This is a genomic window from Citrobacter sp. Cpo109, from assembly GCF_030332565.1.
Lineage (GTDB): Bacteria > Pseudomonadota > Gammaproteobacteria > Enterobacterales > Enterobacteriaceae > Citrobacter > Citrobacter portucalensis.
The window spans coordinates 1-57,671 of sequence record NZ_JAOWHQ010000069.1 but is presented as its reverse complement, the minus strand read 5'-3'; the positions used below and the strand labels follow the sequence as shown (position 1 = coordinate 57,671).

General features: G+C 50.5%; 40 protein-coding genes and 1 tRNA gene (1 of these 41 running past the window's edge). 16 read left to right on the top strand and 25 right to left on the bottom strand.

From position 1 onward, the window contains the following. From OGY71_RS18220 to OGY71_RS18205, 4 genes are all read right to left on the bottom strand, one after another. A protein-coding gene (locus tag OGY71_RS18220; protein WP_003831156.1) for an MFS transporter crosses the window boundary here: on the bottom strand, nucleotides 1-268 show its start. 974 nt of this gene lie to the left of the window's left edge; only the first 268 of its 1,242 coding nucleotides appear in the window; the start codon lies at nucleotides 266-268; its stop codon lies off the left edge, out of view. Nucleotides 269-448: 180 nt separating this feature from the next. Next, entirely contained in the window at nucleotides 449-1,843 is a 1,395-nt protein-coding gene (gene pheP / locus OGY71_RS18215) for a phenylalanine transporter (protein WP_008784036.1), read from the bottom strand. A gap of 128 nt (nucleotides 1,844-1,971) precedes the next feature. Beyond that, entirely contained in the window at nucleotides 1,972-4,170 is a 2,199-nt protein-coding gene (locus tag OGY71_RS18210) for a TonB-dependent receptor (RefSeq protein WP_063940742.1), read from the bottom strand. Between the two features lie 59 nt (nucleotides 4,171-4,229). After that, nucleotides 4,230-5,312 (bottom strand): YncE family protein, encoded by a 1,083-nt coding sequence (locus OGY71_RS18205; RefSeq protein WP_003831153.1) that lies wholly within the window; start codon nucleotides 5,310-5,312, stop codon nucleotides 4,230-4,232. Nucleotides 5,313-5,611: 299 nt separating this feature from the next. Here OGY71_RS18205 and OGY71_RS18200 point away from each other — a divergent pair, with 299 nt between their 5' ends. The 3 genes from OGY71_RS18200 to OGY71_RS18190 all read left to right on the top strand — a co-directional run bounded on the left by OGY71_RS18200 (nucleotide 5,612) and on the right by OGY71_RS18190 (nucleotide 17,500). After that, a complete protein-coding gene (locus tag OGY71_RS18200; RefSeq protein ID WP_063940743.1) occupies nucleotides 5,612-6,787 on the top strand; it encodes a coiled-coil domain-containing protein in 1,176 nt (391 codons plus the stop codon). 617 nt (nucleotides 6,788-7,404) lie between these two features. Then, nucleotides 7,405-7,983 (top strand): helix-turn-helix transcriptional regulator, encoded by a 579-nt coding sequence (locus OGY71_RS18195; protein WP_008784033.1) that lies wholly within the window; start codon nucleotides 7,405-7,407, stop codon nucleotides 7,981-7,983. A 196-nt stretch (nucleotides 7,984-8,179) separates the two neighbouring features. Next, nucleotides 8,180-17,500 carry an autotransporter outer membrane beta-barrel domain-containing protein gene (locus OGY71_RS18190; protein ID WP_286613525.1) on the top strand — a complete coding sequence of 3,107 codons (9,321 nt, stop codon included), beginning with the start codon at nucleotides 8,180-8,182 and terminating at the stop codon, nucleotides 17,498-17,500. Between the two features lie 144 nt (nucleotides 17,501-17,644). Here OGY71_RS18190 and OGY71_RS18185 read toward each other — a convergent pair whose 3' ends face one another. The 6 genes from OGY71_RS18185 to rclA all read right to left on the bottom strand — a co-directional run bounded on the left by OGY71_RS18185 (nucleotide 17,645) and on the right by rclA (nucleotide 22,681). Beyond that, nucleotides 17,645-18,412: a putative bifunctional diguanylate cyclase/phosphodiesterase gene (locus OGY71_RS18185; protein ID WP_003831149.1), complete on the bottom strand. Its 768-nt coding sequence runs from the start codon at nucleotides 18,410-18,412 to the stop codon at nucleotides 17,645-17,647. A gap of 100 nt (nucleotides 18,413-18,512) precedes the next feature. Next, nucleotides 18,513-19,094, bottom strand: coding sequence for a helix-turn-helix transcriptional regulator (locus OGY71_RS18180; RefSeq protein ID WP_185879271.1), 582 nt, complete (start codon nucleotides 19,092-19,094; stop codon nucleotides 18,513-18,515). 21 nt (nucleotides 19,095-19,115) lie between these two features. Continuing rightward, entirely contained in the window at nucleotides 19,116-19,811 is a 696-nt protein-coding gene (locus tag OGY71_RS18175; protein WP_003831147.1) for a flagellar brake protein, read from the bottom strand. Nucleotides 19,812-20,381: 570 nt separating this feature from the next. Then, nucleotides 20,382-20,942 (bottom strand): reactive chlorine resistance membrane protein RclC, encoded by a 561-nt coding sequence (gene rclC, locus OGY71_RS18170; RefSeq protein ID WP_008784029.1) that lies wholly within the window; start codon nucleotides 20,940-20,942, stop codon nucleotides 20,382-20,384. An 11-nt stretch (nucleotides 20,943-20,953) separates the two neighbouring features. Continuing rightward, nucleotides 20,954-21,184: a reactive chlorine resistance periplasmic protein RclB gene (rclB, locus tag OGY71_RS18165; protein ID WP_286613612.1), complete on the bottom strand. Its 231-nt coding sequence runs from the start codon at nucleotides 21,182-21,184 to the stop codon at nucleotides 20,954-20,956. Nucleotides 21,185-21,355: 171 nt separating this feature from the next. Then, complete coding sequence (gene rclA, locus OGY71_RS18160; RefSeq protein ID WP_003831143.1) at nucleotides 21,356-22,681, bottom strand: reactive chlorine resistance oxidoreductase RclA; 1,326 nt, start codon at nucleotides 22,679-22,681, stop codon at nucleotides 21,356-21,358. 238 nt (nucleotides 22,682-22,919) lie between these two features. Between rclA and rclR the strand changes: the two genes are divergently transcribed. Beyond that, a complete protein-coding gene (rclR, locus tag OGY71_RS18155; protein ID WP_048214745.1) occupies nucleotides 22,920-23,774 on the top strand; it encodes a reactive chlorine-specific transcriptional regulator RclR in 855 nt (284 codons plus the stop codon). A gap of 51 nt (nucleotides 23,775-23,825) precedes the next feature. Here rclR and OGY71_RS18150 read toward each other — a convergent pair whose 3' ends face one another. The 4 genes from OGY71_RS18150 to OGY71_RS18135 all read right to left on the bottom strand — a co-directional run bounded on the left by OGY71_RS18150 (nucleotide 23,826) and on the right by OGY71_RS18135 (nucleotide 30,112). Further along, on the bottom strand, nucleotides 23,826-26,969 hold the full coding sequence (locus tag OGY71_RS18150) for a CusA/CzcA family heavy metal efflux RND transporter (protein WP_267440904.1): 3,144 nt from the start codon (nucleotides 26,967-26,969) through the stop codon (nucleotides 23,826-23,828). A gap of 11 nt (nucleotides 26,970-26,980) precedes the next feature. Beyond that, entirely contained in the window at nucleotides 26,981-28,273 is a 1,293-nt protein-coding gene (locus tag OGY71_RS18145) for an efflux RND transporter periplasmic adaptor subunit (RefSeq protein ID WP_197385156.1), read from the bottom strand. Nucleotides 28,274-28,349: 76 nt separating this feature from the next. Further along, nucleotides 28,350-28,697: a cation efflux system protein CusF gene (gene cusF, locus OGY71_RS18140; RefSeq protein WP_003831139.1), complete on the bottom strand. Its 348-nt coding sequence runs from the start codon at nucleotides 28,695-28,697 to the stop codon at nucleotides 28,350-28,352. Nucleotides 28,698-28,729: 32 nt separating this feature from the next. Next, nucleotides 28,730-30,112, bottom strand: a complete 1,383-nt coding sequence (locus OGY71_RS18135) for an efflux transporter outer membrane subunit (protein ID WP_126955885.1) — start codon at nucleotides 30,110-30,112, stop codon at nucleotides 28,730-28,732. A 195-nt stretch (nucleotides 30,113-30,307) separates the two neighbouring features. On the opposite strand from OGY71_RS18135, the gene cusR reads away from it, so the two are divergent. From cusR to OGY71_RS18110, 5 genes are all read left to right on the top strand, one after another. Continuing rightward, on the top strand, nucleotides 30,308-30,991 hold the full coding sequence (gene cusR, locus OGY71_RS18130) for a copper response regulator transcription factor CusR (protein WP_003831137.1): 684 nt from the start codon (nucleotides 30,308-30,310) through the stop codon (nucleotides 30,989-30,991). Beyond that, nucleotides 30,981-32,432, top strand: a complete 1,452-nt coding sequence (locus OGY71_RS18125) for a Cu(+)/Ag(+) sensor histidine kinase (RefSeq protein WP_286613524.1) — start codon at nucleotides 30,981-30,983, stop codon at nucleotides 32,430-32,432. The genes cusR and OGY71_RS18125 overlap by 11 nt, the downstream gene beginning before the upstream one ends. Before the next feature lie 125 nt (nucleotides 32,433-32,557). Next, the gene (locus OGY71_RS18120) at nucleotides 32,558-32,884 is read left to right on the top strand and encodes a PcoE/SilE family metal-binding protein (protein WP_003831135.1); all 327 of its coding nucleotides are present in this window, start codon (nucleotides 32,558-32,560) and stop codon (nucleotides 32,882-32,884) included. 373 nt (nucleotides 32,885-33,257) lie between these two features. Beyond that, nucleotides 33,258-33,761 carry a hypothetical protein gene (locus OGY71_RS18115; RefSeq protein WP_003831134.1) on the top strand — a complete coding sequence of 168 codons (504 nt, stop codon included), beginning with the start codon at nucleotides 33,258-33,260 and terminating at the stop codon, nucleotides 33,759-33,761. 83 nt (nucleotides 33,762-33,844) lie between these two features. Beyond that, on the top strand, nucleotides 33,845-34,648 hold the full coding sequence (locus OGY71_RS18110) for an MBL fold metallo-hydrolase (RefSeq protein ID WP_003831133.1): 804 nt from the start codon (nucleotides 33,845-33,847) through the stop codon (nucleotides 34,646-34,648). A gap of 69 nt (nucleotides 34,649-34,717) precedes the next feature. Here OGY71_RS18110 and OGY71_RS18105 read toward each other — a convergent pair whose 3' ends face one another. Together OGY71_RS18105 and OGY71_RS18100 are read right to left on the bottom strand one after the other, a co-directional pair. Next, entirely contained in the window at nucleotides 34,718-37,162 is a 2,445-nt protein-coding gene (locus OGY71_RS18105; protein ID WP_191235682.1) for a trimethylamine-N-oxide reductase 2, read from the bottom strand. A 20-nt stretch (nucleotides 37,163-37,182) separates the two neighbouring features. Further along, nucleotides 37,183-38,277: a NapC/NirT family cytochrome c gene (locus tag OGY71_RS18100; protein WP_048235934.1), complete on the bottom strand. Its 1,095-nt coding sequence runs from the start codon at nucleotides 38,275-38,277 to the stop codon at nucleotides 37,183-37,185. A gap of 529 nt (nucleotides 38,278-38,806) precedes the next feature. On the opposite strand from OGY71_RS18100, the gene uspF reads away from it, so the two are divergent. Next, entirely contained in the window at nucleotides 38,807-39,235 is a 429-nt protein-coding gene (gene uspF, locus OGY71_RS18095) for a universal stress protein UspF (protein WP_003831130.1), read from the top strand. A gap of 55 nt (nucleotides 39,236-39,290) precedes the next feature. Here uspF and torD read toward each other — a convergent pair whose 3' ends face one another. Genes torD through torC form a run of 3 tightly spaced genes read right to left on the bottom strand, consistent with a single transcriptional unit; the run spans nucleotide 39,291 to nucleotide 43,610 of the window. Beyond that, nucleotides 39,291-39,905: a molecular chaperone TorD gene (gene torD, locus OGY71_RS18090; RefSeq protein ID WP_003831129.1), complete on the bottom strand. Its 615-nt coding sequence runs from the start codon at nucleotides 39,903-39,905 to the stop codon at nucleotides 39,291-39,293. After that, nucleotides 39,902-42,442 (bottom strand): trimethylamine-N-oxide reductase TorA, encoded by a 2,541-nt coding sequence (torA, locus tag OGY71_RS18085; RefSeq protein WP_267387851.1) that lies wholly within the window; start codon nucleotides 42,440-42,442, stop codon nucleotides 39,902-39,904. Before torA ends, torD begins: the two co-directional genes overlap by 4 nt. Then, nucleotides 42,432-43,610 (bottom strand): pentaheme c-type cytochrome TorC, encoded by a 1,179-nt coding sequence (gene torC, locus OGY71_RS18080; protein ID WP_003831126.1) that lies wholly within the window; start codon nucleotides 43,608-43,610, stop codon nucleotides 42,432-42,434. Before torC ends, torA begins: the two co-directional genes overlap by 11 nt. A 131-nt stretch (nucleotides 43,611-43,741) precedes the next feature. Here torC and torR point away from each other — a divergent pair, with 131 nt between their 5' ends. Further along, nucleotides 43,742-44,434, top strand: a complete 693-nt coding sequence (gene torR, locus OGY71_RS18075) for a two-component system response regulator TorR (RefSeq protein ID WP_286613610.1) — start codon at nucleotides 43,742-43,744, stop codon at nucleotides 44,432-44,434. Here the strand turns inward: torR and torT are convergent. Then, nucleotides 44,407-45,438, bottom strand: coding sequence for a TMAO reductase system periplasmic protein TorT (torT, locus tag OGY71_RS18070; protein ID WP_126955888.1), 1,032 nt, complete (start codon nucleotides 45,436-45,438; stop codon nucleotides 44,407-44,409). The two genes, torR and torT, sit on opposite strands and share 28 nt — an antisense overlap. Nucleotides 45,439-45,520: 82 nt before the next feature. On the opposite strand from torT, the gene torS reads away from it, so the two are divergent. After that, nucleotides 45,521-48,286: a TMAO reductase system sensor histidine kinase/response regulator TorS gene (torS, locus tag OGY71_RS18065; RefSeq protein ID WP_286613523.1), complete on the top strand. Its 2,766-nt coding sequence runs from the start codon at nucleotides 45,521-45,523 to the stop codon at nucleotides 48,284-48,286. A gap of 37 nt (nucleotides 48,287-48,323) precedes the next feature. On the opposite strand, the gene OGY71_RS18060 is transcribed toward torS, so the two are convergent. Further along, nucleotides 48,324-48,400: transfer RNA gene (locus tag OGY71_RS18060), tRNA-Arg, on the bottom strand. A gap of 253 nt (nucleotides 48,401-48,653) precedes the next feature. Here OGY71_RS18060 and fimW point away from each other — a divergent pair. The 3 genes from fimW to fimZ all read left to right on the top strand — a co-directional run bounded on the left by fimW (nucleotide 48,654) and on the right by fimZ (nucleotide 51,575). Next, nucleotides 48,654-49,247 (top strand): fimbria biosynthesis transcriptional regulator FimW, encoded by a 594-nt coding sequence (gene fimW / locus OGY71_RS18055; RefSeq protein WP_008784010.1) that lies wholly within the window; start codon nucleotides 48,654-48,656, stop codon nucleotides 49,245-49,247. A 386-nt stretch (nucleotides 49,248-49,633) separates the two neighbouring features. Then, complete coding sequence (gene fimY, locus OGY71_RS18050) at nucleotides 49,634-50,356, top strand: fimbria biosynthesis regulator FimY (RefSeq protein ID WP_286613522.1); 723 nt, start codon at nucleotides 49,634-49,636, stop codon at nucleotides 50,354-50,356. 586 nt (nucleotides 50,357-50,942) lie between these two features. Beyond that, a complete protein-coding gene (gene fimZ / locus OGY71_RS18045) occupies nucleotides 50,943-51,575 on the top strand; it encodes a fimbria biosynthesis transcriptional regulator FimZ (RefSeq protein ID WP_003831119.1) in 633 nt (210 codons plus the stop codon). Nucleotides 51,576-51,624: 49 nt separating this feature from the next. Here fimZ and sfmF read toward each other — a convergent pair whose 3' ends face one another. From sfmF to fimC, 4 genes are read right to left on the bottom strand one after another with little or no spacing between them, the layout of a single operon-like run. After that, nucleotides 51,625-52,119 (bottom strand): fimbria assembly protein, encoded by a 495-nt coding sequence (gene sfmF, locus OGY71_RS18040; protein WP_174785122.1) that lies wholly within the window; start codon nucleotides 52,117-52,119, stop codon nucleotides 51,625-51,627. Nucleotides 52,120-52,153: 34 nt separating this feature from the next. Beyond that, nucleotides 52,154-53,161 carry a type 1 fimbria D-mannose specific adhesin FimH gene (gene fimH, locus OGY71_RS18035; RefSeq protein WP_003831117.1) on the bottom strand — a complete coding sequence of 336 codons (1,008 nt, stop codon included), beginning with the start codon at nucleotides 53,159-53,161 and terminating at the stop codon, nucleotides 52,154-52,156. Nucleotides 53,162-53,165: 4 nt separating this feature from the next. Continuing rightward, a complete protein-coding gene (locus OGY71_RS18030; protein ID WP_286613521.1) occupies nucleotides 53,166-55,787 on the bottom strand; it encodes a fimbrial biogenesis usher protein in 2,622 nt (873 codons plus the stop codon). A 7-nt stretch (nucleotides 55,788-55,794) separates the two neighbouring features. Beyond that, nucleotides 55,795-56,490 carry a type 1 fimbria chaperone FimC gene (fimC, locus tag OGY71_RS18025; RefSeq protein ID WP_286613520.1) on the bottom strand — a complete coding sequence of 232 codons (696 nt, stop codon included), beginning with the start codon at nucleotides 56,488-56,490 and terminating at the stop codon, nucleotides 55,795-55,797. A gap of 53 nt (nucleotides 56,491-56,543) precedes the next feature. On the opposite strand from fimC, the gene OGY71_RS18020 reads away from it, so the two are divergent. Next, nucleotides 56,544-57,524: an IS5-like element ISKpn26 family transposase gene (locus OGY71_RS18020; RefSeq protein WP_016156491.1), complete on the top strand. Its 981-nt coding sequence runs from the start codon at nucleotides 56,544-56,546 to the stop codon at nucleotides 57,522-57,524. Nucleotides 57,525-57,671: the final 147 nt, after the last annotated feature.

The window sequence follows — 57,671 nt, the reverse complement described above, 5'->3', positions numbered from 1 at the left end:
GGTGCATCACCGCCATCACCTTTTGCGAGGCAAAAAAGCGGTCTACCAGCATCCCTAAGACGAATGGCGACAGAATAGAGGCAATGGGCCCGGCTGAAAACGCATCGCCAATCAACAGCGACATGTTGTGCTGGCTCATCACCAGCCCCAGCGTGACGGACCAACTTCCCCAGATAAAGAACTGTAAGAACATCATTAGCGACAGCCGGGGCACCAGCAGCCGGTACTGTACGCTCTGTTTTCCACTACTTTCGGTTGTTGACACCATTTTTTGCCCCACCCTTAAAAAGTAATCGATTACAAAATAGATTCAATAGAAAAGTAATCGATTACAAAATAAAGATCCTGTCAGCAGCAACAAAATTGCGAGAACGGTCACGATAAACGTTGAGTGAGGATCCGATCCCATCCTGACGATGGGATCGGTAATAACAAGATCGGTAGAAACTTAGCGGGACTTACGACGCAGCAGTTTGAAGGCAACAAACAGGAACAGGATCCACACTGGCAGCAGGATAGCTGACAGGCGCATCTCATCCATCGTACACATCAGCACCAGAATCATGCCAAGGAAAGCAATACACAGGTAGTTCCCTGCCGGATATAGCAGCGCTTTAAACTGCGTGTCACGTCCCTTACGACGCATCGCCGCGCGGAATCGCAGATGTGCCAGGCAGATCATAATCCAGTTCAGCAGCAGCGTCGCCACCACCAGCGCCATCAGTAGGCTAAAGGCCTTTTGCGGCAGCACATAGTTGATGAGTACCACCAGCGACGTAATCGCACCGGAAAGGATCAGTGAGTTCACCGGTACGCCGCGACGGCTGACGCGGGTTAAGAACTTCGGCGCGTTCCCCTGAACCGAGAGACCAAATAGCATACGGCTGTTAGAGTAGACGCCGCTGTTATACACCGACAGCGAAGCCACCAGGATGACAAAGTTCAGCGCAGAAGCCACCACGTTGCTGTCAAGATTATGGAAAATCATCACGAACGGGCTGCTATTGGATTTCACTTCCACCCACGGGTACAGCGCCAACAGCACCACCAGAGAACCGATGTAAAACAGCAGAATACGGTACACCACCTGGTTTACCGCTTTCGGAATGCTTTTTTGCGGATCCTGCGCTTCTGCGGCAGTAATTCCGATAAGCTCCAGCCCGCCAAAGGAGAACATAATCACCGCCAGCGACAGAATTAATCCGTTCCAGCCGGTAGCAAAAAAGCCGTTGTAACGCCACAGGTTATCGATGCTTGCATGTTCCCCGCCGTTACCGGAAAACAGCATCCACACACCAAAACCAATCATGCCGATAATAGCCAGCACTTTAATCAGCGCGAACCAGAATTCCGTTTCGCCATACAGGCGTACGTTGACCAGATTGACGGCGTTGATGATCACGAAGAATGCCGCGGCCCAAATCCAGGTCGGGACATCGGGCAGCCAGTACTGCATATAGATCCCGGCCGCTGTCAGTTCCGCCATGCCGACCAGCACAAACATCACCCAGTAGTTCCAGCCGGAGAGAAAACCCGCGAACGGTCCCCAGTATTTATAGGCAAAATGGGCAAAGGATCCGGAAACGGGTTCTTCCACTACCATTTCGCCCAGTTGACGCATAATCAAAAAAGCGATGATCCCGGCAACACCGTAACCCAGTAACACCGCAGGTCCCGCCATCTGAATCGCCGGGCCAATGCCCAAAAACAGGCCGGTACCAATTGCACCGCCCAGTGCAATTAACTGAATATGGCGGTTTTGCAACCCCCGCTGAAGCGTCGGCTCATTCGTTGACGCGGCATCAGACACGCTGGTGTCAGATGCAGTTGACGCGTTTTTCACGCCCTTCCCCTGTGTCGTTTTTATTGAAGGGGCTTCTTTTAACATTTCAACCTGGTTGTCGCAAGGCGCAATAATCGATTGGATGCGCCGGGCTTCCTTGCCCAACGCACCGAGGCTCGGGAGAAAAATCAGAAGTCGTAACTGACGGAAACCTTCAGCGTGCGCGGCTCACCCTGGAACAGATAAGTCCCGGTATCATCAATACCTGACCAATAATTCTCGTTGGTAACGTTATCAACCCCTGCACGCAAAATCATCTGATTCTGGTTTTGATTGAGTGACATACGGTAACGCACACCTAAATCCAGTGTGGTAAAACTGTCGAGTTTCTTGGTATTTGCCGCGTTGGCATATTGAGCACCAGAATGGTTCAGCCGCGCCGTCGCGGTGAGTCCTTCAACAGGTTTAATATCATATTCAGCACCCAGCACCGCATAGAAGTCCGGTACGCCGATTGCCGTCTTACCGTCGTTGACACCGTTTTGATTTTTACTGAGCGTCGCATCCAGCCACGTTGCACTGGCATTCAGCCGCAGTCCTAACATCGGCTCACCAAAAACATTCAGCTCCACACCACGGTTACGCTGCTCGCCGTTGATTGCGTAATACCGGGTCTGGCTATCCAACTGGGCGACCGGCATTTTGATTTCAAACAGCGCCAGTGAACCGCCTACACGTCCAAAGTCTGTTTTGACCCCAACCTCATTCTGTTTTGCATGGATGATTCCGGTGCTTTGACCGTAGTTCACTGCACTGCTTGGCGCGGTGCTGCCTGGCTGTAACGATTCGGTATGGTTCGCGTATAGGGAGAGTTCCTGCCACGGCTTGTATACAACACCGTACGTCGGCATCCAGCGGCTGTCGTCAAAACTGTTCTTAACGTTTTCAGCGCCAGTTTCTTTGTTGTAATCACGCACCACGACCTTTTGGTGGCGCGCGCCGACGGTAAACAGAAGCTGATCATCAAGCACACCCAACGTATCGCTGAGTAACCACCCCTGACTACGCGTACGTCCACTGGTTAGTGGATCGCTATAGTTGCCTCCCGTCGCCGTCACCGCCGGTTTTGGTACATTCTGTGTATCGTAGATATTGACGTCCGGGCGCGCGGCACGTGACCCCATGCGCCAGGCGATTTTGTCTTCTTTAGTGACGGCGGAATAACCTACATTAACCTTATGCGACACAAAACCCGTATCAAAATTCCCGCGCAGTCCTGCCATCCCGCTGAACGCATCAATAATACGATTGGTATCAAGGCGTCCGGCTTTCGCATCACCGGCCTGGTTGTATATTTCCGGAGCACTGTACAAGCCAATCTCATGCGCGTGCTGCGCACCTAAACCGGCATAAGCGGTCCAGTTCTCGGTCAGATCATATTCCGTGCGCGCCATCCCGAACTCATTCTCAATATCGCTATAACCCCATCTCTGGCTATAGTTGTGCGTATTTTTCGGCAGATCGGGGACAAATGGCACATAGTAAATATTGATCCCCATGTTGCCACCGTGAAACGTCTTTTTCTGATACCCAACGTCTAATGAACTGCGGAAACGGTCGCCACGGTAATCCAGTCCCAGTGATGCCAGCGTGGTACGACGTTTATCGTCGTCAACCGCCCCCTCCCCTTCACGATGCAACAGATTCACACGAGCACCGAACTGGTTATTGTCACCAAAACGGCGTCCGGCATCGAGCGACGTTCCCACCTGTGAGTCACTGGTGTAATCCATACCGAGGCGTGTGATCGGCGTATCGTCTGCATGCTTGGGTTCAAGATTAATCATTCCGCCAACGCCGCTACCGGCAGCGCCATTGAGTAATCCATTCGCGCCTTTAAAGATTTCAACACGATCGATCATCTGCGTATCCACCACCTGACGCGGCAGCACACCAGATAATCCACCAAAGGTCATATCATCGCCGTCAAGTTTCAGACCGCGAATACGGTATGTCTCTGCATAGTTACCGTAGCCTTGTACCGCCTGCACGCTCGCGTCATTGGCGACAACATCGGCAACGGTCTTAGCTTGCTGATCTTCGACCAGTTTTGAGGTGTAGCTTATAACGTTAAATGGTACATCCATGGCATTTTGCTGACCAAGCATCCCCAGCCTGCCGCCATTAGCAACCTGACCGTCGAGAAAAGCGGGCAGTAACGTATCTCCACCGGGTTTAAAATCACTTCTCTCTGCGGCCTGCACCACAATGGTCTCTTCTGCTTCCGTGGGGGTCTCAGCAGCATTCACCGTGCCGGAAAGCGCGCCAATAGTTGCGGCCAGCACAGTTTTTCTCATTAAGAGTGCGTATGTTTTAGTGTTGTCCATAGCCATGCCATTAAAAGTCTGACGACGTTGCCGGAGAGCCCTCCGGCAACATGTTGTTATTATTTATTCAGATCGATACGCACCACGTTATCTGGCGCAGAGGTGGAGTGGTCTTTATTAAATTTCTGTTTCACGGTAACAAACAGGGTTTGCCCATCCGCCGAGAGCAGCAGGCTGTTAGGGTTAGGCGGTAAGTCCCAGCTTTTCTTCACGCTGTAATCGGTCGCATTCAGGCTGAGTAATTTCCCTGAATCACGCTGGGTAATATAGATTTCGTTACGTTTTGCGTTGAATTTCACCGCCAGCGAATCACCCACATCCAATTTTTTCAGCAACTTACCGGTATGGATATCCAGCACCAGGGTCGTTTTCGCTTTCGAGTTGTCGGTGACAAACAGGCGGCCAGTTTGTGCGTCCTCTGCCATATTCAGCAACAGCGCAGGTTGTTCCCCCAGCGGTTGCCAGCGTTTTTCTACGCGCTGATTACGCGGGTTGATAACAAGAATTTCACCGCCGCCGTTAGCTGCATAAATTCGCTGCGTCACCTCGGAATAATGCAGTCCGGTCATCCATTTACCTGTATTTTTAATGCGGGTTTTTAGCTTCAGGGTTTCAGCGTCAACCACCCAAATCACCGCCGGATCCGCCACGGCACCAATATAGAGCAAACCGTTATGCAGCAGCACCTGGCGCGCACCATACGGGAAACCTTCTGGGTTACGTTCCGGGAACAGTACGCGATTTTTCACTTTGCCGTCAGCGGTATTCAGCGCGCTCAGGCCACCATCCAGTGAGTTGGTGACATACACTGTTTTACCGTCAGGCGAGATAGCCATACCAAAGTTTTTCATATCGGTATGACTCAAGCCGAGCGTTTTAAGCGTTTTTGGATCCAGCTTGTAAACCACGCCGCCCTGCACATCTTTAAATCCTTCGGCGCTGGCAACGTACAACGCATCCCCTGCCGGGCTAAGCGCCATTTCATATAATCCATCCGCCAGCGCGCGTTGTTGCACATCACTGACGGCAGGTTGCGCTGTTTTTTCCGTAACGCTGGCGTTGCTGGCTGGCGTGGTATGCGCCGCACAACCGCTTAACGCCGCAGCAATCAGCAATGCCAGCGCGGATGTTGTTTTTTTCATTGTCGGGATCCTTACCAGAAGTAATACAGGGAGTTAATAATAAAAGAGAATGAGAACTATACGCATTATCTTTACTGAATCAAGAATTATTACCCGAGAGTAAAAAACATGAAACAGAGGTTTGAATATGCAGACAGGTGCGCGCGACTTCCGGTTTTTCATAATTACAGTGAATTATTCTGGACGAAAAGGCATCGCAGGCCACAGAATGCGCTTTACTGTTTTTCTAACATTTTCAAACGGGTGAACCTGTTGTACTTCAGCCACTCGTTTTTTAGCCAGGCCAGGCAATGACTGTCATGAATAAGATCATCAAACGACTGGAAATCGTCAAAAGCGCTATTGAACTGGAAGATGAGGAGATTATTTTCCAGCAGGTGGCGCATCTTAAAAATGAGCCTTTGTCAGTCGTACCTGGCACCATTGTGCAGGCGATCGAAGAACGACGCTTTAGTGATGCCCTGCGTGAAATATCGGCCTGGCTGCAATCTCAACGAGCAGTCTCTACGTGGCAGGATCCAGCCATTGCCGCCAGTAAGCTGGAACTCAAAGCGCTCGAAACACAGCTGCGTGACCTGATCGATAAGCGCAACACGCGCATTCAAATCCTCGATGATTTCAACGATCTGTATCACCTTCGTCTTGGACCGCTGATGAGCCGCATTCTCGAACTGCGTAAACAGCTCGCCGCCAGCGCCCAGCGCAAACAGGAAGCAGAGCGAAAACGCCGGGAAAAAGACTATCAATCCTGTCAGCACTATATTTCCCAGGCTGTTGATCAACTGGCAAGGCTCAAGCAGCACTGGATGAACCAGAATTCAGATTCGCGCGAATCGGTGGAAACACGCCAACGTATTCAGCAGCAAACTGAACTGATTACCGCCCTTCTGGCGGAGATTCGTGAGCTGGAAAACGACTTTTCTCGCCAGGACGACAGCGCAACCCGTCGGGCACAGGAAGAGGCCAGCCATGAATATGATGAATATCAGGAGCAGCAGCAGGATGCACAGCATCGTTTTAGCCGTGACCAGCGGCTTTCCTCTGATGAACGTAATGAGTTAAAACGCCTGTGGCGTCAGGCCAGCCGTCTTTGCCACCCGGACGTGGTAGCCGATGATCTGAAAGAGAAGGCGCATCAGATGATGGTGCAGCTTAACCTAGCGCGCCAAAATGCCGATCTTGCCACCGTCCGGGCGCTACTGACTCAATTGCAAAGCGGCCTCGAACCGATGATGGCGAGTGACCGATTGAACGATTTGCAGCATTTACGCAGCAAAATACAGCAGCTCAGAGAACAAATTAACGCGCTGCTCAAAGAGATTACCGAACTGGAAGCCGAGAACGCCTGGCGGCTTGCCACCTCCGTGACAGATAAAGAAGCCTACTTCTCCGATCAACAACGGGCGCTTACGGAAATCCGCAATACGCTGGAACAGCAGGTGCATCAGGTAGAACAGGAACTGTTGGCGGGCTAAGCCCTATCAGCAATAGCAATCAGAAAAAACAACCTCTTCAAGTGAGCTTTTAAAATTAAGCACAAAAAGACAAAAATAGGATAATTCCCTAAAAAAATCACAACACTAAGAATTATCAACCTGAATACTCGAGTTTCAGGTCGATAACTGCAAATTTAGCGATACTTCTCTCTTCCCCTCGACGCCCCTTCTCTTTGTCCTGGTCTTGATTAAGAATTCTCCTACTCACCAGTCATCCCATTAAGAAAAACGGGTATCCATCTGAAATATAATGTTTTTCATGTAAATCCCCACCCCAATGGATAGGAATACCCTGCCTTTATAGAAATCACTCAATCATTATTCACGCGATTCATAAGCGAAATCTATCAATCATTTACGCAGAGCTGAAATAAACGATTTATCTTAAATTTTAACAAAGTGTAATATCTACTTTAAGAATAGTTAATGATTCTAATAAATACAGAAAATATCTGTTTTATCTGGAATTAATAAGGATACGTTCACAGCACAGAACGTTATACGAGATTTAATTAACATTTCACGCGTCGCAAGAAACTCTTTTTTAACCTACAAAAAGAGGCGGCTGCTTGCACCAAAATTTCAAGGAGATCGTTATGTCAAAGGCTATTTTTTTGGGTGACTCAATTTACCCTTGGCTAGGCATGCGAGAAATCCTACGTGGCTCATCATTATATATTGATATCGCGTATTACTCCTCCCAGACGCTCTCTGCTGTCAAAATGCTTCCTTATGAAACGGATTGCATCATCATTAATCCTGACAAATCAGATTTTTTAAAATATGCCAGGATTATCCGCAACATGGCTTTACGACCTGTCACCAAAATTATTGTTTTGGCAGATGAAGCTACTTTTACTCTTTTTCAAACCGTTTGTGGGAAGAACATGCTGTTTCTTGATCAAGATGCCAGTCTTGATCGGCTACACCATGCCGTTACACGTATCACAAAAAACAATAACCAACAAAATATCAAAGCATTACACAACAAGATCACAGCAAACGAATTCAACGTAATGATGATGCTTGCCCGAGGATGGTCACTGACACAAATCGCCGGGGCATCACAAAAAAGTGAAAAAACCATCGGGGCGTACAAAAGCAATATTGCCAGAAAACTCGGCAAAAATAACACCCGGCTCAAGTACACCATTTCCCACTATAGCCAGCCGTAACTGACTTATTTAAGGACAATTATCACGGTTATTATTTAAAAAGGTTTTCTTTCGACTCGCTTTTTAATTCCGCATCGCACGGAAGGAAACCCTATTCCCAAAAATCTATTACCGGGTAGCACATCCGCGTGCCAACCATAGCCAACAACTCAATGTATTAACACATGCATAACAGGAATGTAGACGAGGGTTATATATGAACAAAGTTTACAGCATTATTTGGAACGCGGCGCTCGGTATCTGGGTAGTCGTTTCTGAATTAACCAAAGGAAAGAAAAAAAGCAGCTCGCGTAAAACGGTTGCAGTATTGGCAGCAACGGCATTACTCAGCACCTCTCCGCTTGTTATGGCGGATAATACTGGCGATCATGATATTTCCGTTGATTATAACAATATTGTTATTCAACCGGGCACGAAGGACAACATCCACAATGATGGCTTCCTCTACCAGAACACCACTAACGGTGCAGTGTTAAACGTCACTGGCGCATTGCCGCAAATTGAACAAGGCCAAACCGGACTGGTCGAATCAGCGACTATTGAGCAGTTGCTAGATCAAAAGAAGATTACGCTCACAGCGAACATTGGGGGCGTTAGCACCCCGATTACCGAAGTTGAAGATCTGAAAAAGTATTACTTCAACCAGCCAACAACGACACCTACGCAAGATAAAGAAATTCCCATCATCGATCCTGCATTAGAAACCCCGGCGGCTATGCAGGTCTACAACACCGATGAACTGGTTCGTTATCTGACCGAAACTCCGTTAGATGGCATAACGTTAAATACCTATGACTCAACCCTTTCTAAAATCTACAACAACTTTGGCATTGCGCAGGCCAGCAACGGTTCGACGGCCAATCTGAACATTGGTAACGATCAGAAAAATGCCCGCGATGCAGAAAACACCATCAAACTCCTTGCCAAAAATAGCGCCTTGCTTGAAGCCAGCGGTACAGGCAGCAAGGTTAACTGGATTTCCGATAACTACATCTCTTTTGGCGCCGCTCCCGTCGTCCCGAACGAAACCTTTAACGGTTCTCAGACAATGGACCAGTTCGGCAAAGTATTGACTATCGATACCTACGGATTCGATAGCAACGGTGATGCAGTGAAAACCGGCACTCAGGAGTTTGATATCACCAATACTCAGGAACTGGGCGATCTTAACGACTGGCTGCTGGGCGAAAGTGATGCAACGGTTTTAAATTCGCAGGGGCAAAAGGTCAGTCAACTTCAGCTGATGCTGGATGCCAATCGCGGCACGATGTCGCTCAAAGACGTTGAAGATTGGTATGCGGATCTGATTAGCAGCGTTTTGCAATCCGATACCGTAACCGGCTCGGTTGATTGGCAATACCAGGTCTGGAAGGATGGTAAAAGCCATACCAATAACGCCACGATCGGTAATACCGAGCTGCACGCCGTTTACGCGCATGGCGCGGGTGCGACCGGCACTGTGACCAAAGATTCTGTGCTGGCGGTAGATGGCAGCATTAATGGCGTGATGAAAGGCGCAGATGGCGCTGTCATTACGAACCAGGGTTCCCTCAACGCACTGCGTACTTCCACAGGCCACAGTCTGGCGATTGGTATGCTGGCGGAAAACGCTACGGCAACCAACACCGGCACCATCAACTCCGGTTTGTTCATCGATAAAGATGGACGACAGTCTGTAAATAGCTACGGCGCTATCGGTATGCAGGGCAAAGGGACCAGTACTGTCACCAACGATGGCATCATAAACCAGGCTGTCACAACAGGTAACTATGGTACCGCCTCTGCGGCCAACCCCTGGGATACCAATACCACGGTAACAACGCCAATTACGCTGGCCATTGGGATGCTGTTGTCAGGAGACTCAACCGGGGTTAACAACAAAACGATCAATGTGGTGGACGGTAACGCCAACGGTGCCTCCTTCGGGAAAGGTACCGCTTATGGCGTTGAAGTGGCTGATAATGCCAATTTCACTAACAGTACTGACGCCACGATTTATCTCGGTCGTGATGGTTCTAACACCGCACAAGATGTAACGTTGACTGGCGGCGCTAACCTCAGCGCAGGTATCCATGTGCGCGGCGCAGGGACTGTGACTAACGAAGGCAAAATTACCCTCGGAACCGGCGTACGTAACGCAGCCGGCTTACTGGTCGCTGGTGCGAGCGGGAATGTTATCAACTCCGGCGAAATCTCAGTTAATGGTGCGACATCCGGACTGTCAAACTACGGGATGTCGGTGCATAACAGCGGCGCAAATGCTGGTCAAACTATTCGTAATGACGGCCAGATTAATGTTAACGGCAGAAGTAATATTGGCATTCATGTTCGTGCAGACAGCTCGGATGCCAAAGTCACCACCAGCCAGGCCGGTCAAATTACAGTGAACGGTGAAGGTAGTACCAACGAGCGTAACTACGCTATTTGGGTTGAAGGCTCCGCTGGAAAGCAGGCGATTGCGGATATCTCTTCCGGCATTACGCTGAAAGGCTCCGGGGACATCGGGGTGCACGTTCGTGGCAGTGCGACGGCGAATATCAATAACGACAGTAGCCCTGTATTTAACAACACCAAGCAGATAGGCTATTTTTTATACGGCTCCAATGCGGTCGCTAACATTGGCAAGACAGAGATGAATGATAATGGTCAGGTTAATACCACTATCTTCCGTGTTGCTGAGGGCGCCAAATTTGCCGGTAACAGTAAGGACCCCGTGAGCGGAGATTACTCCGATCTTAAACTATCACTCAGCGGTAACAACTCTGTTGGCGTACTGGGTACTGGGAAAGGTACTGACGTTGTCACCGGTGAAGCGACATTCAACATTGGGGGGATGGGCGCAACTGCCATTGTGATTGAAGGCGGTGCAAGCGGTAATATTAGCGATAAAACCATCATCAATTTGACCGGTGTAGGAACCACTGCCGGGATTGTTGACGGCAAGGCGCATAATTTAAACGGCTCAGAACAGGGTGAATCGGTGGAGACAACCCTCACCTCTGATGCCAGCATTACCTCTGAAGCTAGCGGCAACAAGGTTATCGCCTATGTGGCGAGGAATCTGGGTAACCTGATCCTCAACACCAAATCGATTATCGATCTGGACAGCGTAAACAGCATCGGCGTTGATGTGCAAGAAGGCGGGAGCTTAACTAACAACTCTTCCAGCGCCCTGCATGTCAGCAACGGTATTGGCGTACTGGCTTCAGGTGACAGCGCCCAGATAAAAAGACTGGGCCAGGTAGCCGTTGATGATGGAACCGCAGGGGTTCTGCTGACCAATGGAGCAAGCCTGAGTATTACCGGTACTACCGGCGATGCCATCACGACCAATGGTACGGCCGATGGTATTCGTCTCGATACGGGAGCCGGTAAGCTGTCTGCAAAAGGTGTGACTATCAGCGCGAAAGGGACTGGTGCTGGCATTCAAAACGATGCCAACAACACCGATATCACGCTCAACGACGTGACCATCAATGCCAACGATGGCCCAGGGATCCGCACCAGCGTGGCGCTGAATATGAAGGATGGGCTGAACAATATCCTCAACGTCAACGGGAAAGGTACCGGCTTTGCCTTTGAACAACGCAATGGCGGTTCGGTGACGGGCGATCTGACCATCGGCAAAGGCTATACCATTGAGGTACTAAACAGCGAAGGCAGCGGTATCCGCGCAAATACCAGCGGTCGTATCACCACCAATGCCGACATCAACGTGCATAGCAGCGCAGGCGGTTCGGCGATCATCGCGAAGAACGTCAGCGCGGTCACCAACAGCGGCAAGATTATCTCTGCCAGCACCACCTCGCCGGTGATTGACGCCAGCGGCGACCGCAGTAAAACCGTTACCAACAGGGGAACCCTGCAGGCTACCAACGACACGGCCGTAGCCATTCAGTCCGGTAAAGGCAATGACACCATTGATATTAGCGGCGGTGTGACCAGCGGCGTAATCAATACCGGCGAAGGCCGGGACACCTTTATCTGGAGTAGCGGCACCTATGCTGGCGAAGTGAATTTCGCCGGTACTGGCGGTAACAATAAAGCTAACATCGGCAATGTGACGCTGGATAAAACACGCCATATCACTACTGAAGCAGGTAGCGGCAACGCCCTCACCTTCACAGATACGAAAGGTGCGAAGATTGGTACGCTGGTGAGCGACAATCTGACCACTGGTACCAACATCGGCACCGGTTGGGATTCGCTGACCATCAGCGGCTCAAACGCAGATGTCCGCGTCGTAGAAAACCTGACGCTGGCAAGCAAAACCATTGCCGTAAACAATGGCGCAACCCTGAGCACCGGAGACCACGTCGAGCCGACCAGTACTGCCGCAAGCATTGGCGATTACAATGTTACGACCCAGGGCGCAGACAGCAAGGTTATCTTCGATACCCAGGGTGATGCTTCAGCGGCGCAAATTTATCGCGGTATCATCAGCGGTGACGGGAAGTTCGAACGTGCGGCGGGCGGTACCACGATCTTCACCGCTAACAATACCTACACCGGCTCTACCACTATCGCTCAAACCGGTACGCTGCAGTTGGGCGACGGCGGAAATACAGGCGAAGTCAGCGCCGTGTCAGACATTATCGACAACGGTATATTGGCGATTAATCGCGCCAACACCGTGCTGCTCAACGGCGTGATCTCCGGTATCGGCGCACTACAGCAAATCGGCGGCGGCATTACCCGTCTGAACGGTAACAACATCTACACCGGCGACACCACCGTTACCAACGGCACGCTGCTGGTGAATGGCGATCAAAGCGCGGCGCGCGGTGCCACCACCGTTAGCGGCACGTCCACACTTGGCGGTAATGGCACTATCGGCGGCAACGTGCTGATGAACGATGCCACGACCCTCAGCGCCGGTGACGGTGGTGCGGGTACGTTATCCATTAACGGTAATCTGCAGCTTGGTAGCAAAACGACTTCCGCTTTCGAACTGGGTCAGGCCTATACGCCAGGCGGCGCGCTAAACGATCTGATTAACGTCGCAGGCGATCTGCAACTGGACGGGACTCTGGATGTCACCACTTCACAGGGCGGTAACTTCGGACCGGGTGTGTACCGTATCTATAACTACGGCGGCACGCTGGATAACCAGACGCTGGAATTAGGCGCAATACCGGACAGCCAGGATAAGAGCAATATTTTTGTCCAGACCTCTATCGACAAACAGGTCAACCTGGTGAACGCCAACGGCGTTACCCTGCAGTTCTGGGACGGCGCAACCGTCAATCAGAGCCACGGCGCGTCGGGCATTGAAGGCGACAACAAAATTGACGGTGGCGATGGCAAATGGATGGCAATCGGCAGCCAGGGTGATAACAACTGGACCACCGCAACCGGTGAAGGTAACGCCCCTTGGGCACAGAAGTCCTTCGCCGTCTTCACCACCAAAGGCGGTACAGTTACCGTGGACAACGCCGCGGGAGAAGTTAACTTCTCCGGGGCACAGTTTGATGCCGATGGCTATGTCGTTAAAGGCGATGCGCTTAACGCGTATGCCACTACGGAAAACGCGACCCACGCAGGCCAGACGCCGGGAACTGGCGAACTGCTGCTGCGCGTTGGCGCCGGTGGCGCGGGGCAAAACTATACCGCGACCATTGAGTCTGTTATCCGCGAAGCCAGTACTGCTGACAAGCTGACGCTGGTGAAAACCGACCTTGGCCGTCTGATCCTCAGCGGCGATAACGAGTATCGCGGCGGCACACGCATTGATGGCGGCACGTTGCAGATCTCCTCCGACAGCAATCTCGGCCAGAGCGGAACTGACCTGGCAATCAATAACGGTTCAACGCTGCAACTGGGCGCGGACCTGACCAGCAATCGCACCATTGAGCTGGGAGCGAATGAGAACGCAGCGGTATTCGATCTCAATTCGCACCACTTCACGCCAACCGGTGAGATTACTGGCGACGGTAAACTGAAAGTCACCAGTAGCTCTAGCGATGCGGGCAGCACCTTGTCGCTCGACCGCGCAAACAGCTACAAAGGCGACACAGAAATTGCCGGTACCGGAAACGCCAACAATGTGACGGTCAACGTCAGCAAAACCGGAGCCTTTGGCAGTAACGAAAGCAGCACCGTGAACGTCAATAAGGGCGCGACGCTCAATGTCAGCGGGACAGATACCAGCCTGAAATCCCTGACTATGAACATCGCCGACAGCCTGTTAACGCTGGCAGATAACGTCACCGCAGCGAGCGCAATGCTGAACCTGACGGGTACGGCGAAAGCGGTGTTAACCAACAACGCCACCGCGGGCAACGCGACGGTTAACGTGTCAAAAGACAGTACTCTGGCGCTGGAAGAAGACGCCAGCGGCGGCAATGCCACCGTGAACAACAGCGGACTGATGACCTTCGCTGACCAGACGATGGCAGAAAATACCGTCGTTAAAAACCTGGCGGGCGGTAAGGTCGATATCAGCGCAGTCGACAGCGCAACATCGATCGGCTCGTTGTCCGGCGCAGGTAATGTCGAACTGGGCAATAAAGAGCTGTCACTGGGTAATCTGCATCTTGATGACACCATCAGCGGCATTATCAGCGGCAACGACGGTAGCCTGGTGAAAATCGGTGACGGTACGTTAACGTTGACCGGCGACAATACTTACACCGGCACCACGGACGTCAATGAAGGCATACTGCTGGTCAACGGTAATCAGTCTGCGGCTACCGGCCAGGTGACAGTGAAATCCGGGGCAACGCTCGGCGGTAACGGGATTATTGGCGGCGCGGTTGATGTGCTGGACGACGCTCATATTACCGCAGGTGCGGCCATCAACAGCGTGGGTAAACTGACTACCGGTTCGCTGACGCTCAATGATAACGCACAGCTGGATTATCAGTTTGGTCAGGCTTACACCCCGGGCGGTGCTTTCAACGACTTGATTGACGTAAATGGCGATCTGACGCTCGACGGTAAGCTCAACATTGAAACCTCACCGGGCGGCAGCTTTGATGTCGGCGTCTATCGCGTCATCAACTACACCGGCACATTGACCAACAATGTGATGGATATTGCTAACGCGCCGGAAGCGGCTGACAGCCTGTACGTGCAGACATCGGTGAAAAATCAGGTCAACCTGGTCAACCACGCAGGACTAACGCTGCGCTTCTGGGACGGCACCGGTGGTGAAAATGGCGAGCTGAAAAACAACGGCGTCATCAACGGCGGCGACGGTATCTGGCAATCCAGCCAGGGTAACGACAACTGGACTACCGATGAATCGACGCCGGAAGGCGCGCTGAACGCACCGTTTACCGATGCCGCGTTTGCCGTCTTCCAGGGTGAAGCAGGCAACGTGACCGTCGATAACAGCAAAGGCGACGTCATCATCAGCGGCGCGCAGTTCGCCACCGATGGTTATCGCGTGGGCGGCGAAGCCATTACCACCGATACGGCCAACACCCTGATTCGCGTTGGCGATGGCACAGTAGACGGCGCCAACTACACCGCGACTATCGACAGCGTTATCCGCGGTACCGGCGGCCTGAATAAAGGCGATCTCGGTACCCTCATCCTCACAGGCGACAACACCTACAGCGGTGGAACGACCATCACCTCCGGGACGCTGCAGGTAGCGGGCGATACCAACCTGGGTGCGGCAGATACGGGAATTACCTTTAATGGCGGTACGCTGAAGTATGGCGAAGCGTTTGATACTGCCCGTCAGGTGACGCTGGAATCCGGCGGCGGGACATTCGACACCAACGGGCATGACGTTTCTCTGCTGACTGAAGTCGAAGGTAACGGTCAACTGACCAAAACCGGTAAAGGCTCCCTCACCCTGACGCTGGATAACACCTACACCGGTGGCACCACCATCGAACAAGGCGTTTTACAGCTGGGTAACGGCGGTGATATCGGCAGCATTCAGGGGGATGTCGTTGATAACGGCGTACTCAACGTCAATCGTGGCGATACCCTGGCGCTGACCGGCAATATCAGTGGTAAAGGCCAGTTGCATCAAACCGGTAGCGGCATTACCGAGCTGCAAGGCGAAAACAGCTACAGCGGCGCGACGTTGATCGCCAACGGCGTGTTGCAAGCGGGTAATGCCAACACCCTGAGTAGCGCATCGCACCACTATGTGGTCGCAGACACCACGTTGAACACTCAGGGTTACAACCAAACGGTAGCGGGCCTGAGCAACGGTGGCGATGTCTCGCTCATCGGTCAGCAGACTGGCACAACCTTAACCGTCAAAGGGGATTACACCGGCGAAAAAGGGACTATCAACATGGCGGCTATCCAGAATGGTAGCGGCTCAGGCATTGCCGACCGTCTGATTATCGATGGCGGTAAAGCCAGCGGTAGCACGCTGCTGGATGTCGATGGTTCTGGTCTCGGTGCGCCGACCATTGGGGATGGTATCGAAGTGGTGACAGCGCTCAATGGCGCAACCACCACCGCACAAACGTCGCGGGATGCCTTCCATCTTGCCGCCGATCGTATGGCTGCAGGTGCGTTTGAGTACCAACTGCATGCGGGTAATGCTCAGGGCCAGGGTGAAAACTGGTATCTGAGAAGTGAATACCGTCCAGAAACCATGCTGTATTCTGGCCTCGCCAGCGTCGTACGTCAGGGTGATCTTAGCCTGTTGGGTAACATGCACCAACGTATGGGTGACGAGGTTAAACCGGGCATTGATGAAGACAATCGCGCGTGGGCAAGAATGATTGGCTACTCCGGTAAAACCAAACTGGATGACGCGGCCGGTACGCAAACCAGCTCCCATACCATGGGCATTCAGGTCGGCGTTGATATGTATGCTAACGAAAGCTGGAAAGCCGGGATGTATACCAGCATCCTTGATATCGACAGCAACGTGAAAGGCACGAAGACAGGCAGCGATGGCAAAGGCGGTAATATCGACGACAACGCATTTTACGTCGGCGGCTATGCTACCTGGTTCTCGGGTGACGGTATGTATGTTGATAACGTCCTGCAGTATGGTAACCATAAATCCCGCCTGGAGGCGACCGGTAACAACGGCTCGTATACGGTCAGAGGCAACACGCTGACGGCGTCGACAGAGGTAGGTAAATCGTTCCGTTTAGGTGCCAGCGCATGGAGTCTGGAACCTCAGGCTCAGTTGATCTACCAGTACAGCGACTTTGATAACAGCACGCTGGATGGTGTGACCCCAACGAAAGTGAAAATGGATACTGCGGATTCCTTTACCGCGCGTCTGGGCGTGCGTCTGGTCGCTGACTATGACACCAACCATGGCAAATTCCAGCCGTATGGCAGGGTAAACGTCTGGCAGGGTCTGGGTTCAAAAGACAAAACGCACTTTACCAATGCGGTAGCCACCACCACGCTGGAATCTTCACAGCAGTACTCCAGCACTGAAGTTGCAGCCGGCCTGTCATGGTCCATCGACAGAAACCTGCAGGTCTACGGTGAGCTGGGTACGCAATTCAGCAACGGCGGCAGTAAGTCGCAGGTAGAAGCGCCAGTCAATGCCTCTATCGGCTTTAAGAAATCGTTCTAAGCTGACATAAACTCACCAGCCCCCTGTTCTGCAGGGGGCTTTTTTTTGCCGTTCAAAGTCGCCTGATGCGCTACGCTTATCAGGCCTACAGACTTAACAGCAACGCGGAACAACCAAGGGGTTGGGAAACGTGAAAAGGAGGGATTAACGATTATATTGTGCTAAGAGTGAAGGGATCTCTTCTGCCAGCACCGGGGGAGAAATGAAAAAGCCTTGAATTTTGTCACAACCAATCTGCATCAACCGCTCCAGCTGGGACTGGGTTTCCACCCCTTCGGCAAGAACTTCAATGCCAAAATTATGCGCCAGTGAAATAATACCCTCAACAATCTTTGTTGATCGGGTGTCGGGCTCAATACCGGTGACAAATTCCTTATCAATTTTTAAGGTGTCAAAGGGATATTTCAACAGGTAATTAAGATTAGCATGGCCGGTTCCAAAATCATCAAGTGCAAGCTTGACCCCTATCGCCTTTAATTCCGTCATATTTTTAGCCGCAATCTGGCTGTCACACAGCGGTGACGTTTCCGTGACCTCTATTTGGCATCGATGGACCGGCAATCCGGAAGTGGCAAGATTTTGTCTGACGCGTTGGGGTAACAGAGGATCGCAGAATTCAAGCGCGGAAATATTGACGGATAATACAATGGGGTCAGGCCAGGAAGTTGCAACATCCCACGGCGAGTGAGTAACCATATCTTCAATGGAAATAATATTGCCGCTATCTTCCAGTAAGGTAATAAAAACATCGGGAGAGATCATACCCATCTGAGGACTATTCCAACGCATTAATGCTTCAAATCCGCTTATACGCTGGGCATGCAAATTGAAAATAGGCTGATAAACCATATAAAGTTGACTGGTATTCAAAGCCTTTTCAAGCGCAGTTAGCACCTCATTGGAATTAAACATTCCCCTCTCCCTCTACAAATCATAAAATTAAAAACCAGTCAAAATCACTCCCAAATTGTATCTACTATTAGGTGTATTACATCAGAAAAGAATGGTCAGGTTAGGGTAAAAAAGACATACGATGGGTAAATCTGACAATTAACTTATTTAAATCAGAGGTATTGGTCAGGCCAAGCTTGGCGACGACTCTCATCTTATGTGCCTGAATCGTTTTATAGTTCAGGCTAACTAACTCAGAAATTTCTTTGGCTGTATAACCACTTACCAGTAAGTTCAGGATCTGCTGTTCTCTTTCGGTTAATCTCTTTTGCGAACGATACAGTCGGGGGTTCCATTTCCCGACTGATAATGTTGCCAATTGACCAAAATCACGCAGTGAAGATTTTTCAGTCAAAACTATTGTTTTTTCGACATATAATAACTCTACGCATAATTTCGCCACCAAACTATCAGCAACAATCACCACGACGTTATTATAAAATTTGAATCGGTTTTTATTCAAAAACTGAACAATGTCTGAACACGCTTGTTCATTATCAATGATATTAAAAACCATGGTTTGATGCTGGCATAATGATGACTGATGCAACATATCCTCAAACTGGAATGTTTGTATCGGTACATGTTTGCTGGTCAGGTAGGCAAACATACCATTGCCCACAAAATTATCACTGCCACACATCAACATCCTGTTCACCGTTCCTTATAAGCTTCTAATCTTGTTACTCATTAAAAATTTAATAATGATTTTCTCGACTTCAGTCTCTTCACGACGATTTTTAAAGTCGAACTCACATGAAATCTGATGACAGGAATACAACTGATTATCCTCATCAAATTCATTGATCGGGACGACATCGATCACTTTTAAGTCCAGTTGTAAACTTCCAAAGGTATCGAAATCCAGAGATGCACTTTTAATCACCGCATCTTTATAAAGAAAACGGGCGTTTACATCTTTAACGATTAACGCACAACCACCCTGCGAGATATTTTTAATCTTGAGAGAGTAGTTTTCTCCATTTTTGTAACGACCAAAACAGAAAAAGTCATAACCCTTCAGGAATGAAAAACGCTGATTTTGTCTCTGCTGGGCAAAGAAAATCATATCCGGGATGAAGTAGGATAATCCTGCTTCCGCACCTGCTGACGAGGTTTGTTCGAACCTGGCACTAAATTTTACAATCCCGCTTTCACTGTGCAGGATAAAGTATTGGACCTTTTCAGGAACAATGTCTCCGTGTCCGGAGATGACAAACCGTTCGAAATCAATCTTCTCTAACTGCGTGATAACGCTACTGTCTCCACACAGGATTTCCAGTTTCGTTTTCTTATGAAGCTCTTCACGAAGGATAGCGATGATTTCAAACTTGTCTTCCTTTGCTAAGCCAAAGCTCATTCTAAAACCCTTATTTCCATATTTAAGATATGTCCCGCCTTTGGTTACTCACAAAACGCGAGATCAGCATCCACCCCTGGTGCTTAATTACCATAGTGGATTCCATGTCAAACAGTTGGTTAAAAATTAAGTTTTTAACTATCTTTAGTCAGTTATTGATACGTAAAAACATTTAATCAGGATTAATTCTAGCTCAAGCCAGGCCTAAAACCACGCGAACTTGCGTACTGGCTATAACAAAAGCGAATAACAAAATTTTTAAAATGAGGTTTTGAGATAACAGATAGCAAGAATTGTACAGAAAAAAATAAAGCAATCATGATGGAGGGGCTACGCAACATGCGGGTTGGCGTGCTATCGCGGGGGATAAGAGAAGATGTTTACTGCACTCTATCATTAACTAAAAATATAGCTCTGACTCGTTATGCTTCTAAATTGAATAATTGCAATTTATATATGCTTAATAAATTTACCTTAAGTCAGAAAAAAAGCCAGCATCCTGCTGGCCCGGTAAGTACCGAATCGAACTATAGTGGCTTGCTATCTTACAGAGGGCACAACGTTAAAAATTCAATACCGCTGCTTAATTATTGATCGGGATGAATCTGCGATAATCATCACTGCTCCCGCCAACATTAACGTATCTTTTAACACCAACCGCCCGGCGCCTGACAAGTACGGAAATCCGTGGTGTAAATCACCCAGCGGCATTACCCATGCTTCTGGAGTGGTTATTAAAAATGATAAGGTAACAATTGGTGTGGCAAATGCCAGAACGCCGCCAATTAATCCCAACCAACGGCTAACAGGATTAGCCAGCACCAGCAAAGCGATAAGAACTTCGACTACGCCCAGGCCATTTGAGAACGTATACGTGTTATTCGCCGTCTGCCATTCACGAGCCTGCGGTTTGAATTCACCTTCGTGGGTTAAATGTTGTTTGTATTCTTCTGGATGCTCATAAAAAAATGACATTACCGGACTATTGGCGACAAACGGCGTAATGCTGTCGGCTTCGTAAGGTACAAATTTTAATAAACCAATCCAGATAAAAACAATCGCGATACTCAGGCGAATCAAGGTTAATCCAACCCTATCGCCTTTGCCCAATATACGAAGATACTTTTCCATCCCGGCTCTCCTCACTTGTACAAAATTGCCGTTGCGTGAGTGCTGCTATTAATGCGCATTGAGGTAATTTTCCAGGAAGTCGCATTCTTTTCCTGCGCCAGTTTCGCAATGGCATCTTCCACCACGGAAGGAGAGCCAGACACGGCTGATACGCTAATGTGGGCAACCTCTGTTTGCGCTAACGCGGAAAATGTCACCGGAGCAGTCAGTAACGCAGTCATTAGTAACGTAGTTTTAAGCATGTTCATTTCTATTTCCATTAACGAGTTATTTCAGTGGGAATATAATAAGACATGCCACCTTATTTTATTTCATCCGTAACGCCAGAATAACTGTCAATTAGTATCAGGAATATAAAAAACAAATAAAAAAAGCCCCACACGGGTGGGGCAAATATGCAGACTACGCTATTATTATTTTATGAGAGAAAAGAGATCGTTTAATGATTCGCTCATACTTGGATGGGTAAATATTTGGTCACGCAATGTGGTATAAGGTAACCCTGCATCCATAACCGTCTTGATGATATTAATCATTTCATGAGAATCCACACACAACAGCGATACGCCTAATATTTGTTTCGTTTCACTATCCACCACCGCTTTAAGAACACCACGCGTATCATTCATCACCCGCGCTCGCGGGATAGCCGCTACCGGCAACGTCACGACTTGAACCGCCGCACCGCTGGCGCGAGCCTGTTCTTCAGTCATTCCGACGCGGGAAAGCGGCGGCGTCATAAAGACGGAATACGGTACGTTTTGACGATCGCCCGTGTTACGTAACCCCTCGCCTAGCAGGTTGTCACGCACAATACGGAAGTCATCCAGCGAGATATAGGTAAATTGTAATCCACCAGTGACATCGCCCATTGCCCAAATGTTATCTGCCGATGTACGCAAATATTTATTCACAACAATGGCACCACGATCGTTTACATCCACACCCGCTTTCTGCAATTGCAGGTTTTCTGTCGCCGGTTTGCGACCTGATGCTACCAACAGCGCATCCACCGTCTGGGCCCCCTCCGGCATGTGCAGCTGTACTGCACCATCATGAGAGGAGACCGACTGCACGTTGGCATTGAGGATCAGCTCGACGCCTTTGTCGCGTAAAATGTTGGCGATAGCGTCAGCAATATCCCGGTCTTCACGAGGCAAAAACTGCGGAGCTGCTTCATAAATAGTGACTTTGCTACCAAAGTTGGCAAACATTGATGCGAATTCAACGCCGATATACCCACCGCCCAAAATGCCCAGACGCTCTGGACGTTGCGTCAAATTCAACAGCCCGGTGCTGTCAAATACGCCAGGTGTCGTGGTTAAACCCTCAACGTTTGGAATCGTTGACTGGGCGCCAGTATTAATAAAGATTTTCTCGCCGCTCAGCTCAATCTCGCCTGTTGACTGCACGACTCGCACAGTATGGTTATCAACGAATTCAGCACGACCTTCAATCACATCCACGTTTTCCAGATCGGCAAGATTATGGAAATTTTTATCGCGCAGAAAACTGACAACAGAGGCCTTGCGTTGCATTGCTTCGGTAAAGTCATGCTGAAGTTCAGCATCATGTACCAGGGTTTTGGTTGGGATACAGCCGATGTTGATGCATGTCCCGCCATACATGGTGTTTGACTGTTCAATAATCGCTACCCGCCAACCCGTTTTGGCCAGTGTTGCCGCCAGCGTTTTACCCGCTTTGCCAAATCCAATAATAATCGCCTGATACTGATTCATGCTGTCTCTCCGCCAAGTCACTGTTCGTTTGATGAACTGAAATATATCTCTAACTCTGCCTGAACAATGTATCCACAACTCGCCGATAACTGTCAGATCGTCTAAAATAGCCTTAAAGATGACTAACATTTCGAGAATGAATCATTACACTAACACTTTGAAGGTATTAATATAATAATGAAATAAAGAGATAATAGCGTTTCAATAAACGACAACAAAAAAATGTTCAGGAGTCTCCATGGATGCCCTTAGCCGATTACTGATGCTTAACGACCCACAAGGCTCAATTGACCAAAACTGCCTACTGAGCAGGGACTGGCAACTGCCGCACGCAGCAGGTGAATTGTCCATTATCCGCTGGCATACGGTCACACAAGGTGCAGCCCAACTGGACATGCCCGATGGGACATCTTTTACTCTGCGGCCCGGTACTATCGTGATCCTGCCGCAAAACTCCGCACATCGGCTCTGCCAGTCTGGCGATGAACAAACACACATTGTTTGTGGCAGCCTTCGATTGCACGCTTCCTCACGCTATTTTTTAACTGCGTTACCGGAAGTATTGGTTCTGGCACCTGATGAAAATAGCCCTGTCAGCCATTGGCTCAAGGCCATGATTGCTTTGATGCAACAGGAATCCATGAGTACTCTGCCAGGTTCCAGTGTAGTCTGCAGTCAACAATGCGCCACACTGTTCGCCTTAGCCGTTCGCGAATGGTTAACCAAGGCGACCCCCGTTCAAAACGTGTTGAATCTACTGCTTCATCCCAAACTAGGGGCTGTCGTCTTCATGATGCTGGAGTCCCCGGCATTTGCCTGGACCGTCGAAGAACTGGCGAAACGTGCGCATATGTCGCGGGCCAGCTTCGCGCAGCTATTTCGTGAAGTCTCAAACTCCACGCCGCTCGCAGTATTAACCACTTTACGCCTGCAATTCGCTGCCCAGATGCTGTCACGTGGGTCGCAGCCATTGGTTGTGGTGGCCGAGTCGGTGGGCTACGCCAGCGAATCGTCATTCCATAAAGTCTTTTTACGAGAATTTGGCTGTACGCCGGGCGAGTACCGCAAACGCGTGAAGGCACTGGAGGTATAACGCAGCGCCTGCTTCGGCGACCAAACCGACGCAGGCGAGCGTTTCAAAGCATTACTTTTGGCTACGGTGTCTGTGCAGCCACATCAGCTTATACGCAGCCGGAATAATGAATAGCGACAGCAATGGCGCGGTAATCATGCCGCCAATCATCGGCGCGGCGATGCGGCTCATGACTTCTGAGCCTGCTCCCGTCCCCCACAAGATAGGTAACAGACCCGCGATAATCACCGCCACGGTCATCGCTTTTGGCCGCACGCGCAGCACGGCACCGTGATATAACGCTTCATCCAGCTTATCCGCCGTAAAGGTTTGCGGATTTTCCAGCGCGGGTTCGGCTTCAATAGCGTGGCGCAAGTACATCAGCATCACCACGCCAAACTCCGCAGCAACACCTGCCAGGGCGATAAATCCGGTCCCTGTTGCGACCGACATATGGAAACCCATCCAGTAAAGGAACCAGATGCCGCCCACCAGCGCAAAAGGCACACTGGTGATAATCAGCAGCGCTTCGCCAAAGCGACGGAAGGCCAGATAAAGCAAGACGAAGATAATCATCAGCGTCATTGGCACCATCAACTTGAGCTTATGGCTGGCGCGCTCAAGCAGCTCGAATTGCCCCGAAAACGCCACGCTGGTCCCCGGCTTTAACTGGACCTTTTCAGCAATAGCCTTTTTCAGATCGTTCACCACTGAGACCATGTCACGATCTCGGGCGTCGATGTAAATCCAACTGGTTGGTCGCGCATCTTCGGTTTTCAGCATCGAAGGCCCCGAAACCACCGTCACATCGGCGACATCCGCCAGCGTAATTTGCTGTTTCATGGGCGTCAGAATCGGCAGATTACGCAATGCTTCCGGGCTATCACGATAGCTCTGCGCATAGCGCAGGTTGATAGGATAGCGTGCAATCCCTTCCACCGTTTCGCCCACCATTGCCCCTCCTACCGCTGAAGTGACAAACAGCTGCACAGCACCTACAGTCATGCCGTACCGGGCCGCTTTTTCACGATTGATATCTACGTTGAGATAGCGTCCGCCCACCAGACGCTCGGCCAGCGCCGAAGAGACACCCGGCACGGTTCTGGCCACCTCTTCAATTTGCTCCGCCGTGGCGTCGATATCTGCCAGAACATTACCCGACACCTTAATGCCAATTGGGCTTTTGATCCCCGTAGAGAGCATGTCGATACGGTTACGAATCGGCGGAACCCACAGATTCGCCAGCCCCGGCAAGCGTACGGTTTTGTCCAGCTCGGCGATGATTTTGTCCATCGTCATCCCCGGACGCCACTGGTCCTGCGGCTTCAGTTGGATCGTCGTTTCAACCATTTCCAGCGGCGCGGAGTCTGTTGCGGTTTCTGCCTTACCGGTTTTACCAAACACGCGCGCCACTTCAGGAACGGTCATGATCAGCTTGTCGGTTTTTTGCAGCATGTCCGCTGCCTGCGCCGCTGAGATCCCCGGCAATGTCGAAGGCATATACAGCAGGTCGCCTTCGTTAATCTGCGGCAGGAATTCACCACCGACTTTATTCAGCGGGTAGATAACCGTCAGTATTGAAAGCACCGCCACCAGAATAGTGGTCTTGGGCCAGTGCAACACCTTCAGCAACAGCGGATGGTAAATACGGATCAGGAAACGGTTAAGCGGGTTGCTGCTTTCTGCCGGTATTTTTCCGCGGATCCAGAATCCCATCAGGATCGGAATAACCACAATGGCCAGAAACGCCGCGCCTGCCATGGCATACGTTTTGGTGAACGCCAGCGGGCCAAACAGTCGCCCTTCTTGCCCCTCAAGCGTGAAAATGGGGATAAACGACAACGTGATGATCAACAGGCTGATAAACAATGCCGGGCCGACTTCTACCGAGGCGTCAGTAATGACCTTCCAGCGCGTTGCGTTATCCAGCTTTTCATTCGGATGCTGATGCCCCCACTCTTCCAGCCGCTTATGGGCGTTTTCAATCATCACGATTGCGGCATCAACCATCGCCCCGACGGCAATGGCAATTCCCCCTAGCGACATGATGTTGGCGTTCAACCCCTGGAAATGCATCACGATAAACGCGATACACAGCCCCAGCGGCAGGGAAATAATCGCCACCAGCGCCGAACGCAGATGCCACAGGAACAACGCACACACCAGCGCCACGACGATAAACTCTTCCAGCAGCTTGTAGCTGAGGTTATCAATGGCGCGATCGATGAGCTGACTGCGATCGTATGTTGTAACTACCTCTACGCCTTCCGGCAGGCTGCTTTTCAGCGTATCGAGCTTGGCTTTAACGGCAGAGATCACCTCACGCGCATTTTTACCGGAACGCAGGATAACCACCCCGCCCGCGACTTCGCCTTCGCCATTCAGTTCGGCGATCCCACGGCGCATTTCCGGCCCAATCTGTACGCGCGCCACATCGCGCAGGTAAACAGGTACACCGTCGGCCCCTGTTTTCAGGACGATGTTATTAAAATCATCGAGCGTTTGCAGATATCCACTGGCGCGGACCATATATTCCGCTTCAGCCATCTCAACAGATGAGCCGCCCGCTTCCTGATTCGACGTATCCAGCGCCGATTTCACGTCCGCCAGGCTGATGCCATATTGCGTCAGCTTCATCGGATCGATAACGACCTGATACTGTTTAACCACGCCGCCTACCGAAGCTACTTCCGCCACGTTAGGAATCGTTTTTAACTCATACTTTAAAAACCAGTCCTGAAGAGAGCGTAATTCCGCCAGATCATGTTTCCCACTGCGATCCACCAGCGCGTACTCAAATATCCAGCCGACGCCCGTGGCGTCCGGTCCCATTTCCGCGCTAACGCCAGCCGGTAATTTTCCCTGAACCTGGTTGAGATACTCCAGTACGCGCGAGCGCGCCCAGTAAGGATCGGTACCATCTTCGAAAATGACGTACACGTAGGAATCACCAAACTGCGAGAAACCGCGCACGGTTTTCGCGCCGGGTACCGACAGCATGGTGGTGGTCAGCGGGTAGGTCACCTGATTTTCAACAATTTGCGGCGCCTGCCCCGGATAGCTGGTTTTGACGATCACCTGAACATCAGAGAGATCGGGCAGCGCATCAACCGGCGTATTGATGATGGTCCAGGTTCCCCAGACGCTAAGAAACAGCGCCCCCATCATCACCAGAAAACGGTTTGCCACCGAACGACGGATAATCCATTCAATCATTTATCATGTCCTCAGTGTGAATGGGTCGCCTGGGCTGGCATGGCGGCTGCGTCTTGCGCCTTACTGTTCTGGGCGCGCATACGGTCCAGTGCGCCAGAGATATTCGCTTCAGAATCAATCAGGAACAGGCCACTGGACACCACTTTTTCGCCTTCGGTCAGGCCGGAGCGGATAGCCGTCAGCCCCTGAGATTCATGGAATACCGCAACCTGTTTCGGCACAAATCGGCCTTCGTTATCAACGGTGATTACCCGCTGCTCGGTACCCGTATCAATCAGCGCTTTAGACGGGATCAGCAGCATTGGCTCGCTTTGTGTTTTCAGTTGCAGGTAAGCATTCATCCCGGGCTTGAGCGCCTCGTCGGGGTTATCGACCTGTAAACGGAGCTGGAGCGTACGCGTGGTAGCATCAACGCTTGGTAAGATACTCCACTTGCTGATGGTGAAAGGCTTATCCGGCCAGGCGGGCACGGTGATGGTAAATTGCGAAGCATCTTTAATCAGCCAGGCGATAGATTCCGGGACCGACGCGCTAACCCATACCGGGTCCATACCCTGAATTTTCGCGACCACATTGTCTTTGGAAATGTTCATACCGGTACGCAAATCGAATGCGGTGATCACCCCATCGATAGGCGCTTTCAGGGTAAAGCGAGTCTGAATTTTACGCGTCGATTTTAAGCGCTGAATATCCGCTTCAGGCATTCCAGCCAGACGTAATCTCTCCAGAATCCCTTCCACCTGCGTCGCGCTACCTCCCGTTTCCCGCAGCAATAAATATTCACTCTGCGCCTCAACCCAATCAGGAATAGTCAGGTCGATCAGCGGCGAACCCTGCTTAATTTTGTCCCCCACTGTCAGCGGGTAAACCTTCTCGATAAAGCCCGCAGAACGTGCCTGAACAATAACAAACTGGTATTCGTTATAACTAACGTTGGCCGGGAAAGTTTGCGCGTAGTGCAGTGGTCCACGACGCACTGGCTCTGTTTTCAGTCCCAGGTTCTGGGTCTGTGTAGGATCGATGCGCACGCCTGGTGATGACGCGTTCGCGGTCTCTTCATCGGCATATTTCGGGATCAGATCCATATCCATAAACGGCGATTTACCCGGTTTATCGAAGCGCGTGTTCGGATACATGGGGTCATACCAGAACAACACTTTTCTGGCTTCTTTTTGCTGAACTGGCCCGGCTACAGACGATATTTTTGCCGATGAATAATAAGTATAAACACCGACAGAAATAATCCCGCCGGCAATCATGCTACCGAGAATAAGCGCGGTATTTTTAATATTTAAAGACGCCATAGTGATTTCCATTGCGCGATAGTCTCGCCCGCGTTCGCAAAAACCCGGGCAAGAATAAAAGAGACCAGCGAGAACGTTATTTACTGATGTGAATATCGCGTAACACAGAGAGATTTCCCTGCTGAACAAACGTAAACGCGACCTTATCACCAGGCTTAATATCATCAGCCTTCGTATCAGCAACCAGCGTAAAGCGCATCGTCATGGCCGGCCAGTTCACCGCTGGAATAGGGTCATGTTTGATCGTGATTTTTTTACTCTCCATATCAACAGCTTCAATCACCCCAGTAGCACTAATGAGTTGTTCCTGTTGAGCCGCTGGCTGCATATTCATCATCTCGCCATGCTGATTTTCATTGGCCTGGGCGTTAAACATAACCATAGAGAAAAGGCTAAACAGCACGGCTTTGGCGGTAGTATTCATACATCATGCTCCTGAAAAGTTAATATTAAGGATTACTCCACCCAACCGCCGCCTAAGGCAGCAAACAGCTTAATTTCATTAACCTGTTGGGCGTAATTAAGATCGAGCAGCGATTGCCGCGTAGCGAATAAAGAACGTTCTGCATCTAATACTTCGATATAGCTAACTGCACCATTCTGATAAAGCGCTCTGGCGCGCTGTAGTGTGATTTGCAATGAATCCAGGTAACGCTGCTGCCCGCTAATTTGATCGGCAATGCTTTGGCGCAACACCAGTGCATCCGCCACTTCTTTAAACGCGTTCTGAATTTTTTGTTCGTAATTCACTACTGACTGTTGCTGGCGAATTTCTGCCAGGTCGAGATTGGACTGATTACGTCCGGCGTTGAAGATTGGAAGCTCTATTTTGGGGACAAAATTCCACATGCCACTGGAGGCATTAAATAAATTGGAAAGATCGCTACTGCTACTGGACACGGAACTGGTCAACGTTATCGACGGAAAAAATGCCGCCCGCGCAGCACCGATATTGGCATTTGCCGCCAATAATCCGTGCTCAGCTTCCATAATATCCGGGCGCTGCAACAGTATTTGCGATGAAAGTGATGGCGGCAGCGTTACCGGTTTAAGATCCCCACGGCTGCGCGCCTGGTCATCGGGTAATTTCCCGTATGTACCCAGCAACAGTTGCAGCGCGTTATTGGCCTGTGCCAACTCACCTTTACGCTTGGCAATTTCGCTACGCGTACTTTCAATCACACCGCGCGCTTGTTCCAACGCCAGTACGTTGGTGCTACCGGTTATCAGTTGCTTCTCTACAAAAGCGTAAGAGCGCTGATAGTTTTGCAGCGTTTCTTCGGCAACTTGCAACTGCGCGTAAGCCAAGCGCTGGTTGAAATAACTTTGCGACACGTTGGAAATTAATAAGATATGCACCGCCCGACGCGCCTCTTCGCTGGCGAAGAAGTTCTGCCGTTCGGCTTCACTCATATTTTTAAGTCGCCCAAAGAAATCCAGGTCGAAACTAAGATTGAGTCCAGCTTCGAATTCACGATCGGTGCTGCTATCACCTTTTAATTTACCGCTGTAGGTACCGCTGGAGCCTGCCGTGATTTGCGGATAACGGTCAGCGTCCGTGACGCCATACTGCGCTCGCGCTTCCTGAACCTTCAGCGTCGCCATGCGTAAATCGCGGTTATTGATCAGCGCCTCACCAATCAACGCCTTCACCTGGTCGTCAACAAAAAAGGTTCGCCACCCCGTGTCCTGGTATTCGCCAGGAGCCGACACCAGGGAATTCTGGCTTAAAGAAAATTGCTGTGGCACCGGCAAAGCCGGGCGCTGATAGTCCGGCGCCAATGAACAACCAGCGAGCACGAATATAGCGCTGAGAGTAAGAAGCTTAAATTTGCTCATAGTTCTTCTCGTCCTGACCGGACTGATGTCCCTAAAATAAGTAGGAATTTATAGTCTTGTACTTTAACGAAGTGACTCTGTTTAACCGGTGACAGGAAAATGACAAAACTGTCATTTTCCTAATAACAGATTGCTATCCGATCCCGCTTCCCTAGAATTGAAAGTCCGCACAACCAGTGCGAGAAGGAGAATGCGATGAAGGTTTTGATAGTCGAAGATGAGAAAAAAACCGGTGAATACCTGACAAAAGGCCTGACGGAAGCGGGTTTTGTCGTGGATTTAGCGGATAACGGCCTGAACGGGTATCACCTGGCGATGACCGGCGATTACGACCTGCTCATACTCGACATCATGCTGCCGGATGTAAACGGCTGGGATATCGTGCGGATGCTGCGTTCCGCCAACAAAGGAATGCCCATTCTTCTCCTCACCGCACTGGGTACCATTGAGCATCGGGTTAAAGGTCTGGAATTGGGTGCTGATGATTACCTGGTTAAACCGTTTGCCTTCGCCGAACTGCTGGCACGGGTCAGAACGCTGCTGCGCCGGGGCGCTGCGGTGATTGTCGAAAGCCAATTTCAGGTCGCGGATTTAATGGTCGATCTGGTCAGCAGGAAAGTCACCCGCAGCGGTACGCGCATCACCCTGACCAGCAAAGAGTTTACGCTGCTTGAGTTTTTCCTGCGCCATCAGGGGGAAGTTTTACCCCGCTCACTGATCGCCTCCCAGGTCTGGGATATGAATTTTGACAGCGATACTAATGCCATCGACGTCGCCGTTAAGCGTCTGCGCGCCAAAATTGATAACGATTTTGAGCCGAAACTGATTCAGACCGTGCGCGGTGTGGGATATATGCTTGAGGTTCCTGATGACCAGTAAACGATGGCGGCGCCCTTTTTCACTGGCGACACGACTGACCTTTTTTATCAGCCTGGCGACAATTGCTTCATTTTTCGCCTTTGCATGGATAATGATCCACTCCGTGAAAGTCCACTTCGCCGAGCAGGACATCAACGATTTACAAGAGATTAGCGCCACGCTGGAGAGGATTATTAACCAACCCAACGAGCCAGAATCACGCCGCCTGGAAACGCTAAAAAATGTGGTGGCGGGTTATTCGAACGTCATTATTTCTCTGGAAGATAGCAACCAGAAGGCCATTTTCCATTCGCCCAATGCGCCGGATCTTCGGCAGTTTATCGCCAGTGCAAGGCCCGATAAAAATGCTCATGCCAGCGATGTTTTTATTATCTCAGGCCCCACACTGCAAACCTCCAAACATATCCACGGACAGAAAACATCGTCTAACTGGCGAATGATTCGCCTGCCGGTAGGACAACTTGCCGATGGAAAACCAGCGTATACGCTGTATCTGGCATTATCGATCGACTTTCATCTGCACTATATTAACGATCTGAAAAACAAGCTGATTATGACAGCATCGCTGATTAGCATGATGATTGTTTTTATCGTGTTGTTCGCCGTATACAAAGGTCATGAACCGATTCGTAACGTCAGTCGTCGCATCCAAAATATCACCTCGAAAGATCTCGATGTACGCCTCGATCCGCAAGCTGTTCCTATTGAACTGGAACAGCTGGTGAGTTCGTTTAATCACATGATCGAACGCATCGAGGACGTATTTAAACGCCAGTCGAACTTCTCGGCAGATATTGCCCATGAGATCCGCACGCCAATAACTAACCTCGTCACTCAAACGGAGATTGCGCTCAGCCAGACCCGCAGCCAAAAAGAGCTGGAAGATGTGCTGTATTCTAATCTCGAAGAGTTTGGCCGTATGTCGAAGATGGTGAGTGATATGCTGTTTCTGGCGCAGGCGGATAACAATCAGCTGATCCCAGAAAAAAAAGCGCTCAATCTGGCTGATGAGGTCGGTAAAGTGTTCGACTTTTTCGAAGCCTGGGCTGAAGAGCGTGAGGTTGGTTTACGGTTTGAAGGACGCGCATGCTGGGTTTCAGGCGACCCATTAATGTTACGCCGGGCAATGAGTAATCTGCTGTCAAATGCCATGCGCTATACGCCAAAAGGCGAGTCGGTAACCGTACGGGTGAAAGAGGCGGATGGCCAGGTGCAGATAGTCGTTGAGAATCCCGGAAACCCCATTCCCCCGCAACATCTTCCGCGACTCTTTGACCGCTTTTATCGAGTGGACCCTTCACGACAGCGTAAGGGCGAAGGCAGCGGCATTGGTCTGGCGATTGTGAAATCAATTGTGACTGCCCATCAAGGAAAAGTCTCGGTGACTTCCGACACTCATGCCACTCGCTTTATTCTGACGCTGCCCAAGCACGCGATGTAATTTATGGAGATGACGCTTATACCCGTCATCACCTGTTGTCTGACACAACCGTCATAATCCTGTCACGCCACTGACAGCCCCTATTAATTATACTTTCTTCCGTAAACCCAAACAGGAGAAATATGATGAATAAGATGTCCTCTTTTTTAGCTATCGCGTTTTTTATTTCAGCTGGCGTTAATGCGGCAGAAACACCCAAAATGCATCAGCAGGCCGTAATGGCTCATGAAATGATGAATAACAGCGATGCCCCTGCACATCAACAAATGGCACAAGCACATGCCGCGCAAGCAAATAATTCATCGTCAACATCAACCAATGCGAAATCATTTTCACAAATGAATGAACATGAAAAAGCGATGGTTGTTCACCAATCGGTAAACAACGGCCATTCATTTGCTCATGAGGTACAGGCCGAGCAGCACCGCGCGCAGATCTCCACTCAGGGGTAAAGACGAACTATATTGACAACGACATCCATAAATACGCGAAGTTTGAATATTGTGGACTACTCTCCCCACGCGGGCCTGTTTATATACAAGCCCGCGTCCCACTTCATCGTTAATGTCAATATTAATAATTCATTAAATCCTTCTTCTAAAAGTAAATACATCTTAGCTCTCTACCCGGATTGTATAAAATAAGTAAATAAACAGCTTATTATGTTGCGTATTACAGCATTGATCACCCCACCCTAATTATAAATTAGGATTCCCCCTGGTATGCTTCATTAATATTTAATGGGAGACTGCCGTCGTCGTAAACATGACAATCCAAAAGTTCGCATTCCTATAAATAAATTTAATGATGATAGTGAGTAAAAAAATGAATAAACGTCTGTTAACCCTCCTGGTCCTTGGTCTGACAACTGCCACAACAGCATGTGCAATTACCCCGGCAATGCAGAAAAAGTATGAACGTTCAGGTTGTACGCAGATGAGTGAACTCAATGGCTGCGATGTGAATAAATCCTATCAGTGGAACCGCGATCATGGCTTTATTGAGAACAGCAACGGCCAGCAGAATCGTCATCATCATGGTGAAAAACAGCAAAATACCGCAGACCGGGATAACCACGATAATGCCGGTATTGATGGCAAATTCAGCGGAAATTACGTAGCCAAATTTGCCAATGGTCAACGCAGCGTTGATATTCACGTCGAAGATTCCGGCGTTTACGTCAATGGTAATGAAGTGCGTGACGTAAATACCTATAAGGATACGATGACCTTCCGTGTCGGCTATGCCACTTACACGATTAAAACAAATGGTCACGGTAGCTGGAATGACAGCGATGCAGGAAACGCTGGCAAAATTGTGCGTGAATAACAGATACCGCTAAAGAGCGCTGCGATCACAGCGCTCTCAAAAGCGATGCATTACAGTATGCCGTTTTAATACTGGAGTCAGACATGGCTTTGACCCTCACGGTGCTGCTTGAAAACCGACATGCTGCTGGCGCTGGAAAAACATTACTGGCCAAGCCTGGATTAAGTCTGTTAGTTCAGGATGAAACAACCACAATATTGTTTGATACCGGGCCGGATGGCAGCTTCATGCATAACGCTACGCAAATGGGCGTAGACCTGACCCAATTAACCGCCGTAGTACTTTCGCACGGTCATTATGATCACTGCGGCGGCGTGCCGTGGCTTGCGGATAACAGCCGTATCATTTGCCATCCTCAACTGGCCTGCGAGCGTTACGCATCGATAACGGTTGCGGGAACACCACGAAAAATTAAAAAACTCTCGCGTGATAACAACTACTCTCGATTCATCATGGAATACACCCGCGAGCCGCTGGCTATCAGCGATCGCTTTTTGTGGTCCGGAGAAATTAGCGTCCGCACACCACAGTCCTATGGCGTGATTAGCGAGAAAACACTCCAGCCAGATTACATCAGTGACGAAGGTGTATTGATCTATAAATCTGCACGCGGGTTAGTCATCATTACTGGTTGCGGGCATCGGGGAATAGAGAACATCGTACGCCATTGCCAGAAAATCACCGGGGTTAACAAAATTTATGCCCTCGTCGGTGGGTTTCATTTACGTGCAGCCTCCCCCGCTAAGCTATGGCGGACCCGACAATTTATTCAGCAACAACACCCCGAAAAACTGCTCGGCTGTCATTGTACCGGTTCGTGGGGGCGATTGTGGCTACCGCGAACTGACGCCCCGGCAACGGGAGATGTGATAGTGCTGGCTGAGTAACAACAGTAAAACGTTGCCCAAACAGCATAAAAAAACGGGAGCCTTACGGCCCCCGTTTATCAGTCATCATTACATGGTGACAATTGCTGGTTCATCAAAGACGGTGAGTTTTGGCGCTTCACCGGTGTATTTTTCTGCGTATACCAGGCTGGTATTCCCGGCACAACCATTCGCCAGTCTTGAAGTCGGGATATCCGCCGTCAGCACGTTCGCGCCGCCATTTTTACAGATACCGTTTTCAATATCCGGCCATGCACCTTCATGAATACAGATGATGCCCGGTTTGATGCCGTCGCTGACATGCGCCCCAACCAGAACCTGTCCGCGAGCATTCCATACGCGGACCAGATCGCCCTCGGCAATCCCTCTGGCTTTTGCGTCATCCGGATGAATCGTCACCGGTTCACGATTGGCAATCGCGTATTCTTTACGCAGCGACGCGTAGTTCAGCTGGCTATGCAGACGATGTGCCGGGTGCGCCGTCAGTAGCTGCAGCTGATCTTTATCCGCAGTTCCTTTCCATTCATCCGGTTCAATCCAGGACGCATGCGGCGGACAGTCTTTATACTGATAGCCTTCAATCGTTTTCGAGTAGATTTCTATCTTGCCGCTCGGCGTTCCAAGTGCGTTCATCACCGGATCGCTGCGGAAATCCGCGTAGCGCACATATTTGTTATTCTTTTCATTCTCACGCATTTCGATCAGTTTATTCTGCTGCCAGAACGCGTTGAACTGAGGCATGGCGACACGCTGGGCGCGGGCGGCTTTTTGCGCGACGTCATAGAACTGCTTCAGCCACGCCATTTCGTCTTTGCCTTCGGTGTAGACAGCTTTCCCCCCCGGCTTGAGCATCTCAGCCAGATCGGCAAAGACGTCAAAATCACTACGCGCTTCAAACTGCGGCTCAATGACCTGCTTCATCGGTACCAGATGCTGGTTACTGTAATCACCGGTCATGGTCAGATCGTTACGCTCAAACGAGGTGGTGATTGGCAGAACGATATCGGCGTGTTTGGCCGCAGCGGTCCAGTAGCATTCAGAGATGACAACCAGTTCAGGCTTCTGCCAGGCTTTGATTAAGCGGTTGGTATCCTGATGATGGGTAAAGTTAGCGCCGCCCGCCCACCAGATCATTTTGATATCCGGGAAGGTTTGCTCTTTACCGTTATGTTGATATTTGCCGCCTGGGTTTTCCAGCGCCTCGACAATTCGCGCTACCGGCAGGCTGGTCACCGCATCGGAAACCGCCCAGTCATTACCTGCCGATGACCCACCCTCAATTTTGGCGGAGATCGCCGGTAAGACCCCACCGGTGCGCGTTGGGTTACCGCCGTTGGAATAGTGATAAGAGAACCCGAAGCCGCCGCCTTCGGTACCAATTTGCCCCAGCATCGCCGCCAGAGTCACCAGCATCCAGTGTTTTTGCTCACCGTATTGCTGGCGCTGAATCCCCCAACCTGCCATGAGCATGGTTTTGTTGCTGGAGAAAATTTCCGCCAGCTTTTCCAGTTGCTCAGCAGGCACGCCACACACGCCAGATGCCCACTCGGCGGTTTTCTCTACTTTATCGCTCTTGCCGAGCAGGTACTCTTCAAACTGCGGATATCCGGTAGTGTATTTTTCCAGGAAGGCTTTGTCGTGAAGGTTTTTCTTCACCAGCGTATGGGCTATCCCTAACATCATTGCCACATCGGTCCCCATATGTGGCGCAATCCAGGTCGCGTTATCACCAAAGAACTCGATAGTTTCAGAACGCATCGGATCGATGGCGATGACGCTTTTCCCTGATTTCTTCAGCAGATTAAAGTATTCAATCCCTTGTTCATCCGTGCTGCTCCAGGCAATCTTAAGGGTGTTGAGCGGATTCATCCCCCACAGCACCACGACCTGACTGTGCTCAAGCACCATCGGCCAGGTGGTTTGCTGCTCATAAACCTCAACCGATCCCACAACGTATGGCATGATCACCTGCGCGGCACCGGTTGAATAATCTCCGGTATGCCCAGCGTAGCCACCGGCCATGCTCATATAGCGTTGCAGTAAGGTTTGCGCCTTATGCAGAACGCCGCTGGATCGCCAGCCATAAGAACCGGCAAATATCGAAGCGGGACCATAGCTGCTGCGGATCCGGCTGTGCTGTTCATGAATGAGCTTCAGCGCTTGCTCCCAGCTAACCCGCACGAAAGGATCGTTACCGCGTTTGCCATCCGCTTTACCCGGGTTTTCCAGATAGCTTTTGCGCACCATCGGATACTTAACGCGGATATTGGTATGAACCTGATCTGGCGCGGTTTGCTGTAATGAGTTCGGCACCGTTTTCGGCAACGCACCTTTTGAGGAAACCACTTTTCCGTCTTTTACTTCCACGTATACCGCACCCCAACGTGCTGCCGTCAGGATTGCCCCGCCATTCTGGCCTTCGGCCCAGGCTGGCATTGGGATCACCGAAGAAATCGCCATTGTCCCGGTTGCCGCGCCAGCCGTCTTAATAAAGTCACGTCTTGTGAGTTTCATGATTTCTCCTGATTGATCGCTTATTTATTCATGTCTTTAGCGTTGTACTGGAAGTAACGGCTCAGGATATCCAGTTCGGTTTCACTGATATTGGTGCGAGCCCCCATCCCTTTGGCTACTGAAGGCCAGGCGTTGAGCGTGAAGTGATTCGCCGGAATTGGCGCATGACAGCCCGCGCAGTAAACATTGTCGAGTTTGCGCGCGTAATCCCACATAGGTTCACGGCTGGCGAGTGCGGAACCGCTCCATTCGCCCTGCAGCACGACATCTCGCCACGCATTGCCGTAGTCATCTTTTTTCCAGTCGGAGAGGATCTTCAGCGACTGTTGACCTTTTTCACTCAGGCTGGCAAGAATCAAACGCTGCCCTGCTGCGTAGTAAATAACCTGTTCACTTCCTTGCATCTGGCTACCGCGAATCTCGACCAGTCGCGCGTTGTCCGTTGTTTTCAGGACCTGCATTTTAGTTGCCGGGTAAACAGTTCCCAGATCGCCCAACGCGGTGTTGCTCACAGCATAAAGTTCAGTTGCTGAAGCTGGGGTGGAGGCTGACTGCGCTTCAAGCCCTTTAAGCGCACTGTCATCCATTTTTATTTCAGGTGGGAAATGGGCGACGCCTTTATGGCAATCAATACAGGTTTGCTTTTCCGCGATGCCCATTTTGTGCATCTTCTGAGCATCCGCGCTTTGTGCGGCAAGATCCATGGCGTCCATACTGTGGCAGCTACGGCAGGTCGCAGAATCATTAGCCTTGAGCTGTGCCCAAACGGTTTGCGCCATCTCCAGACGGTGTTCTTCAAATTTTTCCGGGGTATCGATTTTTTTGGTTATGAACTGATGATAAACATCTTTTGAGGCCCGCAGCTTAGCCACCAGAAAATCCAAACCGCCCTCCGGGATATGACAGTCCGCGCACTCTGCGCGAATGCCTTTCTGATTCTGGAAGTGAACCGAGCCTGTATATTCTTCGTAGGGCGCCTGCATCGTATGGCAAGACAAACAGAATTCTGTACTCGAGGTTTTATGTAATGTCCATTGCCCCGCCAAAACAATAACTGCACCAAGAACAATGCACAGCAGCATCGTCCATAGGATAGTTTTATTTATTTTTCTCATCTTTTATTTCCATCAGATGAATACCCTTTTAGAGGTAGACAATAAATATCCTAAAGCAGCTATTTATTGATATTCATCAAGCAAAGAGAGAAATAAGAATCAGCCAACGGGTAAGTTTGAAGGGGCTCGCATAATTAGTGAGAATGAAATGTAAATATCAAATTTCGTTTAAAATTAGAGTTTTATTCTACATGCAAGGTTTGATTATCCATTAACCACACAAACTTCAGAATAAAAATTTTATAAACAGTAAAAGTCGCTGAAATTAATCACATGCCAATACTCGTTATATAATTAAATATACAATGAAAGCATGTAAAAAAGAACCCTTTTCTATTTTGCGATTACACGTATTAATGAAGATACCTATCTTACTGTTTCGCTCACATATACATTACGGCCAGCCATACGACACACACATTTCATTGACGCGCACTGATGCACACATCCTTGATCTGGTCACTTATTATACAGAAACAACTTTCGCTACACTCTGGGATAGAGGTAAAACAAACAGGAGGTAGTGAATATGTATCGCTCAATTCTGGTGCCCATTGATATCTCTGAAGCCGATCTTACTCGTCATGTTGTGCCGCAGGTCCAGGCGCATGCCAAAACCGCGAAGGTCCACTTTTTAGCCGTTATTCCTACCGTTCCGTTCTATGCCTCTCTGGGGCTGGCCTACTCTACCGAATTTCCGGACAGAAGTGGTCTGCAGGCCAAGGCCAGCGAAAAACTCGAAGAGATTATTAAGCAGTTCAATATTCCTGCCGGCAGGACTCAGACCCACGTAGTTTACGGCCCACCGAAGGATCAGATCCTCAAGCTGGCGGAGGCGGTGGACGCCGAGCTTATTGTGATTGCCTCACATAAGCCCGGTTTTAGCACGTATTTGCTGGGGTCAACGGCGGCAGCCGTAGTCCGCCACGCGAAATGCCCGGTGCTGGTTGTGCGGTGATAGGGTTAAAACGGGAGCGAATGTGCTCCCGTTTTTCTGTGGCTCAGGCCATCACTCAGTTCTGATGATCCAGCCTGACAAATGCCAGCAGCAGCTGGCTCAACGCACCGTAGAAACCAAAGTCATCATATCTGCGGCATTTAGTGGTGAACTCCGGTAACCAGCGTAACAGCCCCGCCAGCGTTTCTCTGCGCAACGCATCAATACGCTGACGGCTAACCCCTGGCTCACCAAGAGAAAAATGCAGATGGCTCAGCAGTTCGATAAAAATCGCCAGATGATCGGCTGATTCGCTAAACGTATCGCTTACCTGCATGCCCGCATCAGATAACAGTTGTTTAATGATCCCGTAGTTTGGCCCTTCTTCAAGATGAGCCGACGCATAGGGTAACGCGGCGTGTTTATCCGACATCAGGAACAGGCCGCAAAAATCAGCCGCCAGTTCCAGGGTAGCGTCTTCACGTACCTTGAGCGCGGCAATTTTCGCTTCCAGCAAAAGAACATCCGCCTCAAGCAACGGTTCACCTTTGAGCACGGTAAACCACTCAGCCATTTCGCTGGACTGCAATTGCGCTAATCCCTCACCGTCGCGCTCCCGGGAAAACATTTGCGCCAACCATGCATAAACACAGGCCATCTGTTCTGTCGTCAGGGAGGTGTGTTTCATCATGACGTCACCTTCTCCACCGGGACATATTCACACTGCGCCACCATTTTTATCGGGCCGCTGAACGCCGTCACGTTATCCACCTTACCGGCATATTTCTCAATTTCCACCAGCGTAGTATGCGCACTGGTCGCCTGCGCCAGCTGAGACGTGCCGATATCCAGGGTTAACACGTTCGGATTGCCATATTTACACAGCGCTCCGATTTCTCCACCGTTATCAGGATCGTACCAGGCACCTTCATGGATGCGCGCCACGCCCGGCGAGTAGAGATCGGAGACAACCGCGCCGGCCAGCACTTGTCCACGCGCGTTAAATACACGAACTATATCGCCGTTGCGGATCCCCCTGGCGCTGGCATCCTGCGGATTAATAAACACCGGCTCTTTGCCACCTACCGCGTAATGCTTACGCAGCGCTTCGGACTCGCAGAGCTGTGAATGCAAACGGAAATCCGGGTGGACGGATTGCAGATGCAGCGGCCAACGTTGCGATCCAGGCCCACCGTGTGAACGTTCGATTTTCTCAAACCACATTGGATGCCCCTGGCAATCGTCATATTGCATATCGGCAATAGTTTTCGAATAGATCTCGATCAAACCGCTCGGCGTCCCCAGAGGTTCAAGGTCAGGATCTTCGCGGAAGGCCTGATGGCGGACAAACATCTGCGGATGTTCGAATTCAACGTACTCTTGCTGATTCCAGAAAACGTCGAAAGCCGGAAGATGAACACCGCGTCCCTTCCCTTGCTGGCTTCCTTCCTGCCAGATGCGCTTCAACCAGCCCATCTCATCCAGCCCTTCTGTGAACGCTTCTTCACGGTTAAAGCGGCGGCAAAGATCGCGGAAAATATCGAAATCATTACGCGCTTCAAACTGCGGCTGCACCAGCTGCTTCATAGCGATAATGCCGCGGTTGGAGTGGTTGCCATACTGGTCAAGATCGTTACGTTCAAACTGGGTCGTCGCCGGCAATACGATGTCAGCGAACCGACAGGTCGACGTCCACTGATTGTCGATGGCGATAACGGTTTCCAGCTTACGCCAGCCCTCAATAATACGGTTGATCTGCTGGTGACGATGGAACGGGTTGGTACCGGCAAAAACGCACATCTTCAACGGTGGCAGCTTGACGGTTTTACCGTTCCAGTTAATGCTCTTGCCCGGCTCCAGAATCGCATCGATAAAACGCGCGATCGGGATGGTACTGCTGTAGCCCTTATAATCGGTGCTGTCATGTACCGGTGGAACGGTGGTGGAACCAGAAAATCCGCTCAGGATAACGCCTTTACGCCCTGGGGTGCCCGCGCCGTTGTAGTGCCAGCCAAAGCCAAATCCCCCCCCGGGTAAGCCAATTTGCCCGAGCATTGAGGCCAGCACCACGATCATCCACGCCCACTGTTCCCCGTGCTGCATACGCTGCACGCACCAGCCGGCAATAATTTGCGTTCTGCCGCCCGCCATCTGCCGTGCCAGTTCACGGATTGTCTCAGCATCAATCCCGCAGATTTTTTCCGCCCACTGGGCATCTTTAGGCTGTCCGTCACTTTCTCCCAGCAGATAAGGCAGAAATTGCTCAAACCCAACGCAGTAGTTCTCGAGGAAATGCTTATCGTAGAGCTTCTCGGTATACAGCGTGTGTGCCAGCGCCAGCTGTAGCGGTACATCAGCCTGCGGATTCACGGCGATGTGCTTAACCTTGTCACGGCCCAGGTAGTCATGAGTCGAGGTGACGACCGGGTCAACGCTGATGACCGAAATCTCGCCCCGTGCCACTTTTTCCTTCAGTTGCTCGTAGTATTCGTAGACATCATGATCCGGACACCACCAGTTCGCCTGCTGGTTTTTGATGAGATCAGAACCCCACAGCACAATGGTTTTGCTGTTTTCGAGTAACAGTGGCCAGGAGGTCTGCTGCTCATAGACCTCCATTGATCCCACCACACGCGGCAGAATGACCTGAGCGGCACCGGTGGAATAGTCGCCCCCCGTACTCACGCTGTTGCCATGCAGCGCAATGGCACGCGCCAGCATCCCGGAAGCATTGTGGAACATCCCGGTCGATTGCCAGCCGCTGGCCGTTAGCAGCGCGCTCGGACCATAAGTCTTCTGAATGCGCTCCAGCTCCTGATAGAAGAAATCCAGCGCTTCATCCCACGAAACGCGCACAAAGCGGTTATCTCCACGTTGCGAGGTATCGCTCTGATGGCGTTTACGCAACCAGTCCACGCGGACCATCGGGTAGCGAATACGCGCTCCACCATGTACGTGATCCGGGAGTCCGGCAATCATTTTTGACGGGTATTTATCGCGCTCGAACGGCCTGGCCTCAATGAAACGACCGTCAACCACGGTGGCACGAATCGCCCCCCAGTGAGAACCGGTCAGAATCCCCTCTTTGACGCCTGCCCCCTGCACCTCTGCGGCATTAGCGCTACGCGGCGTGAGCAGCGAAGGCCCTAACATACCTGCTACGGTCAAGCCGCCCAGTTGCAGCAAAAAACGTCGGCGCGATGCCTGAAAGAGATCGTTATTTTTCATTGCTTTCTCCCTTATCGCCATGCGGCTTATCCGTAGTGTCAGAGGCATTCATTTGCAGATATTTCAGCAAGGTACGTTCTTCACGTTTATCCAGACTGGTAAATCCAATCATGCCGTTCAACGTGCCAATCCAACCGTTAGCATCAAAGTGTTCTTTCTCTGGTGCGCCGTGGCATTGGTTACAGGTTCCGTTATAGAGTGAGTCGGCATAAGCCCAGATCGGTTTGATGTCGTTGACCATATCGCCCTTCTGCATCCAGGCAGTGGCCTGCAATTTACTCCATGGCGTATTCGTTTCCGCAACGGTGGTTTGCTCCAGCGTCTTCACGTGCTGCTGGATGTCGCCACGAATGGAAGCCACAAAAATGCGCTTGCCCGGCAGTTGCGCCAACACGCGCTGACGCCCATTACTCTCGGTCCAGCCGACAATTTCAATTTGCAGCCAGTCACCATCACGCTTTAACACTTTCACTTCAGAAGCGGGCAGCAGTGAGCCTGCAGGTTCTTTATCACCTTTGGCGGCATAAATAGGTTTGATGTCCAGAGAGTAGAGCGTCTCGCCATCGTCGTTCGCCCTGGCGCGTAACTCATCAAACTGCTTGCGGAAACCGCTGCTCATATCGGGAAGCTGGTGTGCAATACCTTTATGGCAGTCGATACAGGATTGGTTGTCCTTGGCCGCAATCTTCATCTGGCGCGCAGCTTCAGGATGTTGTTTAGCGTGGTCCATCGCATCATAGTCATGACAAGAACGACAGGTCGCGGAGTTGTTCTCCTTCATTCGCGCCCATTCGCGCTCCGCCAGCTCAGCGCGTTTGGCTTCGAATTTCTCTGGAGTATCAATAGAGTGGGCAACAAAGGTTTGGTAAATATCGTTGCTGGCCTCCAGCTTACGTTTCACCATGCCTGGAATATCGGATGGAATGTGGCAGTCATGACATTCTGCGCGTACCCCGGAGGCATTCTGAAAATGTGCAGACTGTTTATATTCTTCGTAAACCGGCTGCATACTGTGGCAGCTCACGCAAAACTCGGTAGAACTGGTTAATTTAATACCAACGTGCGGCAAGACGATCAGCGCAATACCGACCACAATCCCGATAACGACCAGCGCCAACACTGACCAACGTGCGCTCGGTCTGAGCAGCGCCCTCCATAGTTTCCGCATAATAGCCCCTGTAATCTTATGGTTTAGTTACAGAGGATCTTATTTCTCAAATGTGAACAGTAACACTGGTCAGGATGAATGGCTTACGGCACAATGTGAACAGATATGAACAGAAAGAGAACGCCATCAGGATGCCGCATCACATTGTCATTGTTGAAGATGAACCGGTCACCCAGGCACGGTTACAGGCTTATTTTGAACAGGAAGGTTATCATGTCTCTGTTACCGCCAACGGAGCTGGTCTGCGTGAAATCATGTCACAACATCCTGTCGATCTCATTCTGTTGGATATCAACCTCCCGGACGAAAATGGCTTAATGCTGACCCGCGCCCTGCGCGAACGCTCAACGGTGGGGATCATTCTGGTGACAGGTCGTAGCGATCAAATTGACCGGATCGTTGGCCTGGAAATGGGCGCTGATGATTATGTCACCAAGCCGCTGGAGCTACGTGAACTGGTGGTTCGGGTTAAAAATTTGCTCTGGCGTACCGATCTTGCCCGTCAGGCACAGCCGGAGACCAAAGATAACTGCTATCAGTTTGCCGGATACTGTCTGAATGTCTCCCGGCATACCCTGGAGCTGGGCGATGAGACGATCAAACTCACCCGCGCCGAGTATGAAATGCTGGTCGCCTTTGTCACCAATCCGGGGGAAATTCTCAGCCGCGAACGTTTACTGCGTATGCTTTCGGCACGACGGGTAGACAATCCAGACTTACGCACCGTGGATGTATTGATCCGCCGTTTGCGCCACAAGCTACGGGCTGATTTACTGGTGACACAGCACGGCGAAGGTTATTTTTTAGCGGCCGACGTGTACTGATACAGATAAATCGGACGGAACCCGCCAGGAGACAGCGAGCGCTGAACATGCTGGCTGTCGGCATTTTTCGGGGTGAGCACCAGGATCGGCGGACTGATATTTTCCGGTACCGGTTGCCCTTGTAGCACCCTGATCGCCTGTTGAATCGCCAGTTCACCTTGCCAGACCATCTGATCGCTAGCAGCCATAATGATTCTTTCGCGTTTAAGTCCGCGATATACCTGATGCGACAGGTAAAAAGAGACCACGGTTAGCGGCGTCCCCGGATTCCGCTTCTCTCCCATCGCCGCTTCCGCAGCAATTGCCGTACCGGCAACCACATCGACCTCCGGGTGACGCTCAAGCATCTCCTGCAACAGGTTGCGCTGAACTTCAATATCATTATCCCCCAACGCCACATCCACGATGTGCACCTGACTACCGGCAATCGCCTGACGGAATCCTGCCACCATTTCGCGACTGCCTCCGGCGTCATCAGGTCCTGGCAATAGCAGAACCTTTAACGGTTTGCCGCCGCTCCACTTGACCAGATAGCGGCCCGGCTGATACCCCATCTGGAACCACGGAACGCCAACCCGTGCTTTCACCGTCGGATCGTGTATCGCATTCACTACCTCAATGACCGGCAACGCGCCTACCTGCGCGGAAAGATCCGGGAAGGTCGTCGTGCTACTACCCAGCAATATGGCATCTGCTCCCCATTGCTGGCACTGGGCGATTTGTGTTTTTTGCGTGGAGAACTGACGATACCCTCCCGCCTCTAACACCTTCAGACTTACTCCGTATTTTCTCGCCGCCTCAAGCATGCCGTAATTCACTGAAAGCCAATAGGAGTCTTTCAGGCTGGGATACAGCGCGCACAGTTTCCAGACTTTGTTTGCAGTAACGTCCGATTGCAGTTCCGGGACTGCCTGCTGCGTATCCTGCCAGCGCAGCAATGCGGCTCCAGCCGCATGACTCAAACCGGGAAAAATCGTGATTAACAGGAAAACCAATACGCGCATGATAGCCTCAACATTGATAAGGCTTTATCCTAGTTGCTTTCCTCTTTTGGACTCAACCTTTTTAAACTGTGGCGACCAGACAGTGAATTTATCTCTGACTAAACGACTGTGGATAGGCTTTGCGCTGATGGCGGCACTGACTCTCATCAGTACGCTGACAGGCTGGTATAACCTGCGTTTTGTCAGCAAGGTTGAGCAGGCCAATACCCAGGCGCTAATTCCAACCATGGATATGGCGCGCCAGCTCAGCGAAGCCAGCGCCTGGGAACTGTTTTCCGCACAAAATCTGACCACCGCAGACAATGAAAATATGTGGCTGGCTCAGGGGAGAATGTTAACCGCCCAGAGCCTGAAAATAACCACATTACTCAAAACCCTTCGTGAACAGGGCTTTGATACTTCTGCTATTGAACAGCAGGAGAAAGAAATCGCCCGATCGTTAAGCCACCAGGGGGAGATGGTTGGCGAACGCCTGAAATTACGCGCTCAACAGCAACAACTCAGCCAGCAAATTATTGAGGCCACCGCTGACGTTGCCGAAATGGCACGCGGACAGGCCAGTAATGCCGCCACGTCGGCAGGTGCGACACAGGCCAGCATTTACGATTTGATTGAGAGCCATCAGGGGCAGGCCGCTGAACACGCGCTGGACAGGCTCATCGATATCGATCTGGAATATTATAACCAGATGAATGAACTGCGCCTGAGTGCGCTACGCGTGCAGCAAATGGTCATGAACCTGGGGAATAACCAGGCGCAGAATAACCTCGCTGCGCTGGAAAACCAGTTGAATGCCGCCGTCAGAGTACTTCAGCGCCGACAAATACGTATTGAAGATCCCGTGGTGCGCACTCAGGTGGCCAACACCGTCAATACGATTAGCCGTTATGTTGAGCTGCTGTCCCTGTATCGCCAGGATAATGACATCACGACCCAATTGCAGATCTTATCGCAGAATAATATCGAGCAATTTACCCGTTTCAGTAGCGAAGTCAGCCAGTTGGTGGAAACCATCGGCCAGCGTAATCAAAGTGGACTGGCGCATCTCAAACAGACCAGCCAGCGCGGGCAACACTTGCTGCTGCTGTTAGGTGGCGTGTCATTATGTTTGCTGATTCTTATACTTTGGCGTGTGGTTTATCGCTCAGTCACTCGACCACTGGCACAGCAAACCCAGGCGTTACAGCGTCTGCTGGAGGGGGATATTGACTCCCCATTCCCGGAAACCGCAGGCGTTCGTGAACTGGATACAATCGGGCGGTTGATGGATGCCTTTCGCGGCAGCGTTCACGCCCTCAATAGCCATCGCGAACATCTGGCCGCACAGGTTAAAGCTCGCACCGCCGAGCTGCGTTCTATGGTATCTGAACACCGACAGGCCCGTGCAGAAGCTGAAAAAGCTAACCAGGCAAAATCGGCGTTTCTTGCCGCCATGAGCCATGAAATACGCACCCCGCTGTATGGTATCCTCGGCACTGCGCAGTTGCTCTCAGACAATCCCGTCCTGGCACAACATCGGGAAAATCTACGCGCAATCACCGACTCGGGCGAGTCTTTGCTGACCATCCTCAACGATATCCTGGACTATTCCGCCATCGAAGCCGGTGGAAAAAATGTGGCAATAGGCGATGAGCCTTTTGAACCCAAACCCTTGCTGGAAAGTACGATTCAACTCATGAACAGCCGCGTTGCTGGTCGCCCGGTCGTGCTGGTTGCGGATTTTGCCGATGACGTTCCCGCTTCCCTGCGTGGCGATCCGCGCCGTATCCGGCAAATCATTACTAATTTATTAAACAACGCACTACGCTTTACCGATCGGGGACACATCATCCTGCATAGCCGATGTGAGGGCAAAAACTGGTACATCGAGGTTGAAGATACGGGATGTGGAATTGACCCTGCCCGCCAGCACGATATTTTTCAGCCGTTTGTTCAGGTAAGCAGTAAACGAGGTGGAACCGGGCTCGGACTAACCATCAGCGCCAGTCTCGCCCAGGCAATGCAGGGAGAGCTGAGCGTCACCAGCACACCCGGCGTCGGGAGCTGTTTCCAGCTGCGTCTGCCATTGCGGGCAACCACGATGCCCATCATGAAACCCGCACAACGTTCCATATCGTTACAGGGCTTACGCTTATTGCTTATCGAGGATAATCCTCTTACACAACGTATCAGTACTGAAATGCTCATCCTCAATGGCGCACAGGTTACTGCTGCCAGCAGTGCCGCTGAGGCGCTAAAAATATTGCAGGAAGATACACGCTACAATGCTGCTCTGGTTGATTTCGATCTTCCTGATATTGACGGGATCACGCTGGCACAGCAGTTAGCCCACGACTATCCGGCACTTAGCCTGATCGGCTTTAGCGCGCACGTCATCGACGAAACGCTAAGCCAAAGAACCAGCACCCTGTTCCTTGGCATTATTCAAAAACCAGTCCCCCGGGATGAACTCAGTCGACTTATTACGCATTATCTGCATGGTAGTGCGACTCCCCCGCTTGCATCAGAAAATGACAACAAACGGTTAGATTTTCAGCAGTTGGCTGGAGATATCCAGGTTATGGGATGGCAAAAGGTGCACGAATGGTTAGCGCTCTTTAAGCAACACACTCTTCCTGTATTAGATGAGATTGACGCTGCCCGCGCAGCACATGACGACGAGCGGATAAAACGTCTGACGCATCAGCTAAAAAGCAGCTGCGCCAGCATGGGAATGCGCTCAGCCAGCACGATGTGTGCAGCACTTGAACAGCAGCCGTTGGGTGATTTTTCACTCAGAGAGGAGATCCAACAAAGTCTTTATGAGGTAGAACGTTGGCTGGAAAAAGAAAAATTGTCCCGCGCGTAACGGTACGTTGAAGCTGAGTATAGGGACTGATTTTGAATGGTACGCCCTGTAGGATTCGAACCTACGACCTACGGCTTAGAAGGCCGTTGCTCTATCCAACTGAGCTAAGGGCGCATTGCGAAGTGATTACTTCATGCAGATGAAACGCGTGAATTATACGGTCAGCGCCTGCTGAGTCAATGCCTTTTGTTTCAGTTGCTGGCGAAGTGAACGAATGTTGATTTTTTCTGCTTGTTCAAGGGTATCCAGGAAATCGCCTGGTAACAACTCAGCTCACGAAACGCCAGATTTAGGGATACATGTATTTAGAATATTTATGATTTTGCTTAACATTCCCTTACCCCTCCAGCGGTTCAGGAACTCTTTAATGTTAAGTATCGCCATCAAGGAAGAAAACAGTCACTTCGAACATGGACTAAAAATTATCATCTCCCATTTGGCAAATCAGTGGCATCAGGAGATTTGCTTTTTGCCTGTCGAGGATATCGATCGCGCTGACATCGCGTTTATTTCCCTAGATGAAGATTGGCTCAGCGCCGATTGCTATCAGATTCCGGTCCATACCCGCCGCCAACACCGGGTTGTCATCTGCAACAGAAACGATAAAGATAAGCTGATGTTCCGGCCCTGCCTGTACATGTTGCCACTGATCTATCGGGAAGATGACGTTGAGGAAATGACTAAAAAATTAGTCCTCATCCTGCAAAAACGTGCGCTGCGCAACAACGTGCCCGCAACTATCTGCCATTACTGCACCACTCGCAACTTTTCTATCGAAGAACGTCAGTTCTTAATGTTTCTCGCCAGCGGCTATACCTTAGCCGAAACGGCTCACCTGCTCTCGGTAAGCGAAATTCAGGCCAAAGCCACCCGTCGCAGCATTATGAAAAAGCTGCATGTGAAAAACGATCAGCAATTCTTAAGATACATCCGGGCGCATCTGAACTTTCTACAAAATTAGGTGGCATCTTTCTGCCTGATTTTTTATTGAGAAAAATCTCATCACCAATTAAGTATCGACACCTACTGTACCTGGCTTCAGGCTGCCAGAATAATCCTGGCTTACTATTTCCGGGGTAACAGAAAGACACACCCGGTAATATTTTATCTAATCCCATAGAGAGGTTGAACTGGATAAAACGACTTTTTGGGCATTGAGTAAGACATCAGAAAACTTCCGGCAGATTATTCTGATGGGATACGCAATTGCCAGTCTGATGATTGCTGAAGCATTGAAACCCAACAGCACAAGGAAACTCGCCTTTACGCTGGAGAAAACTTGGGTCAGGGATGTTTATAGTCGGCAATTTATCCAGACCTGCCGCAACAGAAATGGAATGGAAAAGGATGCACAGCGCAAAACGCCGGGATCGACATCGCCGAATACGAAACACTAACTGTACCTGGCAATATCCTCACTACACATCACAGGTATTTGACCAACTTGAGTATCTGACGCAAAAAATCGAATACGCATTACCGAGTGACACTATATCTCAGGCGATTATTACGACAGATTACTATCTGGCCTATGCGCTGGGTCGACATTTATTTTCAGGAGCACGTACCGCGATCTTCCAGACCATTGAATCGGCCAAAGTCAGCCTGCGAGAGTCGGTAATTAGTCAGTTAGTGGTTGATATGGAAGGTTTAACAATCTCTTATTTTGATGTTCTGGAGTATCTGCGCCAGCTAATTAAACCGCGGAATAACATCCAAATCTTCATATTGCTTTCCCGCCACGATGAAGACCTAATCCCTTTTATTTCTCTGTCCGGTCCATTTTATATCTTGTCACGTAGCCTGCGCCTCCCGGAGATGCGCCGCGCTTTCTTGTCGCCAGTCCTTAACTATATTCACTCCAGGCACATAAACCAGCTCGATTGGGAGATGGTGGAATTACTTTTACAAGGTAACTCCTTAAAAGAGATTGCTTTGTTACAAGCTCGCCCCTACCACCGTATCATCTATCGCCTGAACCAGCTGATTGCGCGTCTGGGCTTAGCAAACCGGCAGCATTTTTTGCACCTGATACATCGCCTCAGCGTTACCTCTGCTCATTTAATTTAACACCCTAACCCTATGTGCCATAAGATTTTTTAGGAAATTACTTATTTTTATATGAGATAAAAGATCTAAATTTCACAACTATTTAATATTTACAACTATTCCTGGTATTATGCTAACTTCCACCACCCCAGTAAACCATACTGATTCTGTGCATATCAGCACAAATAGCGTCATTCCCACCTTAACAAATCCTAAACAATTAGTTTATTGTATTGTTTTTACCATTTAAAAATTTTTTTCAGTCTGCCATAATTCAAACAGCAGTAAAATAATGCCAATAGTCATTAACACATCTGGATCTTTTAGAACATCCTAACTGACATTAACAACCTGAATGTTGTAAGCCTTTTCCGAAAGAACAGAGCAGGTATAATCCCCATAGTTTTCTGATTAATTGTTAGTTTTCCCAGTGTGAAATGGATTTTCCACAAATTCATTGTTCTGTAGAAGAGCAACCGAATAAACAAGGATGAAATAATATTTATTCGACTCTCCCTCAGAACAACCCTTGGCTATTTGACAATATTATAACGCCTGATGTTTTATAAAATTATCAAGATACGCATACAGTTTGAGGCATACAACAATGAAACCAGCATCCGTTATCATTATGGACGAACACCCTATTGTCAGAATGTCGATAGAAGTACTACTTGAAAAAAACAGTAATATCCAGGTTGTGTTGAAGACCGATGACAGCCGTACGGCAATAGAGCACCTGCGCACTTACCCTGTCGATCTTGTCATTCTGGATATTGAACTACCTGGTTCAGATGGATTTACATTACTCAAGAGAATAAAGTCTCTGCAGGAGAATACTCGGGTGCTGTTTCTCTCCTCCAAATCGGAGTCCTTTTATGCCGGGCGTGCTATCCGGGCCGGTGCAAATGGTTTTGTCAGTAAACGAAAGGATTTGAATGATATCTACAATGCGGTAAAAATGATTTTATCGGGATATTCTTTTTTCCCTTCAGACACCCTAAACTTCATTAACAATATAAATATGAAAAAAGGTGTATTGAATGACATGCCGCTCTCTAATCGCGAAGTTACGGTTTTGCGTTATCTGGCAAATGGCCTCTCTAATAAGGAAATTGCTGAGCAGCTGTTACTCAGCAATAAAACGATTAGTGCTCACAAAGCTAACATCTACGCCAAACTCGGCTTACATACTATCGTTGAGCTGATCGATTACGCAAAAATGCATGAATTAATGTAATAGCACTCCCGGCGAGACTTCGTTCGGGAGCATTTTATCCGCGCATTGATTAGTTATAGTTAATCATAAATGTGGCATCGGCCCTGGCGAGGCCTGGCTGAACCCCGTCTGCTAACGCGATATAGTTGGCGAAAAAGGTCAGCGTGGCATTGCCGTTCTCATCAATCCCCACGGTTTGGCTGGCCTGCTCGAGCGGTAATCGCGTACGGTCGCTGTCATGCAGTTCGATCGCCACCTTTTGCGCCATCACTGCGTCATCAAGCGCCAACAACGTCGTACCGGGGGCCGGAGTACCAGAAAACGTTATTGACGCGGATCCCGGCGGGCAGCCTTCCAGCTTCAGCGTAAACGCGACTGGTTGGGTAGTATCCCCGCTGGTCTGTAACTGCTTTGTTGGCCAGGTGCCCAATTCAACCGACTTATTGCTGTCACTGGCAATCACCGCACAGGTAAAGTCCACCACGTTTCCGCGCAGTTCAATATTGATTTCGCCCAGCGATGAGGCCGCATGGCACAACGAGCTGAATATCAGTATGGGCAGCATCACCAAAAGCGCCCATGAAGTTGGCGTTTGCTTGTTAGTCATAATCTACTCGCAGATAGCCACGGGCAGTAAAAGGCCCTTCGGTAGGTTTATTCCCTGTCACGCTGACCGGCCATGTCCGAATACTCACGTTTGCCACGGCGTTATCATCCAGTTGAAATGGGATCGTGCTGGACAGATTATTGGGCGTCAGCGGTCTACCGGTTTTGTCGGCGACAATGAACCCTAAGTCAGGATTGTCCGATACCATCATTTGCCCGGAGGCTTTCTCGGCCTCTACCCGCATGGTTAAGTAGGCTTGTGCAGCGACGTTGGTGCATTTTATCGCCACCGTTTTGGTCTGCGGATTAATGCCTTCGGGACGGTTTCCTGCCCCCGCCTTGCTGAACAACGATGCGCCAATATCGCCAAAATCAAACTCGACAATCTGCCCTGCGTTCACCTCACAGTTTTGTGGAACCTCCACCTTACCGCTGTAGCTGATGGTATAAACCGGCGTGCTTAGCGCATCTCCAGTACTGGTCGTGACATAGACTCTGAACATGGTCTGGCGCGGGATCGGCACCATGTTAATAAACGAGCGAATCACTTTGAGTTTAAACACCAGCTTTGAATCCATTACGCCAAAAGGCTGCTGCTTAGGTACGTTGGGATGAGTTCCCATACGGATATAATTACGCGGGGGATAAAACAACCCAGCAGAGCTATCGGTGATGCTCATAGCCCCCAGCAGGTAGTCATTGAGTTTCAGGTACTGAAAACCATTTTCTGTACTTTGCACAGGGAGTTCCGTAACGTAGCTTCGATAGGTGTAATTCACCGTCGTCCCGGCCGGACAGGTAGCATTAACGCCAATCCAGCCCGATTTTTCCGGTAACGTCACCACCTGTCCCGGCCGGTTATTGCTGCTGTTAAAGACGTTCGACAGATCGTAAAAAACATCCGTTGGTGTGCCATTCGAGTTTTGGCAGACTGTCGCCCATGACGAATGGGCCATCAGCAGTAAAGCGCATCCCAGTAACAAACCCGTTTGTCGTTTCATCGTATTATTCCTGTCGTGCTGTTGGAGATTCGCACGTAACGTTCGTGAGCGTCACCGCCTGTTTCAGACTCTCCTCAGGCAAGGCATAGTGCGCCACGCAGCGAGCGTTAGCGCTTTCCCCCCATTGGATCAGTAATTCACCTTTTAGCGGCAAGCCGCTCAGGTAGATTTGCCCGTCTTCGCCCACCATACTGGTCACGCCGCTGGTGTTTTCACGCACAACGGAGCCAAATGGCACAGGTTTACCTGCATATTTCGCGGTTATCAGCGCCCGCACACCGATACGTGTATCAAACGCCGCGCGCACTAATGCCCCTTGCGTTGGCACGACGCTGCTAACGTTATTTTCCACATCGGTATTGTTGTTCATTGAATTGGTATCTAATGCGACGCGGTTATAGCGATAAACGGTGGCATACGGCATCACCGCGTATCCACGCCAGTCGGTTTGCACGCCGGTCTGGTTTTCTACTCGTACGCCCTGCGCGCCAGGCGCTTTAACCAGCACGTTGGTGTCCCCCAGCGGCTGACTGAGCGTAATACCGTCCGCATGCCCCACCACGCCGCCGGAGAGCTGCCAGTTGTAGTCATGCTGATCGCGATCGTAGTTGTATCCCACGCCCAGCGTGCCATAGGCCGCCTGCCAGTTGGCGCTGGCGTTTCCGCTGTAGCCGTTGGTGCTGCTGTGCCCCTGATTCACGCTGTAGCTCAGGTTGCGCCCATCCAGTAACGTCCCGCCGATCCCGCTCTGCCAGCTGTTTTGTCCGTTGCTGTTGCGGTTGGCATTAAAGGTGGCGTAGGTGCGATCGAGCGCGTTATCACGCGAGTAGCGCCGTCCGCTTAGCAGGCTGAACGGCACTGACATATTGAATGCCAGAATACGGTCGGTGTCGGAGATGCCTACCGATTCATTCCACGACCAGGAGAGTGAATAGCTAATCCCCTGCCAGCCGCTGGCATAGCCCACCTGATACCAGGTATTGGTGTCTGAGGTATTCCAGTACGTTTGCTGACTCCCCGAAACATACAGCGAGCCGTAGTCTCCCAGGTTCTGCGAAATGTTAATCTGAAAGCGGCCCTTTTTGCTGTAACTCAGATTGTGATAGCTCTTCACATCGGGCATGTCGTGGCGATTACCTTCGCTGTCGTATTCATACTCATAGCCTTCCATGCTGCGATACGCGACGTCATCAAGGGTATAGAAGCCGCGCGTTGAGTAGCGATATCCCAACAGCTGGAAGTTTGTGCCAAAGTTGTTCAGCGATTTTGCATACAGAAAACGCAAAGACTGCCCCTGATGCGTACTGTCATCCGCCAGCTGACTGCGCGCATGGGTTAAATCCACAGAAACCGCCCCCCAGTCCCCCAGGTTTCGGCCAGTGCCTAAAACTACCGCGGTGTAACGTGAGGCCAGCTGCGTACCGCCATAAGCGGTGTAGCCTTCTGGTAACCCGGCAATTAATGTTCCCTGGAAAAAAAACGGTGAAGATTGCTGGCTATTGCCGCTGCGAAAATCCCCAGCAACCACGTCGTATTTGAAACGCCCTTCTCGTTGTAACAAGGGAACCGTGGAGTACGGCACCGTATAGCGCTGCTGGCTGCCGTCCTTTTCGTCCACTGTCACCTCAAGGTCACCGCTGGATGACGTCGGGTTGAGATCGGTTATCGAAAAAGCGCCCGGTGAAACATAGCTTTGATAAATCACATAGCCATTCTGACGAATGGTCAGTTTCGCTGCGGTACGCGCAATGCCGCGAACGGTAGGCGCGTAGCCCTGTAAGCTGTCGGGATACATACTGTCTGAGGAATAGAGCCGCGCCCCGCGAAACCCGACGCTGTCAAAAACGTCGTTGCCGGTGTTGCTGTCGCCCATCACCAGTTCACCCTTCAGCGGGATAATCGCGCGCTGAAGCCATGTACCGATATTTTTCCAGCTTTGTGAGTGGTATCCGTCACCTTTGGAATAGCTCCATGCGCCGTTATTTCTCAAGCGCCAGGGGCCATAGTTCAGGCCACTGAGCATACTTAAGAAGTAGCTGTCAGTGTCACTGCCGCGGCTACCGGTAAAGCTGTAGTTGACCAGCGCAGCCGGGATCCCTTCATCCCACTCTTCCGGCGGAATATAGCCACGCGCGCTGTTTAACATTGACGCCTGAGGCAGGCTGACGTTTAAGCGCAGGGTAGAAAAATCAAATGCAATCTCGCTGCCTGGAATCGCCTCAGGTAGATTGATACAGGTATCGTTCGCATCCTTACTGAGTGCCGGAAATGCGGTGATATTGACACCAAGGCGCTTCACCCAGTCGAGTCCAAAACATGGCATCAGCCCACCGGACTTCTCCCCGGCTTTTCCCGCGCTGGTCGTAAAACGTATATCCTGAGTGGCAACAAACTCATCGTTGCGCCAGATATCCACACGATAAACGCCTTCAGGCTGGTGATTGCCTTTTTCAAAACGTGATAAATCCGCCACGGTTGCCGTATCCGCGGATAAAAAGGCCGGATTAAAATAGCTTTCCCCATGGCTTAAAGAGGGAAAGAGCGCCTCCATCGTGGACAACGCCACCCCCGCCAGCGGTGGCGTAACCCCCGGTAACAGGCCAGGAAAATACGTTGTCTTATTCATCGTTATCTCAACGCACGCTAACCGTTTGGGCCGGGGTCACGGCGCCATAATCATTGACCGTCTGGAACGTGACATTGCCCTGAACGCCCGTTGGTAGCAGGACCTGCGCATCACTTTTCGGCGCGACCATCACGTTATCAACCTTCGTTTTCCCCACGTTGAGATTGACCAAGGTGACGTAATACGCTGACGGATTGTTGATTTTCAGGTGGTTGCCGGTACGGGAGAATTTCAGCATCCCGGGCGCATCTTCCGGAATTTGCTGCAGATTATTCGGACGTACAAAAAGCTTGATGCGGGACAGAATCGCCAGTTGCAGAACGTTTTTACCCTCGAGGCTGTTTTTATTGACTGACGGAATGGCTTTCACGTTCATCCAGAACAGCGACTCACGATCTTTAGGCAGCGGAACACCTGCATAGATGATACGCAGCGTGTTTTCGCTTTTGGGCTCGCTGACAAACAACGGAGGCGTAACCACAAACGATTTTTCTTTAACGCCTGCGCTATTCTCGATCCATGAATTGACCAGGTAACGTTCTTTGGTATCACTATTGCTAATAGACAGGGACGTTTGTTTGGCATCGGCTGGATAAATAACGCGAGTAGCGCCTAATGCAATACCGCCTGCAGCCTGAACACTGGCAGCAGAAAATAAGGCCAGTAAAAGGATAAAACCTGATTTTAGGGAAGGTGCGAACAAGTTCCTGATATGAGATCATCATATTCATCCGGAGCGCATCCCAGAGGGACATCATGAGCCATCAACTCACCTTCGCCGATAGTGAATTCAGCACTAAGCGCCGTCAGACCCGAAAAGAGATTTTCCTCTCCCGCATGGAGCAGATTCTGCCATGGCAGAATATGACCGCTGTCATCGAGCCGTTTTATCCCAAGGCGGGCAATGGCCGACGGCCCTATCCGCTGGAGACCATGCTGCGTATTCACTGCATGCAGCATTGGTACAACCTGAGCGACGGTGCCATGGAAGATGCCCTGTACGAAATCGCCTCCATGCGCCTGTTTGCCCGATTATCCCTGGATAGCGCCCTGCCGGATCGCACCACCATCATGAATTTCCGCCACCTGCTCGAGCAGCATCAACTGGCCCGTCAATTGTTCAAGACCATCAATCGCTGGCTGGCCGAAGCAGGCGTCATGATGACCCAAGGCACTTTGGTGGATGCCACCATCATTGAGGCACCCAGCTCTACCAGGAACAAAGAGCAGCAACGCGATCCGGAGATGCATCAGACCAAGAAAGGCAATCAGTGGCACTTTGGCATGAAGGCCCACATTGGTGTCGATGCCAAGAGTGGCCTGACCCACAGCCTAGTCACCACCGCGGCCAACGAGCATGACCTCAATCAGCTGGGTAATCTGCTTCATGGAGAGGAGCAATTTGTCTCAGCCGATGCCGGCTACCAAGGAGCGCCACAGCGCGAGGAGCTGGCCGAGGTGGATGTGGACTGGCTGATCGCCGAGCGTCCCGGCAGGGTAAAAACCTTGAAGCAGCATCCGCGCAAGAACAAAACGGCCATCAACATCGAATACATGAAAGCCAGCATCCGTGCCAGGGTGGAGCACCCGTTTCGCATCATCAAGCGGCAGTTCGGCTTCGTGAAAGCCAGATACAAGGGGCTGCTGAAAAACGATAACCAACTGGCGATGTTATTCACCCTGGCCAACCTGTTTCGGGTGGACCAAATGATACGTCAGTGGGAGAGATCTCAGTAAAAACCGGAAATAACGCCAGAAATGGTGGAAAAAATAGCCTAAATAGGCTGATTCGATGTGTTTGCGGGAAAAAAATCGGCCCAGATCCGCGAAATTTTAATCAGCGAGTCAGCTTGGGAAGAAATGACCTGCTTATTCGCACCTTCC

Coding starts and splice junctions, on each gene's coding strand:
- OGY71_RS18115 (WP_003831134.1), top strand. CDS start 33,258: ATGAATAAACGTCTGTTAACCCTCCTGGTCCTTGGTCTGACAACTGCC.
- uspF (WP_003831130.1), top strand. CDS start 38,807: ATGTATCGCTCAATTCTGGTGCCCATTGATATCTCTGAAGCCGATCTT.
- torR (WP_286613610.1), top strand. CDS start 43,742: ATGCCGCATCACATTGTCATTGTTGAAGATGAACCGGTCACCCAGGCA.
- rclB (WP_286613612.1), bottom strand. CDS start 21,184: ATGCTTAAAACTACGTTACTAATGACTGCGTTACTGACTGCTCCGGTG.
- OGY71_RS18205 (WP_003831153.1), bottom strand. CDS start 5,312: ATGAAAAAAACAACATCCGCGCTGGCATTGCTGATTGCTGCGGCGTTA.
- OGY71_RS18190 (WP_286613525.1), top strand. CDS start 8,180: ATGAACAAAGTTTACAGCATTATTTGGAACGCGGCGCTCGGTATCTGG.
- OGY71_RS18195 (WP_008784033.1), top strand. CDS start 7,405: ATGTCAAAGGCTATTTTTTTGGGTGACTCAATTTACCCTTGGCTAGGC.
- torT (WP_126955888.1), bottom strand. CDS start 45,438: ATGCGCGTATTGGTTTTCCTGTTAATCACGATTTTTCCCGGTTTGAGT.
- OGY71_RS18020 (WP_016156491.1), top strand. CDS start 56,544: ATGAGCCATCAACTCACCTTCGCCGATAGTGAATTCAGCACTAAGCGC.
- OGY71_RS18175 (WP_003831147.1), bottom strand. CDS start 19,811: ATGAGCTTTGGCTTAGCAAAGGAAGACAAGTTTGAAATCATCGCTATC.
- torD (WP_003831129.1), bottom strand. CDS start 39,905: ATGATGAAACACACCTCCCTGACGACAGAACAGATGGCCTGTGTTTAT.
- OGY71_RS18125 (WP_286613524.1), top strand. CDS start 30,981: ATGACCAGTAAACGATGGCGGCGCCCTTTTTCACTGGCGACACGACTG.
- torC (WP_003831126.1), bottom strand. CDS start 43,610: ATGCGGAAACTATGGAGGGCGCTGCTCAGACCGAGCGCACGTTGGTCA.
- OGY71_RS18185 (WP_003831149.1), bottom strand. CDS start 18,412: ATGTTTAATTCCAATGAGGTGCTAACTGCGCTTGAAAAGGCTTTGAAT.
- OGY71_RS18200 (WP_063940743.1), top strand. CDS start 5,612: ATGAATAAGATCATCAAACGACTGGAAATCGTCAAAAGCGCTATTGAA.
- OGY71_RS18180 (WP_185879271.1), bottom strand. CDS start 19,094: ATGTGTGGCAGTGATAATTTTGTGGGCAATGGTATGTTTGCCTACCTG.
- sfmF (WP_174785122.1), bottom strand. CDS start 52,119: ATGCTGCCCATACTGATATTCAGCTCGTTGTGCCATGCGGCCTCATCG.
- OGY71_RS18145 (WP_197385156.1), bottom strand. CDS start 28,273: ATGGCGTCTTTAAATATTAAAAATACCGCGCTTATTCTCGGTAGCATG.
- OGY71_RS18030 (WP_286613521.1), bottom strand. CDS start 55,787: ATGAATAAGACAACGTATTTTCCTGGCCTGTTACCGGGGGTTACGCCA.
- OGY71_RS18150 (WP_267440904.1), bottom strand. CDS start 26,969: ATGATTGAATGGATTATCCGTCGTTCGGTGGCAAACCGTTTTCTGGTG.
- OGY71_RS18100 (WP_048235934.1), bottom strand. CDS start 38,277: ATGAGAAAAATAAATAAAACTATCCTATGGACGATGCTGCTGTGCATT.
- OGY71_RS18120 (WP_003831135.1), top strand. CDS start 32,558: ATGAATAAGATGTCCTCTTTTTTAGCTATCGCGTTTTTTATTTCAGCT.
- rclR (WP_048214745.1), top strand. CDS start 22,920: ATGGATGCCCTTAGCCGATTACTGATGCTTAACGACCCACAAGGCTCA.
- cusF (WP_003831139.1), bottom strand. CDS start 28,697: ATGAATACTACCGCCAAAGCCGTGCTGTTTAGCCTTTTCTCTATGGTT.
- fimH (WP_003831117.1), bottom strand. CDS start 53,161: ATGAAACGACAAACGGGTTTGTTACTGGGATGCGCTTTACTGCTGATG.
- OGY71_RS18135 (WP_126955885.1), bottom strand. CDS start 30,112: ATGAGCAAATTTAAGCTTCTTACTCTCAGCGCTATATTCGTGCTCGCT.
- fimW (WP_008784010.1), top strand. CDS start 48,654: ATGTTAAGTATCGCCATCAAGGAAGAAAACAGTCACTTCGAACATGGA.
- fimZ (WP_003831119.1), top strand. CDS start 50,943: ATGAAACCAGCATCCGTTATCATTATGGACGAACACCCTATTGTCAGA.
- rclA (WP_003831143.1), bottom strand. CDS start 22,681: ATGAATCAGTATCAGGCGATTATTATTGGATTTGGCAAAGCGGGTAAA.
- fimY (WP_286613522.1), top strand. CDS start 49,634: ATGCACAGCGCAAAACGCCGGGATCGACATCGCCGAATACGAAACACT.
- torA (WP_267387851.1), bottom strand. CDS start 42,442: ATGAAAAATAACGATCTCTTTCAGGCATCGCGCCGACGTTTTTTGCTG.
- cusR (WP_003831137.1), top strand. CDS start 30,308: ATGAAGGTTTTGATAGTCGAAGATGAGAAAAAAACCGGTGAATACCTG.
- OGY71_RS18105 (WP_191235682.1), bottom strand. CDS start 37,162: ATGAAACTCACAAGACGTGACTTTATTAAGACGGCTGGCGCGGCAACC.
- OGY71_RS18210 (WP_063940742.1), bottom strand. CDS start 4,170: ATGGACAACACTAAAACATACGCACTCTTAATGAGAAAAACTGTGCTG.
- OGY71_RS18110 (WP_003831133.1), top strand. CDS start 33,845: ATGGCTTTGACCCTCACGGTGCTGCTTGAAAACCGACATGCTGCTGGC.
- rclC (WP_008784029.1), bottom strand. CDS start 20,942: ATGGAAAAGTATCTTCGTATATTGGGCAAAGGCGATAGGGTTGGATTA.